A 57,113-nucleotide genomic window follows, 5' to 3' on the forward strand; every position below is an offset into this window, starting at 1 on the left:
CATGGATGTCCAGTCGGTGTCGAGGCCGGCCTGTTCGGCGGTCTCCTTCAGATAGGCGACCGTCATCAGGTCCTCGCCGAGTTCGTCGGCGGCGGAGTGCGCGAAGTGCAGCGGGCTGCCCGGCGGGAGCAGGCGGGCCTGCTTCCTCCAGGCGGCGACGAGGCGTTCGTGCAGGGAGTTCCACTGGTCGGCGCCGGGGAACCGTTCCTCCATCCAGAACCACTGGGGCGAGGCGGCCTCGACCAGGGAGGTGGGGGTGTCCGCGTTGTACTCCAGGAGCTTGGCCGGGCCGGTGCCGTCGTAGCGGAGGTCGAAGCGGGCGTAGACGGAGGGGAGTTCGGCACGCCGGTGCCAGGACTCGGCGACGGCCCGGGCGACCCGGGGGTCGGTGATGCCGAGGTCCTCGAAGCGGCCCGCGGTGACGATGTGGTCGGCGGCGGCCAGGCACATGCGGTGCAGTTCCTCGACGACCTCCTCCAGCGCCTCCACCTCGGGCAGCGAGAAGACGTAGTACGCGCTCTCGTCCCAGTAGGGGCGCAGGGAGTCGTCGGGGTAGCGGGTGAGCGGGTAGATCAGGCCCTGTGCCTCGACGGTCCGCTGCCAGCCGGGGCGGGGCTCGACGGTGCGGCGTTCCATGCCCGGCTCAGCCGCCGGACGTGCCGTGGCCGCTGCCGAAGCCACCGCGGTCGACGCCGCCGTGGCTGCCGCCGGACCCGCCGGAGCCCTTGCGGGGCTTGGTGAAGGAGCCGCCGTCGGCCCAGCCGCTCTTCTTCTTGCCGCCGTAGTACCAGGCGCCGTCGACGGAGGTCTTCGCGGACTTGCAGTTCTTGTCGGAGACGACCTTGTAGCCCTTGGAGAAGGTGTAGCTGTCGCGGTCGACGCAGCGCTTGTCCGGGTCGGAGGAGCAGGCGGTGAGCGCCGAGGCGAGCAGCCCCATCCCGCCCAGCACCACCGCGCCCGACCTCAGTTGCCGCCGAGTGTCCGCCATGTCCGTCTCTCCCCCTTGTCGTCGGCTGCCGGCCGGGTGTGACCGGCCGGTTTCCGACGGACAGCCTAGAGACAGGTGTGAGCGCCCGCCCAAGGGCCCCTGGACCGGCGCCGCTCGCCTACAGTCGGCTCGTGCTCTTGGGAATGGTGTGCGCGCTCGGCGCGGCGGTGTGTTTCGGTACGGCGACGGTGCTCCAGGCGGTCGCCGCCCGGGCGGCCGCGGAGCCGGGCGGCGCGCGGGGCGGCGCGGCGGACGCGGCGCTGCTGCTGCGGGCGCTGCGGCAGTGGCGGTATGTCGCGGGTCTGGGCCTGGACGGCCTGGGCTTCCTGCTCCAGGTCGCGGCCCTGCGGTCGCTGCCGATCTACGCGGTCGGCGCGGCCCTCGCCTCCAGTCTCGCGGTGACGGCGGTGGCGGCGGCCCGGCTGCTGAGGGTGCGGCTGAGCGGGACGGAGTGGGCGGCGGTCGGCGTGGTCTGCGCCGGCCTGGCGATGCTGGGCCTGGCCTCGGGGACGGAGGGCGGCCGGGACGGTTCCACGGCGCTGAAGTGGGCGATGCTCGTCGCGGCGCTGGCCGTACTGGCCCTGGGCGGGGTGGCCGGCCGTCTCCCCGAGCGCGGCCGGGCCCTGCTGCTCGGCCTGGGTGCGGGCCTGGGCTTCGGCGTGGTCGAGGTGACGGTGCGGCTGATCGACTCGCTGAGTCCCGCGGCGCTGTTCACCAACCCCGCGTCGTACGCCCTCGTGCTGGGCGGCGGCGCCGCGTTCCTGCTGCTCACCTCGGCGCTCCAGCGCGGCTCGGTGACGACGGCCACCGCCGGCATGGTGCTCGGCGAGACGATCGGCCCCGCCGCGATCGGCGTGGTGTGGCTGGGCGACCGTACGCGCGAGGGCCTGAGCTGGCTGGCCGTGCTGGGCTTCGCGGTGGCGGTGGCCGGAGCGCTGGCGCTGGCCCGGTTCGGAGAGGCACCGGCGGCGCCCACGACGGAGGGAACGGTGGCGGACGGGACGGCACCGGCCGAGACGGCGGCAGAGGGAGCGGCACCGGCCGGGACGGCGGCGGACGAGACGGCGGCGGACGGAATGGCACCGGCCGGAACGGCAGCGGACGAGACGGCGGCAGAGGGAGCGGCACCGGCCGGGACGGCGGCGGAGGGAGCGGCGGACAGGGCGGCCCCGGCCGGACCGGCGGTGTGACCGGACGGCGGCGCCGGGATCCACAGCGGGTGGGCCGTCGGCGGACGGGACGGCCCCGGAGGGGACGGCGGCAGACCCGGACGGCGGCGCCGGGATCAGCGGCGGACGGGGCGGAACCTGTCGAGCAGGCCTGAGCGGCACGGCGCGCGCGGCGGCCGGGGCTGGGCGGTGCGGGACCGGGCAGCGCGGGACCGGGCAGCGCGCGGCCGGGCAGCGCGCGGCCGGGCAGCGCGCGGCCGGGCAGCGCGGGACCAGGCGGCGCGGGGCCGGGCGGTGTGCGTCTGTCAGGGCAGGACCCGGCACAGCGCGTCCAGGGTGGCCGCCCAGGCGTGGTCCGGTGGGGTGCCGTAGCCGACGACCAGGGCGTCCACGGAGGTGCCGGCGGCCTGGTCGTGCCGGTAGCGGGACAGGCCGTGGAGGGCGAGCCCCTGCCAGGCCGCCGCCTGGACCACGGCCGGTTCGGCGCCGGGCGGCAGCAGCAGCACGGCGTGCAGTCCGGCGGCGATACCGGTGGGGTGGACGTCGGGGGCGCGGGCGGCGAGCGCCTCGACCAGTGCGTCGCGGCGACGCCGGTAGCGCAGCCGGGCGGAGCGTACGTGGCGGTCGTAGGCGCCGGAGGTGATGAACTCCGCCAGGGTCAGCTGGTCGAGCACCCCGCAGGTGTCGGAGTGCCCCTTCGCCGCCGCGGCCTCCTCGGCCAGGGACGGCGGCAGCGCCATCCAGGCCAGGCGCAGACCGGGGGCCAGGGACTTGCTCGCCGTGCCCAGGTAGAGCACGCGGTCGGGGTCCAGGCCCTGGAGCGCGCCGACCGGCTGGCGGTCGTAGCGGAACTCGCCGTCGTAGTCGTCCTCCAGGATCAGGCCGCCGGTACGCCGCGCCCAGTCCGTGACGGCCGCGCGCCGGTCCGGATGCAGGGGTACGCCCGTCGGGAACTGATGGGAGGGGGTGAGGAGGACCGCGCCGACGTCCGGCAACTCGTCGGTGAGGGTGCCGTGTTCGTCGAGAGGCAGGGGGCGGGTGCGCAGTCCGGCCCGTTTCAGGAGGTCCCAGTGCACGTCGAGGCCGTACGACTCGACGGCGACCGTGGCCGTGCCGCGCGCCCGCAGCACCTCGCCGAGGATCCTCAGACCGTGCGAGAAGCCCGAGCACACCACGATGTGCTCCGGGTCGGTGCGCACGCCGCGCACCCGGGCGAGGTAGCCGGCGAGGGCGGTGCGCAGTTCGGGCCGGCCGCGCGGGTCGCCGTAGCCGAGGGCGTGGTTCGGGGCCGCGGTCAGGGCGCGGCGGGCTGCCTTGAGCCACTCCCCCCGCGGGAAGGAGGCGAGGTCGGGGGTGCCGGGGCGCAGGTCGAGGGCGGGGCGGCCGGGTGCGCGGTGCGGCTGGGCCGCCTCCGCGCGCGGGGCGGCCACCGCCCGGTCGGCGACCCGGGTGCCGGAGCCCTGGCGGGCGGTGAGCCAGCCCTCGGCGACCAGGTCGGCGTAGGCGTCGGCGACCGTGTTCCGCGCGATGCCCAGGTCGGCGGCGAGGGAACGGGAGGAGGGCAGCCGGGTGCCGGGGGCCAGGCGGCCGGAGCGGACCGCCTCGCGCAGGGCGTCGGTCAGCCCTCGGCGCACGCGCGGTCCGGCCGGTTCCAGATGCAGGTCGACGCCCAGAGTGGCCCATGTTCTCGCCATGGGAATGGACCATACTCCTGGGCTGCTTCGTGCCTAGGCTGGAAGCGTGACCACGACGCGGAACACCCCCGAGACGACGAGCGAGACGAGCGAGACGAGCGCCGAGTACGCGCCCGAGCAGAGCCCCCGGATGCGCTGGGCCCAGCACGCCCCCGAGGTCTACAAGGCGATGATCCGGCTGGACGCGGCCGCCGGGCAGGGTCTGGAGCCGCGGCTGCGCGAGCTGGTCAAGATCCGCGCCTCGCAGATCAACCACTGCGCGCTCTGCCTGGACATGCACAGCAAGGACGCCCTCGCGGCCGGTGAGAGCGTGGAGCGGATCATCCAGCTCGGCGCCTGGGAGGAGTCCCGGCACTTCTACACCGAGCGGGAGCTCGCGGCCCTGGAGCTGACCGACGCGGTCACGGTCCTCACCGACGGCTTCGTGCCGGACGAGGTGTACGACCAGGCCGCCGAGCACTTCGACGAGGAGGAACTCGCCCAGCTGATCGCCGCGATCGCGGTGATCAACGCCTGGAACCGGTTCGGCGTGACCACCCGCGCCGTCCCCGGCCACTACACGCCGGGGCAGTACAAGTGACGGCCCGGACCACGCACCTGGACGACGCGGTGCGCGACGCCCTGCGGTCGGTTGGCGCCGCCGCCAAGCGGGGCCTGGGCGAGCCCGCCCTGGCCGAGCTGGTGCAGGTGCGCGCCTCGCAGCTCAACCACTGCGCGTTCTGCCTCGACATGCATCTGGCCCTCGCCCGCCGGCACGGCGTGAGCGAGCGGCAGCTCGATCTCCTGGACGCCTGGGAGGAGGCCGGAGACGTCTTCGACGAACGGGAACGGGCGGCACTGGCCCTGACCGAGGCGGTCACCGTGCTCACCGACGGCTTCGTGCCGGACGCGGTCCACGAGCAGGCCGCCAAGCACTTCGACGAGCCCCGGCTGGCCCATCTGATCGCGCTGATCAGCGTCATCAACACCTGGAACCGTCTGATGGTCAGCCGCCGGATCCCCGCCGGGAGCGCCAAGTGGTGAGCGGCGCCGAGGCCTTCCGCGCGCTGCACCGGGGGCGCGCCCCGGGCGACCCCCTGGTCCTGCCCGGGTCGTGGGACGCGGCCAGTGCCCGCGTGTTCGCCGAGGCCGGGTTCCCGGCGCTCGCGACACCCAGCCACGGGGTCGCCGCCTCCCTCGGGTGCGAGGACGGGAAGACCCCGGCCGACGAGATGTTCGCGGACTCGAGCGGGGGCACCCTGAAGGACCCGCAGGAGCACGCCGGCTTCCTCGCCGAGGTCCGCTCGGCCGCCGGCGGCCGGCTCTTCCTCAACGCCCGCGTCGACGTCTTCGCCCACGGCGACGGGGACCCCGAACGAGCCGTCGAGCGTACCGCGTTGTACACGGCGGCGGGCGCGGAGCCACCAGGATCACGTTCGGGCCGGGACTCCAACGGCGTGCCGCACAGGCGCTCGGCGACATCGCCGCCGGCCTCCGCCGCAGCGGTTGAGAACAGCGGGGCCGCCGGTCACCGTGCTTACCGGAGGCCGCATGCCCGCACGAGCTGTCAGCACGAACCGCCCGGTGGGCAGAAGGAGTTCAGTGCGGCGGTGAGCGGGGCGCGGACGCGGGCGGCGGGGAGGGCGGCGGGGCCGCTGACGCGGAGGGCGTAGAGGGTGCCGTCGGCGGCCTGGAAGCGGTGGTCGACGACCTGACGGGGGCCCTTGTCCGCGTCGTCGTAGCGGTAGGTCAGCTCGGCCCAGGTGGGGCCCGAGTCGCGGTCCAGGACCTCGTAGCCGGGTTGCCGGGCGAAGCCGTAGCCGGGGTCGTTCTCGGCCAGGTCCAGGGAGGCGGCCGGGGAGTCCTCCGTGACCGCGAAGATCTGGAGCCGGCGGCCGTCGGACGGGGAGTCGTAGGAGACCACCGGTGCCTTATCGCCCTGCTTCTGCCTGCGGGTCCAGCCCTCGGGTACGTCGAGCGTGTAGCCGACGGGGTCCTGGGCGCGGCGATAGCCGGAGGCGGGTGCGGGGGCGGCCGGGGACGAGGCCGAGGCGTCCTGGCCGGGGCCGGTCGCCGGAGTGCCGTCGCCCGAGTCCGCCGAGTCCCGCGAAGAGGGGAGCGCAGAGGAGGCCGGGGACGAGGCGGTGACGGTGACGCCGGTCGCCGGGCCGGCCGACGGGCCGGAGGAGCCGTCCCGCAGCAGGATGTACCAGACCCCCGCACCGGCTCCCGCCCCCAGCACCGCCGCCGCGGCCACCGCCGAAAGGACGCGGCCACCTCGGTGCGCCCCGCCGGCGGGGCGCCGTGCCGACGCGAGCGTGGCGGGCGGCGCGTAGGCCGGGGGCGGCGGGGGCGGTGGGGGCGCCGTCCCCGCCACCGCGGGCGGCACGTACGGCGGAAACGGCGTGGGCGGTGTGGGCGGAGGGGTTCCCCAAGGCGGCGGCAGCGGGGTACCCGTCCGGGTCTCGGCGGACGCCCAGGGCGGCTCCGGAGACCGTTCCTCCGATCCTCCCCAGGCTGCCTGGCCTCTGTCCTCGCTCGGCTCGTGCTCCGGTCCCGAGCCGGAGCTGTGGCCGTCCCAACCGCTCATCACGAACCCCCCGAAGCCACCCCGCCGGGTACCGCCCAACCGCCGTACTGCCGTACTGCCGTACCGATTTCCGTGTCATTCGCGCCATTCGACGGTAGCGGTGAAAACGGCCACGGGCCCCGTTCCGGATGAAACCGGAACGGGGCCCGTGCGGGGTCGTGACGAAGCGAGGCCTACGGAGAGGGCCGCTCGCCTCGGATCGGCTCGGACCGGCTCAGATGAGGCCGAGGCCGCGGACCGCCTCGCGCTCCTCCTCGAGCTCCTTGACGGAGGCGTCGATGCGGGCGCGGGAGAACTCGTTGATGTCCAGGCCCTGGACGATCTCGTACTTGCCGTCCTTGGTGGTGACCGGGAAGGAGGAGATCAGGCCCTCCGGGACGCCGTAGGAGCCGTCCGACGGGATGCCCATGGAGGTCCAGTCGCCCTCGGCGGTGCCGTTGACCCAGGTGTACACGTGGTCGATGGCGGCGTTGGCGGCGGAGGCCGCCGACGAGGCGCCGCGGGCCTCGATGATCGCGGCACCGCGCTTGGCGACGGTCGGGATGAAGTCCTCGGCCAGCCACTTCTCGTCGTTCACGACCTCGGCGGCGTTCTTGCCGGCGACCGTGGCGTGGAAGATGTCCGGGTACTGGGTGGCGGAGTGGTTGCCCCAGATGGTCAGGCGCTTGATGTCGGCGACCGTCGAGCCCGTCTTCTTGGCGAGCTGGGTCAGCGCGCGGTTGTGGTCCAGGCGGGTCATGGCGGTGAAGCGCTCGGCCGGTACGTCCGGCGCGGCGGCCTGGGCGATCAGCGCGTTGGTGTTCGCCGGGTTGCCGACGACGAGGACCTTGATGTCGTCCGCGGCGTGGTCGTTGATGGCCTTGCCCTGCGGCTTGAAGATGCCGCCGTTGGCCTCGAGGAGGTCACCGCGCTCCATGCCCTTGGTGCGGGGGCGGGCGCCGACGAGGAGGGCGACATTGGCGCCGTCGAACGCGACGTTCGGGTCGTCCGTGATGTCGATGCCCTGAAGGAGCGGGAACGCGCAGTCGTCCAGCTCCATGGCCGTGCCCTCGGCGGCCTTCAGGGCCGGGGTGATCTCCAGGAGGCGCAGCTTGACCGGCACGTCCGCGCCGAGCAGCTGGCCGGAGGCGATGCGGAAGAGCAGGGCGTAACCGATCTGGCCGGCCGCGCCGGTGACGGTGACGTTCACGGGAGTGCGGGTCATGGCGTTCTCCGTATGACAGCTGGCGGTCGGGGCGTCCCTGCCCCGGGGTGCGGGATCCCCCGCGTCCGGTTGGTGGCCGTACGCCCGCCACGATGATCGATCACGGGTACGGATGATCGATCTCTTGGCGTCAAGAGAGATCCACGGTCAGGCTATCGCGCATCCGGCATCCCGGACTGCCGCCCCCCTGTGGCCCGTCCCACAGACGGCACGGTGAAGATGCCGCGAAGAAGTGACGCGCTGCGCGCATGGGATACGCCGTTCGGGGCACGCGAACCTCACCCCCACGGGAGTCCGGTTTTTCCGGCACCCCCCACGGCGGCCGCCTCAGTCTCTCCTCTCCCGGACGGGCGGCCGCCTTTCTTCCTGTCTTACGGGCCGCCGGCCGCACGGGCCTCTGGCCTCCCGGCCTCACCGGCCTCTGGCCCCCCCGGTCTCACGGTCCCCCGGCCTCACGGTCCTCCGGTCGGACGGGCGATTTCCGTGCGGAGAGGGGCCTGCCTCCGCACGGTTCACGTCGTGCAGCCCGTCCGCCCCGACGCCAGCGTCACGCACGCCGTCGCCAGGGCGGCGTCCTTCACGGCCACCATCGGTGTGTACGCGATCGTGTCGCCGGGCTCGGTGACCGTGTCGGTCTCCTTGCGCGAGCCGACCGTCACCCGTACCTGGTCGCCCTGCGCGGCCTGGGTGATACGGCCCCAGGCGGCGCCACAGGTCTTGCTGTAGCGCACCTCGACGACGGTCGTCCCCACGGTGACGCTGCGGGCCGTGGTCACCAGCTCCCCGCTGCACCCCATGGCCTCGGCGTCCTTGCCGGTGCAGCCGGCCCCCTCACACTTCACTCCGGGCGGCAGGACGGCGCCGGTGCTCACGGACGGCGACGGTGATGTCCTCGCGTCCCGGGCCCGACGCCCGTCGTCGCCGCCGGTGAAGTGGAAGACGGTGCCGATCACCACCAGCGCCGCGACCACGCCCGCGAGGAACATCGTCAGCCGCCGCCCTCGCGCCCCGGACCGACTCGGCGCACCGGCCCCCGGTGGGCGGGGACCGGGTCCCGGTGGGCGGGGGCCGGATCCCGGTGCGGGCGCGGAACCGGAGGCGGCAGCGGAGACGGAGGCCGCGTCCGGCGCATCCCGCGCATCCCGCGCGTCCGCGTCGGAGGCCGTCGGCTGCGGCGGCACCACCGTCGGGGACACGCCCGCCGGGCCCGCCACCCCGGGCGTGGGCAGCCCGGGTGCCACCGTGGCACCGCCGCCCGCACGGACGCCCTGAGCGCCCTGAGCACCCTGAGTACCCGGGGCGCCCTGGGCTCCGCCGGCGCGCGCGTCCCCGCCGGACACCGCTCCGGGCCCCGTCGCACCGGACCCGCCCAGCGCCGCCCGGGCCTGGGCGATCCGGATGGCCTCCATGGTCCTGTCGTGGCGCAACTCCGCGCGGCTCCAGGCCCGCTCGGCGAGCTCCCACATCGTCGTGAGATGGACCGGGTTGCTGCCGGTGACCTCGGCGAGGGCGATCACCGCCCCCTTGGGCGCCAGAAGCCGGCCGCCCAGGTAGCGCTCCCACGACGTCCTGCTGTATCCGGTGCGGTCGGCGAGCGCGGCGACGCTCAGACCACTGCGGTCGACCAGCCGCCGCAGCTGCCCGGCGAACTCCTTGACCTGCGGGTCGAGTTCATCGGGCAGCGCCTTCCAACGAGCCATCGCGACTCCCCCTCTTCCCCCTTGCACGGATTGCCCGCACCGGTCCGGCCGTTGGGCGACTTCTCCCCAGATCCCTAGTTTGTCACCCCAGGGCAAGAGTGCCCACGACACCGATGAGCACCAGGGCGACGAGCAGCACGACGGCATACAGCAGGAGGCGTCCGCCCGGCCCGGGACGCGACCGTTCCTCCGGCCGGTCCCACCAGGGCACGGTGGGGACCTCCTCGTAGGCCTCGTGCGCCTCGTACGCCGCGTGGGCCCGGGTCACCCGGACCCGAGCGGCCCCCTCCACCATGCCCGTCTCCGCCGCCGCGCCCGCCTCCGCCGCCGCGTCCGCCTCCGGCACCGCGGCCGGTCTGGGCCAGACCTCGACGGCCATCTCCCAGCGCACGGTGTGCCGTTCGGCGTCCGCGCCGGTCAGGCCCGCGACCCGGCACAGGGCCGCGACCGCCTGCCACGGCGGCGGCTGGCCGGCGTTGAGGTAGCGCTGCCAGGAGGACTTGCTGTACGCGGTGCGCGCGCCCAGCGCGGCCAGGCTGAGGCCGGTCCCGTCCTTGAGGAGCCGCAACTGCTCCACGAAGTGCCGTACTTCCGGCGGCAGATCGTCCGGCAGCCGCTGCCAGGCGCCCATCCCACACCTCCCGGCATCCTCGCGTCGCCCCTCGCGGAGAGTGACGAGGACGGCGGGTGGATCGGTTCCCACGCCGGACGCGGGCACCCCTGTGGCAGAGCGCGGACACCGTAGCGGAATGGTCACTTCCGTGCCACAGCGCACGGACAGCCGTTGAACAGGCCGTTCACCGTGCAGGAGTGTTGTTCCCGACGGCGGTCCGTCCTTACTCGGGGGAGAGGATGGGCCGCCGTCACCGTAGCCGCACGGATGTAGGGACGCCGTCAGCCGTCCGTCAGCTGTTGCGGACCGTGAAGTGCAGCGCGTCGTCCAGGAACGGGATCTCCAGCCAGGGATCCGGCTGGGCCGCCAGCGCCAGCAGCACGATCGCGCAGCCCAGGATCCCATAGGTGACGATGTCCGTGAAACGGGAGCGGACGGCGAGCATGCCGACGCGGGGCAGGAACCAGCGCAGCACGGCGCCGCCCAGCAGCCCGGCACCGATCAGCAGCAGCCCCACCCGGAACGCGTCGAGCGCCGTCACCAGCAGGCCGAGCCCGACCGTGACCAGCACGGCGAGCAGCGGCCACTGCCGCGCGGGGGCGGGGGCGTCACCCGATGCGGCACGACCGCCGCCCTCGGGCCGCGCCGTGTCCTTCGTGAACAGCGGAAACCGCCGCGTGACCCGCCGCGGCCGCCCCTGGGCGTCCGGGGCGCTGACCGAGTCCCGTACCTCCGGCTCCGGCTCCTCGCGGGGGGACTTCCACAGGGCGCCGCCCGCCTCAGCCGACACTGCGCTCCGCCGCCTCGACCACGTTGACCAGCAGTTCGGCGCGCGTCATCGGACCGACGCCGCCGGGGTTCGGGGAGAGCCAGCCGGCCACCTCGGCGACGTCCGGGTGGACGTCACCGACGATCTTGCCCTCGGCGTTGCGGGAGACGCCGACGTCGAGGACGGCCGCGCCCGGCTTCACGTCCTCGGCCCGGATCAGGTGGGCCGCGCCGGCCGCCGCGACGATGATGTCGGCCCGCTTGAGATGGGCGGACAGGTCGCGGGTGCCGGTGTGGCACTGGGTGACCGTGGCGTTCTCGCTGCGCCGGGTGAGCAGCAGCGGCATCGGACGGCCGATGGTCACCCCGCGGCCGACGACCACGACCTCGGCGCCCTTGATCTCCACGCCGTAGCGGCGCAGCAGCGTCAGCACTCCGTTGGGGGTGCAGGGCAGCGGGGCCGGCTCGTTGAGGACCAGGCGGCCGAGGTTCATCGGGTGCAGGCCGTCGGCGTCCTTGTCCGGGTCCATCAGTTCCAGGATGCGGTTCTCGTCGATGCCCTTGGGCAGGGGAAGTTGGACGATGTAGCCGGTGCACGCCGGGTCCTCGTTGAGCTCCCGGACGACCGCCTCGATCTCCTCCTGGGTCGCGGTGGCCGGCAGCTCGCGCTGGATGGAGGCGATGCCGACCTCGGCGCAGTCGCGGTGCTTGCCGGCGACGTACTTGCGGCTGCCGGGGTCGTCACCCACCAGGATGGTGCCGAGGCCGGGCGTGACGCCCTTCTCCTTCAGCGCCGCCACGCGGGCGGTCAGATCGGACTTGATCGCGGCTGCGGTGGCCTTGCCATCGAGAATCTGGGCGGTCATGCCACCATCCTCGCGGATGACCGCCCCACGGTTCCAATCCGGGTGCGCATGTCATGACCGGCCGGGTGGCCGTCGCTGCTCCTCCGCCCGTCCGCCTCCGTGATCGCGAGGTTGCACTTGCACAACACCTGCGAAATCCGGCTGGACAAGTAAGCAACTGGTCAAGAACGATGAGGAGCCACAGTGCCGCGGGCAGCTCATCGGGGGGACGGACCGCTTTCTGTAGAACTCTCCTCCGTGCGGTGCCGCGCGTCGTCCCCGCACGTGATCCACGGAGGAAGCATCGCCATGAGCTACGGCGACCCGAACAACCCCTATGGCGCCCCGCAGCAGCCGGGTTACGGCGCCCCGCAGCAGCCGGGCCAGGCGCCCGGCTATGGCTACCCGCAGGCCCCGCCCGTGCAGCAGCCGTACGGCGCCGGCTACCCCGCCGGCCCCATGCAGATGCCGGGCAACGTCAGCGCCGCACGGGTGATGATGTGGGTGATCGTCGGCCTCCAGGTGCTCGGCGCGGCCCTGTTCGCCATCAGCGCGGCCACGATCAACGCGGCGAAGAACGACGACAGCCTCCGGGACAACTCCGCCTTCCAGCAGATCGCCGACTACTCGACCGGCAAGCTGTGGGCGCTCGTGGTGTTCGCGGTGATCTGGGGCGTGCTCGCGGCCGTCCTGGCCACGAAGTTCAAGTCGGGCGGCAACGGCGTCCGGATCACCCTCCTGGTGTTCGGCATCATCACCGCGGTCATCGCCCTGTACCCGTTCACCATCGCGGGCATCGTGCACCTGGTGCTCGCCATCCTGATCGCCTGCTTCGTCGGCGGTTCCAAGGGCAAGGCCTGGTTCAACCGGCCGCGCTACTGATTCGCGTCCGGTACGGCTGTGGCCTCCGGCCCCTCTGAGAGAGGGCCGGAGGCCACAGCCATACGCTCACCGGGCGGGCGGAACCGACGGAACCGACGGAACCGCCCGAACCGTCAGTGGAAGAAGTGGCGCGTGCCCGTGAAGTACATCGTCACGCCCGCCTTCTTCGCGGCCTCCACGACCTGCTCGTCGCGGATCGAGCCGCCCGGCTGGACGATGGCCTTCACGCCCGCGGCGATGAGGATCTCCGGGCCGTCGGGGAACGGGAAGAACGCGTCGGAGGCGGCGTAGGAACCGCGCGCCCGCTCCTCGCCCGCCCGCTCGACGGCCAGCTTGCAGGAGTCGACACGGTTCACCTGGCCCATGCCGACACCGACCGACGCGCCGTCCTTGGCGAGCAGGATCGCGTTGGACTTCACCGCGCGGCAGGCCTTCCAGGCGAACGCCAGCTCGGCCAGCTCCTCGGCCGGCAGCGCCTCGCCGCTCGCCAGCGTCCAGTTGGCGGGGTCGTCGCCGTCGGCCTGGAGACGGTCGGTGGCCTGGAGGAGGACACCGCCGTCGATCTGCTTGGCCTCCACCCGGTTGCACGGGCCGCTCGGCGTCCGCAGGATGCGGATGTTCTTCTTCCGGGTGAGGACCTCCAGCGCGCCGTCCTCGTAGTCGGGCGCGACGATGACCTCGGTGAAGATGTCGGCGACCTGCTCGGCCATCTCCTTGCTGACCGGCCGGTTCACGGCGATGACACCGCCGTAGGCGGAGACCGGGTCGCAGGCGTGCGCCTTGCGGTGCGCCTCGGCGACGTCCGCGCCGATCGCGATGCCGCACGGGTTGGCGTGCTTGATGATCGCGACGCAGGGCTCGTCGTGGTCGTACGCGGCACGGTGGGCGGCGTCCGTGTCCGTGTAGTTGTTGTACGACATCTCCTTGCCGTGCAGCTGCTCGGCGTCCGCGAGCCCGCCGCTGCCGTCGACGTACAGGGCGGCCGGCTGGTGCGGGTTCTCGCCGTAGCGCAGGGTGTTCCGGCGCTCGTAGGTCGCGCCGAGGAAGTCGGGGAACCGCGACTCGTCGACCGGGGCGTAGGAGGACGCGAACCAGGAGGCCACCGCCACGTCGTAGGCGGCCGTGTGCTGGAAGGCCTCGGCGGCCAGCCGCTTGCGGGCGGCCAGGTCGAAGCCGCCGGACTGGACGGCGGCGAGGACGTCGGCGTACCGCGCGGGGCTGGTGACGACCGCCACCGACGGGTGGTTCTTGGCGGCGGCGCGGACCATCGACGGGCCGCCGATGTCGATCTGCTCCACGCACTCGTCGGGCGAGGCGCCGGAGGCGACCGTCTCACGGAACGGGTAGAGGTTCACGACGACCAGGTCGAACGGCTCGACGCCCAGCTCGGCCAGCTGCCGCCGGTGGTCCTCCAGACGCAGGTCGGCGAGGATGCCGGCGTGCACCTTGGGGTGCAGGGTCTTGACCCGGCCGTCCAGGCACTCGGGGAAGCCGGTCAGCTCCTCGACCTTGGTGACGGGCACGCCGGCCGCGGCGATCTTCGCGGCGGTGGAGCCGGTGGAGACGAGTTCGACGCCGGCCTCGTGCAGCCCGCGCGCGAGCTCCTCCAGACCGGTCTTGTCGTAGACGCTGACGAGCGCGCGCCGGATGGGCCGCTTGTTGCTCTCGGCGGTCACTGGATAACTACCTTTCGTCCCTCGATGCGATAGCCGTTGCGGGCGATCCGCCCCACGACCTCGACGAGCAGCCTTCGCTCGACTTCCTTGATGCGCTCGTGCAGCGCGCTCTCGTCGTCCTCGTCCCGGACCTCGACCACGCCCTGGGCGATGATCGGACCGGTGTCGACGCCGTCGTCGACGAAGTGGACGGTGCAACCGGTGACCTTGGCGCCGTACGCCAGCGCGTCCCGCACGCCGTGGGCCCCGGGGAAACTGGGCAGCAGGGCGGGATGCGTGTTGACGAACCGCCCGCCGAACCGCGCGAGGAACTCCTTCCCCACGATCTTCATGAACCCGGCGGAGACGACGAGGTCGGGCTCGTGGGCGGCGACGGCCTCGGCGAGCGCCGCGTCCCACTCCTCGCGCGTGCCGTAGTCCTTGACCCTCCGCACGAAGGTCGGCACCCCGGCGCGCTCGGCGCGCGCGAGCCCCTCGATGCCGTCGCGGTCGGCGCCCACGGCGACGACCTCGGCGCCGTAGGCCTCGGCTCCGGTCTCGTCGATCGCGTCGAGGAGCGCCTGCAGATTGGTGCCGGATCCGGAGACCAGCACGACGAGGCGCTTGGCCACGGGCTTGGCGGCCACGGTGGGGGCCCTTTCTCGGGGGAGCTGTTTTGTACGGTCGTACGAATGCTTCGGGCCCCCGGATACGGGGAAGCCTACGAACCGGCCGACCGTCAGCAACGATACCGGCACTCCGGGCGGCCCCCATGGGACGGGGGCGTGGCCGGAAGGTAGCGTCTGGGGGGACGGGGTTCGGGAACGCGATGGCGGCATGGTGCGTTCACCAAGACAGAGCCCATGTCAGCTCGCACGCCGGACCAGCCGAACTCACGCGTACGCCCGTACGTCACACAGTCACAAGGGGAAGACGCTCACTTGATGCCGGACCGCAGTCTGCGACTCCTCACGCTCCCCCCGCAGCCCAGGCAGGGAGGGAAGCGCGGCGCCGTGCTGCTGCGGGAGCGCCCCGCCTCGCCGCCGGACGCGCCCTCGGGCGGGGACAACGGCGACGGCCGGCGCGGCCCGGCCCAGGACGGCAACCCCTTCGCACCGCCGCCCGAGGGCACACCCGACCGCCCGTGGCAGCCCCGGCACCCGTCGGGCTCCGACTCCGGCGGGAACTCCTCCGGCCAGGGAGGGGGCTCCGGCGAGGGGGGCGGCCCCGGCGAGGGCGGCGGATACACCCCCTGGGGCAGCCAGTGGAGCGACCGCCAGCCCGGCCGCTCCCCCGACGGCGGCTTCGGCGAGCGCCCCCAGCGTCCCGGCGGCCCCGAGGGGCCGGGCGGCGGACGCGGGCCCGGCATGCGCTGGGACCCCACCGACCCCGCCCAGCGCCGCGCTCGCTACGCGCTGCTGAGCGGCATGTGGGCCTTCTTCTTCGTCCTCTTCGGCTGGCGGTACGTGGGCCTGCTGCTCGGCGCGCTGGCCCTGTACTGGGGCATCAGCTCGCTGCGCACCAAGCCGCGCAGGCCCGATCCGAACGCGGCCCCGGTGGCCGAGAGCCGCCCCCAGACGACGGCGGCGGTCAGCGGCCTGGTCACCGCATCCCTGGCCCTCGCCCTGGTCGCCTCGGGCTTCGCCGCCCAGTTCGTCTACCGCGACTACTACACCTGCATGAACGACGCCCTCACCAACCAGGCCAAGCAGTCCTGCGACCAGCACCTGCCGCGGCAGCTGCGGGGGGTGCTGGGGGTGGACGGCTGAGAACTGCGGCTCCCGCGCCTGCCTGGTGCGCTCTCACCGAGGGGTGGGCGGTTCTGTCGGCGGTTCTGTGAGCGGTTCTGGTTCGGTCGGCGGTTCTGTGAGCGGTTCTGGTTCTGTCGGCGGTTCGGTCGGCTTTTCGAGATCGGTATCGGGATCGGTCGGGTTCTCGGGTGCGGGTGGTTCCTCGGGATCGGCCGGCCGGCCGGGCTCGGTGTCTGACTCGGGGGCGGACCGGTCCGCGGGTGAGGCCGGTTCCCCGGGTTCCCCGGACTCCTCGGGTGCGGTCGGCGCCGTGGCGTCCGCGTCCGGTCCCGGTGTCGTGGGTGTCGCCGCCGCCTGTCTGAGGGCGTCCCAGCGGGCCCGGCGGGCCGCTTCGTCGTCCTGCCAGGCGGCCGGCTCGGAGTCCGGCGGGTCAAGGGGCAGTACGTCGTACGGTTCCAGAGCGGGGTCGTAGCCCTGGGTCAGGCGTGCGCCGGTGTCCGGCGGCCGGGTCGCCGTGGCCCCGCCGTCCCGGGGCCGGCCGATCCTCCGCTCGGTCCCCTCCGGTGCGGGCGCCCTGCCGCCGCCCCAGTAGCGCACGGCCCGTACCACCAGCGCCGTCGGGACGGCCGCCGTCGCGGTCCACAGCAGTGCGGCCCCGGCGACCTGCCATCCCACCGGCCCGAACCGGGAGAGCCCGAAGTCCCCGAGCGGGCCGCCCGCCAACTCCGCGAACACCCCGAGCCCGATCGCGCACAGCAGGCAGCCCAGGCCCGCTCCGGCGACGGTCCGCCGCCAGGACCACGCCCGCTTCGGACCGATCACGTTCCCGTCGGCGTCCCGTCCGGCGCGCACCGCGCTGCCCGCGACGAACCAGCCGATGGTCAGCCCGGCCGCCACCGGTACGGCGGCGGCCGCCCAGTGCAGGGAGGTGCCGGGGCCCGCGTCCGGTACCGCCGCGAGCAGCGGGAAGGGCGGCAGCATCGGTCCCGGGTCGGAGGAGAAGGGGGCGACGGCATGGCCGGCGCCGAGCAGGAAGCCGGGCCCGAGGGCGTACGCCACCGCCCACACGACCGCGTTCGGCAGCAGCGCCAGGCACAGCAGCAGCACCGCGAACCGTCCCGACCAGCCCTCCGTCAACCGCAGGAACGCGCCCTGGGCCGTCCCGGAATGCCCCACCAGCGACACCCCGAGGACGAGCGCGCCGCCCCCGACGAACACCACCGCCCCGGCCCCCGCCGCCCGTGCCGAGGCGCCCAGACGCGCCCGCGGCCCCGGCCCGAGCAGCAGACGCCGTACGCCGGGCGGCAGCGGGCCCATCGCCCGTTCCAGGGGCGCGCGCGGACAGCCGTACGCCGCCCAGACGCCGGTGCCCGCCGCCGCCGCGGCGACCAGCGGCACCCACATGACCGTCCACACCCAGGAGGGGCGCAGCGCGCCGCCCGCCGCGTACGCGGCCGCGGCGCCGGCGACGCCGAGGTAGCCGAGGACGACGCCGGTCCAGGCGGTGCGCGGGGGGACGAGCGGGCCGCCGTCGCCGCCGTCGGTCGCGTCCCGCGCCGCGCGGTGCACCAGCAGCGCCGGCAGGGCGAGCAGCAGCAGCGGGGTCACTCCCAGGGACGTGGGCGCACCGGTGAGCGTGTTGGTGCGGACCAGTTCGGCCCCGTGCGCCAGCAGCCACAGCGCGGCGGCGACGTGGAGCGCGCCGCTCGGTCCGCTGTCGGGGTACGGCGAGCTGATCCACAGCGCGATGACGAGCACGGCGAACGAGCCGAGCCCGAGGCCCGCGGCGACCACACCGCCCACGAAACCGGCGCCGAGTCCGGGTGAACGGTCCCGTACGCGGGTGCGCAGGTGCGGCAGGGGCGGACGTCGATGGGTCGTCTGGATCACGCCCGCCATGCTCCCAACGTCACACGCGTTCCCGGCGTAACAGGCGAACCTCGGAAGTGTCGCTCAATATATGTTCATGCGCCTATTCATACGGAAGGAGGCACCATGACGGACGGTCACGCGGACCAGGCACTGACGCCCGCTCAGGCTTTCGACGCGCTCCACGCCTTCTGCGCCCCGGCACTCATACGCCAGGCCTACCTGCTCACCGGCCACCGCGAGCGGGCACGTGCCGCCGTGGAGCGCGCCTTCCAACTCGCCTGGCAGCGCTGGCCCGAAGTGGCCCACGACCGGGACCCCGCGGGCTGGGTGCGGGCGACGGCACACGAGTGCGCCCTCTCGCCCTGGCAGCGCCTCATACCGCGCAGGCGCCTCACCGACCCCCCGCCCGATCCGGTCGATCGCGCGCTCCAGCGCGCACTGCTGCGGCTTCCGCCGTCCTACCGCCGCACACTGGTGCTCTACGACGGGGTCGGCCTCGACCTGCCGGAGACGGCGGCGGAGACGGAGGCCAGCACCCCGGCGACGGCGAACCGGCTGCTGCACGCCCGGCAGGCCGTCGCCGCGCACCTGCCCGAACTGGCCGACCCGGCGGAACTGCACCGGCGCCTGGTCCGACTGGCCTCGGCCGGACACCTCACGGCGGCCGGGTCGCCGCCTTCGTCCCCCTCGTTCAGCTCATTCCCCTCGTTCACCTCATTCCCCTCGGTGTCGCCGTCCTCCCCCTCGGCGTCGCCTTCGTCCTCCTCGGCGCCGGCCTGGGCCTCCTCGGCCGCCACTCGCCCGACTGCCCGGCCGCCGATGGCCCGGCCGGTGGCCCTGCGGACCGCCGGGGAACGCACCTCCCGCTTCTGGACCCGGTCCGCCATCGCGCTCACCGTCGCCGTCGTCGGCGCCACGGCCCTCACGCTACGGACGGCCCCCACCCACTACCTGGCGCCGGTGTCCCCCGGCCGGCCGGTCCAGGAACTTCCTCCCGCACAGGGCATGCTCGGCCCCTTGTCGCAGCAGGAGCTGAAGCTGAGCACCACGCTGCGGAAGGAGGCGGCGGGAGGGCCGGCACGCCTGGAACCGGAGGCGCGGTAGCGAGAGTGAGGGACTCCGGCCGGACATGGCGGTGGGCCCGCCCCCTTCACAGGGGACGGGCCCACCGATGTGCCGTCAGGAGACCGGAGCCCGCTCAGCCGGCGAGGATCTCGCGGGCGAGCTTGGCCGTCTCGGTCGGGGTCTTGCCGACCTTGACGCCGGCGGCCTCGAGGGCCTCCTTCTTCGCCTGGGCGGTGCCGGAGGAGCCGGAGACGATGGCGCCGGCGTGGCCCATGGTCTTGCCCTCGGGCGCGGTGAAGCCCGCGACGTAGCCGACGACCGGCTTGGTCACGTTCTCCTTGATGAAGGCCGCGGCCCGCTCCTCGGCGTCGCCGCCGATCTCGCCGATCATGACGATCAGGTCGGTGTCGGGGTCGGCCTGGAAGGCGGCGAGGGCGTCGATGTGGGTGGTGCCGATGATCGGGTCACCGCCGATGCCGACGGCCGTGGAGAAGCCGATGTCACGCAGCTCGTACATCATCTGGTACGTCAGCGTGCCGGACTTCGAGACCAGGCCGATGCGGCCCGGCTTGGTGATGTCGCCCGGGATGATGCCGACGTTGGACTGGCCCGGGGTGATGATGCCGGGGCAGTTCGGGCCGATGATGCGGGTCTTGTTGCCCTTCTTGCCGGCGTACGCCCAGAAGGCGGCCGTGTCGTGCACGGCGATGCCCTCGGTGATCACGACGGCCAGCGGGATCTCGGCGTCGATGGCCTCGACGACCGCGTCCTTGGTGAACTTCTCCGGCACGAAGATGACGGAGACGTCGGCGCCGGTCTTCTCGATGGCCTCCTTGACGGTGCCGAAGACGGGTACCTCGGTGCCGTCGAAGTCCACGGTCTGACCCGCCTTGCGCGGGTTCACGCCGCCCACGACGTTGGTGCCGTCGCCGAGCATGAGCTTGGTGTGCTTCATGCCGGTGGCGCCGGTCATGCCCTGGACGATGACCTTGCTGTCCTTGTTGAGCCAGATAGCCATGGTGTCTTGATGTCCTCGTCCTCGGTGCTTACTTGGCGGCGGCCAGCTCGGCGGCCTTGTCGGCCGCGCCGTCCATGGTGTCGACGCGCTGGACCAGCGGGTGGTTGGCGTCGGTGAGGATCTTCCGGCCCAGCTCGGCGTTGTTGCCGTCGAGGCGGACGACGAGCGGCTTGGTGACCTGCTCGCCGCGACCCTCCAGGAGCTTCAGGGCCTGCACGATGCCGTTGGCGACCTCGTCGCAGGCGGTGATGCCGCCGAAGACGTTGACGAAGACGGACTTGACGTCCGGGTCGCCCAGGATGATCTCCAGGCCGTTCGCCATGACCTGGGCGGAGGCGCCACCGCCGATGTCCAGGAAGTTGGCGGGCTTGACGCCGCCGTGCCGCTCACCGGCGTACGCGACGACGTCCAGGGTCGACATGACCAGACCCGCGCCGTTGCCGATGATGCCGACCTCGCCGTCGAGCTTGACGTAGTTGAGGCCCTTCTCCTTGGCGGCCGCCTCGAGCGGGTTGGCGGCGGCCTTGTCGTGGAGCTCCTCGAAGTCGGGGTGACGGAACTCGGCGTTGTCGTCCAGGGACACCTTGCCGTCGAGGGCGATGACCTCACCGGAGGCGACCTTGGCGAGCGGGTTCACCTCGACCAGGAGGGCGTCCTCCTTGATGAAGGTGTCCCACAGCGTGATCAGGACGTTCACGACCTTGTCGGCGACCTCGGCCGGGAACTTGGCGGCCTCGACGATCTCACGGGCCTTGGCCTCGTCCACACCGTCGATGGCGTCGATCGCGATCTTGGCGACGGCCTCGGGACGGGTGGCGGCCACCTCCTCGATCTCCATGCCGCCCTCGACGGAGGCGATGGAGAGGAAGGTCCGGTTGGCACGGTCGAGGAGGAAGGAGACGTAGTACTCCTCGACGATCTCCGGAGCCGTCTCGGCGATCATGACCTTGTGGACCGTGTGGCCCTTGATGTCCATGCCGAGGATGTCCGTCGCGCGGGCGACGGCCTCGTCCGGGGTGGCGGCGAGCTTCACGCCACCGGCCTTGCCTCGACCACCGACCTTCACCTGGGCCTTGACGACCGACTTGCCGCCCAGCCGCTCGGTGATCTCGCGCGCCGCCTCAGGCGTGTCGATGACTTCACCGGCCAGCACCGGTACACCGTGCTTGGCGAAGAGGTCCCTCGCCTGGTACTCGAACAGGTCCACGCGCTTCCGTCCCTATCAGTGATCTCGCGGTTCGTTGGATGCGTGGGCGTGCCGCGAAGGGCAACGTGACGTCCGCTCTGTGTCACAAGGGAGGCGCACACGGTGTCCGAGCGCGCGGCATGTCCATCTCGCAGGTTATCTCCGCTCACGGACGCGCCCTAAATCAGGGGTCACACGTGAGCGGTGATACCTGTCACATGATGCCGCGCTTACTGGCACCGCGTGCCGGGCGTGCGGGACCTCACCGGGCTGGGGTTGACCCGGTGAGGTCCCTTGAACAGCCCCGAAGGGCTCAGGGCGGATGATCCCCACCCCAATGGGGACCAGCGGCCCTTCCGCGGAGTTCCAAGGGGCTGCCGGACGAACCGCCGGTTTTCGGCCATCCGGGTCCACCGGGTCCGCGGAGTCGAGGGGTGCGGGAGGGGGCCGGGACCCGTCCCGCGTCTGCCCGGGATCCTCCGGGCAGGGCTGCCGGCAAGAGCTGCCGGGAAAGGCTGACGGAAGGGCTGACGGAAGGGCTGACGGAGGGGCTGACGGAGGGGAAGGGGCCCGTCGGGGCCTGCCCGGATGCCCGGATGCCCGGATTCGCCTAGCCGGGGTAGACGGGGACGTCCTCGCGCACGTCCCGGGTTCCGGCCGCCGCGAGAGGGGTGGCGGTGCTGCGCATCCGGGGCAGCGGGGCCCGGCCGCCAGGGGTGACGGCGTGCAGGTCCCCGTGGATCGGCTCGCCGGAGTCGGCTGTCGACCGGGTGCCCACGACCCCGTCGGGGTCGCCGCCGGGCAGGGGCGGAGCGGGGGCGTGCGGGGCCGCGGAGGGGTCGTGCACGGCGCGTGAGGTGCCGTGCGTCGCCACCTGCCCGGAGAGCGGCTGCATGGGGTGCTGGGGGTACAGGGGGTGCAGGCGGTGTGCGGACTCCGGCCCGAAGGTGATCACCGCGGCCGGCCCGACGACGCGTTCGGCCGTACGGGCGTGTCCCTGGGCCCGGTGCCCGTCGGCGCGGTGCCCGGCGGGCGTCGCGACGGCCGCACCGGCCGGCTGCTGGGGAACGTGCTGGGGCCGGGGCTCGGAGACCGTGGGGTCAACAGACACGGGCAGCGTGACGGGTGCGGGGAGCGCAACGGATACGGGGAGCGTGACGGATGCGGGCAGCGAGGGCAACGCGGGGAGTGGCAGCACGCTTCCGAGGTCCCCGAGCCCGGAGGAGCCGGTCACAGGCGTGTCGGGCAGGCCGGACAGGGCCGACAGGGCCGGGAGGTCCGGGAGGTCCGGCAAGGGCGGGGAGCTCGGTACGGGCTGTGTCGGCAACGTGGGCAGCGACACCGCCGCAGGAACCCTTGCGTTTGCCTTTGTCTCCGCCTCCGCCTTCACCGCCGCCACGTCGGTCGCCGGACGGACGACGTGGTCCCGCACCGGGAGGGCCGGCATGCGCTCCTGGCCGTGATCCGGACGGTCAGGGGCCGCGTCGCGTCCGGTGACCGCGTTCAGGACCGCAGTGGGTGAGGGCACCCTCGGCCCGCCCTCAGCGGCCTGCGCCCGCTCCCCGCAGAGGAATCCCAGGGCGAACACGGCCCCCACCAGCAGGACCAGTTGCAGCGCACGCCGCCCGGCCGCCGTGCGCATCACGCGCAGGACGGCAGCGGGCAGAGCTGCTGGCACGGTCAAGAGAGGACGGTTCCTTCCCAAGCGGGCGACGCACCGCCGAACAAGGCATCGATCCTCGCACGGGACTCCAGCGGTCGCGCAAGCCCGGTGTTACCGTTGGGTAGGCATGTCCGATTTGCCGACCGGACGCGGCCGACAGACCGTCAGCAGGCCGCCACGGTCACTCCGTTGGCCGGTCTTCCGTCGGCCAGTCCTCCGTCGGCCGGTCCTCCGTTCGGCCCCGTTCCTCATGTGGTGTCGGGTATCGGCAGCGGGCGCTTCTCGATCGCCGCCGCCATCACCTCGGGGAACAGGTCGGGTGTGCAGGCGAAGGCCGGTGCGCCGAGGGCAGCGAGCGCTGCCGCGTGCTCACGGTCGTAGGCGGGCGCGCCCTCGTCGGAGAGCGCGAGCAGCGTCACGAACTGCACTCCCGACGCCTTCATCGCCGCGACCCGTTTCAGCATCTCGTCGCGTATGCCTCCCTCGTACAGGTCGCTGATGAGTACGACCACCGTCTCCGCGGGCCGGGTGATCTGCGACTGGCAGTACGCCAGCGCCCGGTTGATGTCCGTGCCGCCGCCGAGCTGGGTACCGAAGAGCACGTCGACCGGGTCGTCGAGCTGGTCGGTGAGGTCGACGACCGCCGTGTCGAACACGACCAGCCGTGTGCTGATCGACCGCATGGACGCCAGCACCGCCCCGAACACGGACGCGTACACGACGGACGCCGCCATGGAGCCCGACTGGTCGATGCAGAGGATCACCTCCTTCTTCACGGACTGCGACGCCCGCCCGTAGCCGATGAGCCGTTCGGGCACGACCGTGCGGTACTCGGGCAGGTAGTGCTTGAGGTTGGCCGCGATCGTGCGGTGCCAGTCGATGTCGTGGTGGCGCGGCCGGTGGACGCGCGCGCTGCGGTCGAGGGCGCCGGTGAGGGTGGCCCGGGTGCGGGTGGCGAGCCGCTTCTCGAGGTCCTCGACGACCTTGCGCACCACCGCGCGCGCCGTCTCCTTCGTGGTCTCCGGCATCGCCTTGTTGAGCGAGAGCAGGGTGCCGACGAGGTGCACGTCCGCATCCACCGCCTCCAGCATCTCCGGCTCCAGCAGCAGCGTCGCCAGACCGAGCCGGTCGATGGCGTCCCGCTGCATGACCTGCACGACGGAGGACGGGAAGTAGGTCCGTATGTCCCCCAGCCAGCGCGCCACCGAGGGCGCCGACGCCCCCAGTCCCGCCGAACGGTCCCGTGCCGTCCGGCCCGACTGCGGCTTGTCGCCCTTGCCGTAGAGCGCGGCGAGCGCCGCGTCCATCGCCGCGTCCCTGCCGGACAGCGCGCATCCGGTGCCGTCGGCCGCGTCACCGCCGAGCACGAGCCGCCAGCGCCGCAGCCGCTCCTGCGCCGGGTCCGCCGCGCCCACGTCGTAACCCTCCGCCGCCGTCATCGCGCCACCTCCGCGAGCTCCTCGCCGGCGGCCCCCTGCGCCGCCGCGTCCGCCGCCGGTACGTCCTCTACGTCATCCACTTCCTGTACGCCGTCCGGGCCCAGCAGCAGCCGCAGCACCGGGAGTACGGCGTCCGCGCGTTCCTGGTCGAGGTCCGCGGCGAAGCCGGGCACACCGGCCGCCGTGGCCCCGGTGATGCCGCCGCCCCGTCCCGGACCCCGCCGGACCAGCTCGCCGAGTGTTCTGCGCACTCCCGGCTCGTATGCGGAGAAGGTGCGCCGCAGCAGCGGCAGCACATCGGTGAACGCCGCCGCCGGTACCCCGGTCAGCCAGGCGTCGACCAGTGCGAGCAGCCGCTCGTCGTGCACGAGCAGCATTCCGCCTCCGCCGCCGACGAAGCCCTCGATCCAGGCGGCCGCGTCCGGCGGTGGCGTGCCCGGTGACAGCGCGAGCCCCATGAGCCGTGCGGCCTGCTCCTGCTCGACCTCCCCGTCGTCGAGCAGAAGACGCACCGCGCGTCCCCGGATGACACCGGGCACGGTGTCGCGCCCGGACAGCACCCGCAGCACGCCGTGCCAGCGGACACGCAGGTCCGCGTGGCCGGCCGTGAGGGTGTCGCCCAGCAGACCCACGGCCGTGTGCACCGCGTCCACATGGCGCCGCATCTCCTCGGCCCCGTCCGCGTCCAGCGCCGAGCAGGCCGGGGGAAGGCCGACGAAGACCCGTTCGGCCAGGCCCGCGGCGACCTCGGCCAGCGCCCCGGTGTCCGTGCCGCGCACGTCGCCGTAGCGCAGGGAGCGGACCAGGGCCGGGAGCGCCTGTGCGAGGTGTCCGACGTCCGCGTCCAGCGCCGCACGCTCGGCGAGCACCCGCATCACCACGGGCAGCGCGTCGGTGAGTTCGGCGAGCAGGCAGCGCTCGGCGAGGGCCGTCACCTCCGCGAGGGCCTGCGCGCCGACGGCGTCCGCCTCGGCCTTGGCGGTCGCCGCGGAGAGCACGGTGGTCCCCCACACCCCGGCCTCGGCGACCCGGACCGACAACTCCGGCTCCCAGCGCAGCCGCCAGGTCTCCCGGAACGTGCCCGTGCTGCCCCGCGAGACCGTCGGCTCGCCCCAGCCGACGCCCAGCAGCCCCAGCCGGTGCAGCAGCCTGCTCCGCCCGGCGTCGGTCTCCTTGCGCAGGTCGAGCTCCAGTTCCCGCTCCAGGGCCTCGGGCTTGAGCCGCAGGCGCCGCTGGAGGCGGGCGAGGTCGCGCTGCAACGGGACCGCCGGCGCCGACTCGGGCACCTCGCCCAGCACATCCCCGACCACGAGCCGGTCGTGCACCAGTGCCAGCGGCACGTCGGAGCCGTCGCACATGACCGCCCGTACGGCGTCGGTCGTCTCGCTCAGCCCGGGCAGCGGACGGCCGCGCATCGCGGCGAGGGTCTCCGCCAGCCGCACCGCCTCGATGACGTGCGCGGAGGACACGATCCGGTCCTCCTCGCGGAGCAGTCCGGCCACCTTGGTCAGCCATCGCTCGACGGGCCGGTCCGGCGCGCCGAACAGGTGCGCGTACCAGCCGGGCGCGTCGATGCCCGCGCCGTAGCCGCTGAACCGGGACAGCCGGCGGTGCGTCCACGGCACCCAGGTCATGTCCGCCTTGACCTTGAGCAGTCCCTTCAGCAGCGCCCGGTCGGCGGCGACGGCGGCCTTGCGCCGCAGCGCGGGCACGTGCCACGCCCCGCACACCACGGCCACACCGTCGCCGTACTCCCGCTGCGCGGCCCGCACCTGGAGCCGCATATGGGCCTCCCGCACGAGGTCCCGGCCCCCGCCGCCCCCGCTTCCGTACGTCTCCCGGAGCGCCGCCATGGCCTCCTCCAGCGCCGCGAACGGAGCGAACGCGTCGCCCTGCCCGGGGCCGCGGTGCTCGACGACGTCCTCCCACCAGCGTTCGGGGTCGTCGTATCCGGCGGCCTCGGCGAGCACGGCGAGCGGGTCGACGCGCACGTCCGCCTCCGGCGGTCCGGTCCCGTCCGACCCGGCTCCCTCGGCTCCGGCCCCGTCCGACCCGGCGCCCTCCGAACCGGCTCCCGCCGGGCGCTCCGCGGTCCCCTCCTCCGCGGAGCCCCGGCCGTCCCCCGAGGTCTCGCCCTTCCCGGCATCCGGGTCCGCCCCGGCGTCGTCCCTCCCCCAGGCCAGCGTGTGCGTGGCCGGGAGGTCGATGAAGCGGGCCGGAACGTCGTGTTCCAGCGCCCAGCGGAGGGCGACCCACTCCGGGGAGAACTCGGCCAGCGGCCAGAACGCGGAGCGGCCCGGTTCGTCCACGGCATGGGCGAGGAGGGCGACCGGGGGCCGCATGCCCTCCTCGGCGGCGAGCGGGATCAGCGCGTCCGCCTCCGGCGGGCCCTCGATCAGCACCACCTTCGGCCGCGCCTCCTCCAGAGCGGCCCGCACCGCCCGCGCGGATCCCGGCCCGTGATGCCGCACACCGAGCAGCAGCGGCTGTACGGCGGCCCGACGGCCCAGCGCCCCGTCAACCCCTGTCACATCGTCCCCCTCGATCGTGCCCTCGTCCTCGTTCCCGCCGTCCGCTCCGTCCGCGCCGTCCGCCTCGCCCGCCCGTCCAGCTGGGCTCGTCGTCGGAGCGGCCCCGCGCGGCGCCGTCCGTCGGGCGCCCCGCCCCGCCCGGGCTCACGCACGTGCTCATGCCGCTCACGCGGTCACCTCCCGGCAGGCCCGGTAGAAGTCCTTCCAGCCGTCACGCTCGCGGACCACCGTCTCCAGGTACTCCTGCCAGATCACGCGGTCGGCCGCCGGGTCGCGGACGACGGCGCCGAGGATGCCCGCGGCCACGTCACCCGCGCGCAGCACGCCGTCGCCGAAGTGGGCCGCCAGCGCCAGGCCGCCGGTGACCACCGAGATCGCCTCGGCCGTCGACAGCGTGCCGCTGGGCGACTTCAGCTTCGTACGGCCGTCGGTGGTGACGCCGTCGCGCAGCTCGCGGAAGACGGTCACCACGCGGCGGATCTCGTCGATGCCGTCCGGCACGGCCGGCAGGTCCAGGGAGCGGCCGATCTGGTCGACGCGCCGGGAGACGATGTCGACCTCGGCCTCCGGGGTCTCCGGCAGCGGCAGCACCACCGTGTTGAACCGCCGGCGCAGGGCGCTGGACAGGTCGTTGACGCCGCGGTCGCGGTCGTTGGCCGTGGCGATGAGGTTGAAGCCGCGGACCGCCTGCACCTCCTCGCCCAGCTCCGGTATCGGCAGGGTCTTCTCCGAGAGGATCGTGATCAGCGTGTCCTGCACGTCGGCCGGGATCCGGGTCAGCTCCTCGACGCGGGCGGTCATGCCCTGCGCCATGGCCCGCATGACCGGGCTGGGCACGAGGGCGTCGCGGCTCGGGCCGTGCGCCAGCAGCCGCGCGTAGTTCCACCCGTAGCGGATCGCCTCCTCGGGTGTGCCCGCCGTGCCCTGCACCAGCAGGGTCGAGTCGCCGCTGACCGCGGCGGCCAGATGCTCGGACACCCAGGTCTTGGCCGTGCCGGGCACGCCCAGCAGGAGCAGGGCCCGGTCGGTGGCGAGAGTGGTGACGGCGACCTCGACGATGCGGCGCGGGCCGACGTACTTCGGTGTGATCACCGTGCCGTCCGGCAGGGTGGCGCCGAGCAGGTAGGTCGCCACCGCCCAGGGTGAGAGCTTCCAGCGGGCCGGGCGCGGGCGGTCGTCCTGCGCGGCCAGCGCGGCCAGTTCGGCGGCGAAGGCGTCCTCGGCGTGCGGCCGCAGCGCTTCTGCCCCCTCTGCGCCGCCCGCGTTCGCGGGCGCGGAGTGGTTCTGGCTCGGTGCGACGGACGTCGGTTCCACGGACACAGACATGGCTGAGGCCCCCTCCAGCTCGGCCGGTTCGGATCTGTCACCAACCGTGCACCACGCCACTGACAATCCGTTCCGACCTGCGCAAACGCTCTCGTCGGGCCGATTGTCAGTGGGGGGATCTACCGTCGGTGGCATGACTCAGCAGGGGGTGCGCTGGGGCGCGGACCAGGTGCTGGCACTGGCGCCTGACGACGCGTCACGCAAAGCGGGAAGCAAACTCGGCGTCGCCGGGCCGTGGTCGGAGGCGGGGAGTTCGGACGAGGGGACGGTGTGGGGGCTGTGCAGGGGCAGCGGCAGCAGGCCGTATCAGACGGTCGTCGACATCGCGGACGCGGCGGGGCCGGCGTACAAGTGCAGTTGTCCGAGCCGCAAGTTCCCGTGCAAGCACGCGCTCGGGCTGCTGTTGCTGTGGGCGGCCGGGGAGGACGCGGTGCCGCCCGGGAGCGCGCCGGACTGGGCGGAGCAGTGGACCGCGGGCAGAAGAGGGAGGGCCGCGGAGAAGCGGGCGGCCGGGGCGTCCGGGGCCGGCTCGGGCGCCGCCGATCCGGAGGCGGCGCGGCGCCGGGCGGAGCGCCGGGCCGAGCGGATCACGGCGGGTGCGACGGAGCTGGAGCAGCGCCTGGCGGACCTGCTGCGCGGCGGTCTGGCCGCGGCCGAGCAGGCGGGGTACGGACTGTGGGAGGAGACGGCGGCCCGCATGGTCGACGCGCAGGCCCCCGGCCTGGCGGCCCGGGTGCGGGAGCTGGGGGCGATTCCGTCGTCCGGGCCGGGCTGGCCGGTGCGGCTGCTGGAGGAGTGCGCGCTGCTGCACCTTCTGGACCAGGGCTGGCTCCGCCGCGAGCGGCTGCCCGAGTCGCTGGCGGCGACGGTCCGCTCCCGCGTCGGTCTGCCCGGCTCCACGGACGGCGTGCCGGTGCGGGACCGCTGGCTGGTCCTGGCCCAGTACGACACCGCGGACGCGAAGCTGACCACGCGCAGGATCTGGCTGCACGGCGCCGGCTCCGGCCGTACGGTCCTGCTGCTGTCCTACGGAGCCGCCGGGCGTGCCCCGGAGCCGGCGCTGCCGGTGGGGCTGGCGCTGGACGCGGAGGTGGCCGCGTATCCGGGCGCCGGGCAGCTGCGCGCGGCCCTGGGCGAGCGGTTCGCCGCGCCGGAGCCCACGCGGATACGCCCGCCGGGCGTGACGACGGCGCTGGCTGCCGCCCGCTACGGCGAGGCGCTGCGGGACGACCCTTGGCTGGAGTCGGTGCCGGTGACGCTGGAGGAGGTGATACCGGTGCCGGACGGCGAGTCCTGGCAGCTGGCCGACGCCGGGTCCGACTCCGCGCTGCCCCTGACTCCGGTGGCCCTCGGCCGGCCGGGGCTGTGGCGGCTGGTCGCCCTGTCGGGCGGGGCGCCCGTCACGGTTTTCGGTGAGTGCGGCCACCGCGGGTTCACTCCCCTGACGGCGTGGCCGCGAGCCGGAGGGCCGATGGTCGCACTCTGCTGATCGGTCGCCCACCGTCCGTGACATCGGGCCCTGTCACCGGCTTTTCCTGTCCGGCGTTGGAGTGACGTCACCGCGTCGGGCGGGGCGTCCCCGGCACAGCGGGAAACCTCACCCGAAAGGCGCACACCGGCCACCGTCCCAGCTCACCCACCCGCCCTTTCTCATCCGATTCACGCATTTCTTCCGCACCAGGGGAAACCCGGACCGGGTGACCCTCCGGCACCGGCAACGGAAAGGAAGCTCATGATCAGGACCTCCGCACCGGTGGAGGCGCCCGCCGCGGGCGCCTGGGAGGAGTTGGTCACCGCCGCCCTGCTCGGCACGGACCGCCGCACACCCCCGGGCGGCGCGCCCGGCCGGGAGGCTCCGGTGGCGCTGCTGGACACGGCGGCCGTGCAGACCGTGCGCCGGCGGGCGGGGCTGCGCCCCGGGCGGGCGGCCGAGCGCCCGCGGCCCGCGGCCCCGGATCCGCGCCCGGCGCTGCCCGAGGCGGCGGCCCGCCGGCTCTCGGTGCTGCTGGCCGACCGGCCCGGCCCGGCGGGCGGCGGCCGCAGGAGCACGGCACCCGACCTGATGGAGCTGCTCCCGCAGTGGCTCGCGGCGGCGAACGCGCACGGCTACGCGGCACCCCCACAGGCCCTGCCGGCGCTGCTGGACGCGGCCCGGGGCCGCACGGACCTGCGCCCGGCCGCGCTGACCTTCGCGGGTCCCCGCGCGCTGTGGCTGGCCCGGCTCAACCCGGAGTGGCGGTTCGCCCTGCGGGCGGCCCCGGGCGGCGGCTCGGCGCTGCCCGGCCCCGAGGACACGGAGCGGGTCCGGCGGCTGTGGGAGGAGGGCCTGTTCGCCGAGCGGGTCACCCTGCTGGCGGCGCTGCGGGAGCGCGGGCCCGCGGCCGGGCGGGAGCTGCTCGCCGCCACCTGGGCGACGGAGCGCGCCGAGGACCGGCTGATGTTCCTCGACTCGCTGCGCACGGGGCTCGGCCCGGACGACGAGCCGTTCCTGGAGCAGGCCCTCGCCGACCGCAGCCGCAACGTACGGGCCACGGCCGCGGAGCTGCTCTCCGCGCTGCCCGGTTCGGCGCTCGCCGCTCGGATGGCGGACCGGGCCGCGGCCTGCGTGGCCGTCGACCACACGCGCGACACGCCGACGATCGTCGTTGAGGCCCCGCACGAGTGCGACGCGAGCATGGAGCGAGACGGTGTCGTGGCCAAGGCTCCGGCGGGGAGGGGAGAGCGGTCGTGGTGGCTGGGGCAGCTGCTGGAGGCGGCCCCGCTCGGCACCTGGTCCGCGCGGCTGGGCGGGCGGAGCCCGCAGGAGATCGTGGCCCTGCCGGTGGCGGACGACTGGCAGGGCGAGCTGCACGCGGCCTGGTGCCGGGCGGCGGTGCGGCAGCGGGACGCACAGTGGGCGCGGGCGCTGCTGGGTGCGCCCGCGGCACCCGGGGCCGGCGGGCCGGGCGCGGTGTCCCTGGCCGAGCGCGCCAGGCTGCTCGGCACGCTGGACGCCGCCGAGCGGGCCGACTGGGTCGCCGGGTTCATCGCGGCGCACGGGCTGTCCGAGGCGTTTCAGCTGCTCGGGGTGTGTGCGGTGCCGTGGGCCGCGCCGCTCGGACGGGCGGTGGTCGACGCGCTCAACATCGCGCGGGACGCAGGGAGCTACCCATGGAGTTTCAGTGGAGTGATGGGACTGGCCGAGCGGTGTCTGGACCCCGCGGAGGCGAACCGGCTCGACGGACTTCTGGCGGTGCCGGACGAGGCGGAGGACGCGTCGCCCGGAGCCGGGGGGTACTGGGCGGAGGCGTTCCAGCGGCTGGTGACGACCCTGCGGTTGCGCCACGCCATGGCCGAGGAACTCGCCGGCCGGGCGGGCTGAACCCCGCCCCGCGTCCGGACGGCCGTCCCCGGGGGCTGTGTGCCCAGACCCTCGGCGGGTCCGCGCGGCCTCGTCCTCACACACCGGCCGGGGTGTCCCGCGGCCCACGTCGACCGGCACAGACCCCTGGCCGGCTGCCGCAGCTCCCAGGCCTACGCCCGCTGCCGCGGCTCCCAGGCCCAGGCCTTCGCCGGCCGGCGGACGGCCGGCCGCCGGAGCTCCTAGGCCTGTGCGGGCTGGCGGACGTTCGCCCTGACCCAGTCCACGATGGACTGCGTGGTCGCGCCCGGGGTGAAGATCTCCGCGACGCCCTTCTCCTTCAGCGGCGGAATGTCCGCCTCGGGGATGATGCCGCCGCCGAAGACCACGATGTCCTCGGCGTCACGCTCCCTGAGCAGGTCGATCACGGCGGCGAACAGCGTGTTGTGCGCGCCGGAGAGGATGGAGAGCCCGATCGCGTCGGCGTCCTCCTGGATGGCGGTGTCGACGATCTGCTCGGGGGTCTGGTGCAGCCCCGTGTAGATGACCTCCATGCCGGCGTCGCGCAACGCCCGCGCGATCACCTTCGCACCCCGATCGTGGCCGTCGAGCCCCGGCTTGGCCACCACCACGCGGATCGGACCGGCTGCCACACCCATCACTGCCTCCATGAAGCGATTCCATCCGTGCCCTGCGGGACGGACGCCCGGCACCACATCGTCCGGGGAAGTGAACGAACGTTATCGCCAGCATCCCGCAACCCGCAGTTTCACGGTGCGGACCGAGGGGGAAATCACACGGTGGGACACTTCCCCAGGCTCCGGGCACGAGTGAGGCTGTGGGAACAAGCGCCACGGGAGCCGCAACAAGGTCGTCTCGGGCACGAAGGACACACCGGACGGGTACGGCACGACAACGGGGGCCCTCGTCGCCACACCGGCAGGGAGCCCCGTCACCTCTTCGGCGTCTGGCACGCCGCGCGTCGCGCGATCCGCCCCGCGTACCCCGTTCATGCCCCGTCCCGCGCCTTCGCCGCGACTGCCCACGAGGGCACCTGGGGGACACAGCCGTCCTCCCGCGTGCCGACAGGAGGTCGGCCATGAAGGTCACCAGCGTCGCAGACCCGATCCTTCCGTTCGCGCAGCGTCTCCTCCCGGTCAAGATCGCGGGACTGTCGCTGGCCCTTCTGAAGGCGACCGCCCTGGAACTCGCGATCCTCGCGGGACACGTCCTGCTCTACCCCTCCGGAATCATCCAGGAGCGCCGGGCCCAGGCCCAACCGGTGCCCACGCCCGACGGCACCGCACAGCTGCCGACGGAGGCCAAACCCCCGGTGGTGCTGCTGCACGGGTTCATCGACAACCGCTCCGTGTTCGTCCTGCTGCGCCGCAACCTCGCCCAGCACGGCCGGCATCGGGTGGAGTCCCTCAACTACTCGCCGCTGACCTGCGACATCCGCACCGCCGCGGAACTGCTGGGCCGGCACATAGAGGAGATCTGCGAGCGCACCGGCAGCGAGCGCGTGGACGTCGTCGGCCACAGCCTCGGCGGCCTGATCGCCCGCTACTACGTGCAGCGGCTCGGCGGCGACCTGCGGGTGCGCACCCTCGTCACGCTCGGCACCCCGCACTCCGGCACCCGCGTCGCTCCGCTGGCCAACGCCCATCCGATCGTGCGCCAGATGCGGCCCGGTTCGGAGCTCATCGAGGAGCTGTCCCGCCCCGCTCCCGGCTGCCGCACGCACTTCGTCAGCTTCTGGAGCGACCTCGACCACCTGATGGACCCGCTGGAGTCGGCCTGTGTCGAGCACCCGGACCTCCAGGCCACGAACATCCAGGTGAGCGGCATCGGCCATCTCGCCCTGCCCGTGCACCCCACCGTCGCCAGCGGGATACGGCAGGCCCTGGACACCGTGCGGCCGGGTGACCCCTCCACCACGCGCGCCGGCGGCCTCACCGTGGCCTGACAGGACATTGACCCATCAGGGTCGAACCTCGCCTCGAACACAGTCCCAAAGGCGTGTCCGCACTTCGGCGAATCGCGGTTGATTGCCCGTTTCCGGGGTGTGGGAAACCTGCGGAAGATTGTCGCGCCCGCGTACCGCCGGGTACAGTCGCCGCACTGCTCTGGCAGCCCCTGTTGTCGAGGCGAAAGAGAAGTTGGTGAACGACCGTCACCCGTCGGGGACCGCGACCACCCCGGCTCCGGCCTCCGATGACGCCTCGGCGCCCTACGCGCCCTACGGCGGACAGGAAGCCGCGTACGGTGACTTCACCACGTACGGCGACTACGCCGCCACCGGATTTCACACCGGCACGCACGGCACGGCGAGCTTCGCGACGGACCCCCTCTTCGGCCAGTTCTCGGCCGACGGCACGCAGACGACGGGCGCGTACGACACCACCCAGTGGTCCACGGACACCCAGCACACCCTGACCTACGACGCGTACGCGGCCCAGCACCACGCCGCCTCCTACGACACCGGCGCGTACGACACGACGGCCTGGGCCACCGGGTACCAGCAACTGGCCGCCGCACCACAGCAGTCGGGACCGGTGGACGTCAGCGGCCAGTGGGACGCGAGTGCCTGGCTCCAGCCGAGCGGGGCCGACCCGACCGACCCGTTCGGCGGGACGGGCCCGGCCGACCCCGCGGCCGGCCACACCCAGCAGTGGGACTGGGGCACCCAGATCTTCGACTCCGGCGCGTACGACGCCACGCAGTGGAACACCGACGGCGCGGCCGGCGACACCACCACCGCCACCGGCGTCTCGCCGTCCGCGCCCCCCGCGGACGGCGACGAGTTCGGCGCGACCGCGGAATACGGCGAGTACAGCGAGTACGGCGAGTACGACGCCTACAGCGGTTCCGAGCGGCAGGGCAAAACCAAAACCGGCTCCGGTGAGGCCGAGCCGGCCGCCACCGGCGAACTGCCCACCGTCCCCGGCCTGCTCGAGGACCAGGAAGAGACCAGCCCGCCCCCGGTCACGCGTGCCGGCTCCCGTGGCGGGGGCCGTTCCCGGCGCCGCCCGGCCAAGCGTTCCGCGCTGCTGACCGTGGCCGTTCCCTCGGCCTGTGTGATGGGCGTCGCCGGCATCGCCGCCGCCTCCGTCGGTGGTCTCACCGATGACGGCAAGGACACCTCGGCGTCCGCGTCCGACGCGCACCCCGTGCAGCCGGCCACCGCGAACAACAAGCTGGACACCCAGTTGCAGAGCCTGTCCGCGGGCGCCGACGACTTCGCCGACCGCGCCAGCCGTACGCAGGAACGTATCGACCTCAAGGCGCAGCAGGAGGCCGAGAAGAAGAAGGCGGCGGAGGAGGCGGCCCGCAAGGAGCGGCTGCGCCCCAAGTTCGTCCTTCCGGTCCTGCAGAGGGGGCTCAGCGCCTACTTCGGCCAGGCGGGTGTGAACTGGATGTCGGTGCACACCGGCATCGACTTCCCCGTCTCCTACGGGACGACGGTCATGGCCGCGACCGACGGCACGGTCCGCACCCAGTGGAACAGCGCCTACGGCAACATGCTGATCCTGACGGCGAAGGACGGCACGGAGACGTGGTACTGCCACCTCTCGCGGTACCAGGTCCCCTCCGGTGCCGTCGTCAAGGCGGGGCAGCCGATCGCGTACTCCGGGAACTCGGGCAACTCCACCGGTCCGCACCTGCACTTCGAGGTACGGCCCGCCGGCGGGGCGCCCATAGACCCGCTGCCGTGGCTGCGCAGCCACGGCCTGGACCCGACGTGAGCACCTGAGCACCCCGAACACCACGGAGCCCCCGCCCTTCCGGCACCACGGAGCCCCCGCCCTTTTGGCGGGGGCTCACCGCTGTGCGAGCGGTACGGCTTCTCGCGCTACAGCTTCTCCACCGGCGCGTACCGCAGCAGCAGCCGCTTGGGCTTGGCGTCACCGAAGTCGATGGTGGCCTCGGCGTTGCCACCCGTGCCCTTGACCGCGACCACCGTGCCGAGGCCGAACTGGTCGTGGGTGACCCGGTCGCCCACGGCGAGGGACACCACCGGCTTCTCCGAGGCGCGGCGGGTGGCGAAGCCGGACGCTCCGGCCGCCGACGAGCGGGACCGGGACGACGACAGCGAGGCCGCCACCCCGGAGGCCGGACCGGAGGAGACGGGCGCCGAGCCGCCGGTACGCTTCCAGTCCACGTGCGCCGCCGGGATCTCCTCCAGGAAGCGGGAGGGCGGGTTGTACGACGGCTGTCCCCACGCGCTGCGCATCGCCGAGCGGGTCAGATACAGCCGTTCCCGCGCGCGCGTGATGCCGACGTAGGCCAGGCGCCGCTCCTCCTCCAGCTCCTTGGTCTGGCCGAGGGCGCGCATGTGCGGGAAGACGCCGTCCTCCATGCCGGTGAGGAAGACGACCGGGAACTCCAGGCCCTTGGCCGTGTGCAGGGTCATCAGCGTGATGACGCCGTCGCCGTCCTCCTCGTCGGGGATCTGGTCGGAGTCGGCGACCAGCGCGACCTGCTCGAGGAAGTCGGACAGCGCGACCGACTCGCCCTCCCCGCGCTCCTGCTCGAACTCCAGGGCGACGGCGGCGAGTTCCTGGAGGTTCTCGATCCGGGTCTCGTCCTGGGGGTCGGTGGAGGACTGCAACTCGGCCAGGTAGCCGGTGCGTTCGAGGACGGCCTCCAGGACCGTGGCCGGACCGGCGCCGGACTCGACGATCGTGCGGAGCTCCTCCATCAGCGTGTTGAAACGCTTGACGGCGTTCGTCGACCGCGCGGCCATGCCGTACGCCTCGTCGACGCGGCGCAGCGCCTGCGGGAAGCTGATCCTCTCCCGCTGGGCGAGGGCGTCGATCATCGCCTCGGCACGCTCGCCGATGCCCCGCTTGGGCACGTTGAGGATGCGCCGCAGCGGGACGGAGTCCTCCGGGTTGGCCAGCACCCGCAGGTAGGCCAGGACGTCCCGGACCTCCTTGCGCTCGTAGAAGCGGACGCCGCCGACGACCTTGTAGGGCAGGCCGACGCGGATGAAGACCTCTTCGAAGACACGGGACTGGGCGTTGGTGCGGTAGAAGACGGCGACGTCGCCGGACTTGGCCTCGCCCGCGTCCGTGAGGCGGTCTATCTCGTCGGCGACGAACTGCGCCTCGTCGTGCTCGGTGTCGGCGACGTATCCGGTGATGCGGGCGCCCGCGCCCGCGTTGGTCCACAGGTTCTTCGGGCGACGGGACTCGTTGCGCTCGATGACCGCGTTGGCGGCGGACAGGATCGTCTGGCTGGAGCGGTAGTTCTGCTCCAGCAGGATCGTCGTCGCGTCCGGGTAGTCCTCCTCGAACTGGAGGATGTTGCGGATGGTCGCGCCGCGGAAGGCGTAGATCGACTGGTCGGCGTCACCGACCACGCACAGCTCGGCGGGCTGGAGGTCGTCCGGCCCGGGCGGTACGTCCACGGGGTGCTCGGTGGTGCCGACGAGTTCCCGGACGAGGGCGTACTGCGCGTGGTTGGTGTCCTGGTACTCGTCGACCAGGACGTGCCGGAAGCGGCGGCGGTAGTGCTCGGCGACGTCCGGGAAGGCGCGCAGCAGGTTGACCGTCGTCATGATCAGGTCGTCGAAGTCGAGGGCGTTGGCCTCGCGCAGCCGCGACTGGTAGAGGGCGTAGGCCTGGGCGAGGGTCTTCTCGAAGCCGTCGGCTGCCTGCGAGGCGAAGTCCTCCTCGTCGATCAGCTCGTTCTTGAGGTTGCTGATCTTCGCGCTGAAGGACTTGGGCGGGTAGCGCTTGGGGTCGAGGTCCAGGTCGCGGCAGACCAGGGCCATCAGGCGCTTGGAGTCGGCGGCGTCGTAGATCGAGAAGGAGGACGTGAAGCCGAGCTTCTTGCTCTCCCGGCGCAGGATCCGCACGCACGCGCTGTGGAAGGTCATCACCCACATCGCGTTCGCCCGCGGGCCGACGAGCTGTTCGACGCGCTCCTTCATCTCGCCGGCGGCCTTGTTGGTGAAGGTGATCGCGAGGATCTGGCCTGGGTGGACGCCCCGCTCAGCCAGCAGGTGGGCGATACGGTGCGTGAGCACGCGGGTCTTGCCGGAGCCGGCGCCGGCCACGATGAGCAGCGGGGAGCCGGAGTGGACGACGGCGGCGCGCTGGTTGTCGTTCAGCCCCTCCAGGAGAGCGGCCGTGTCCACGACGGGACGGTGGGCGCCGTCGCGGTAGTACACGTCCCGGTGGGCGTCCCCGCCCGGGGGCACGTCGAACTTCCCGCCGAACAGATCGTCCGGAATCGACTCCGGAGCGTGATCGTCCTCGGGCGGCGGCGGGGGCTCTTCCTCGTGGCCCCGCGGGGCCTGGAGATCCGCCAGGAAGCTGTCGTCAAAGAGGCTGCTCATCGCTCTACGAGTCTAGGGCGCCGCACCGACAACCCGTGGCCGCCCTGGAAACATCGCCGGTATCACGCTCGGGAGCCGGACCGTCACGTCAGCGGGCCCACCGAACTCAGGTCACGAAAACGTATCGGACATATCACGCATCAACCTTCACACAAGCCACACCAGTTGGTTACCGTTCCGCGCGGACCTTGCCCCGGAGCCCGAAGGAGTCGCCGTCCCTTGGCGTCGCACCACACCACCACGCCGGTATCGCCGTCCGCCTCGGCGGAAGAGGTCGAGAAGAAGCTCGACGAGCTGTACCGGCAGGCCGCCGGGCCGGACGCCGGGCCGTACAGCCCGGCCGGCCACACCGCGGCCCGGGAGGAGTCCGCCGGACAGCGCGGCCGGGTCACCGCGCTCCTCGACGACGTGGCCAGGCGCACCGACATGCTCGGCAGGGCGCGCGAGATGCTCCAGGCCATCGCCGGGAGCCAGGCCCGCACCGAGGCCGCCGCCCCCGACGCCACCGCCCTCCTCCCCGAGACCCCGCAGGGCTACTTCGACCAGGCTCAGCTGATGAGCCGGCTGATCGCCCGCCAGAAAAGCCTGATCGGCCACTCGCCGGCGCGGCGGTCCTCGAGGCTTTTGAGGTCGGAGGCGAGCGCGGGGCGGCAGGAGGCCTCCGGCGCCGACGAGTCGGGCAGGCGGTCGACCGCACGTGCGGCCGTGGATCCGGTCGTGCATTCGTCCGTACATTGGTCCGTACACGCGTCCGTACACGCGTCGGTCGGGCAGGCGGCCGGGGCTCAGCGTGACATCCGGGCGGCCAAGGCCGCCGTCCAATGGAAGCTCGCCGAGGCCCGCGCGCTGCTCGCCCAGGCCCGCGCGCTTCCGGCGGACGCGGCCACCGCGCCGGAGGGGGCCGGGGCCGGGGAGCCGATGGTGGAGCCCGCGCTGCCGGGCGGGGCCGCGCGGGGAGAGGCCCGGAAGGCCCTCGCCTTCGCCCGTGCGCAGATCGGCAAACCGTACGTCTGGGGTGCGGCCGGTCCCGGTTCGTACGACTCTTCCGGACTGGCCCAGGCCGCGTGGAAGGCCGCAGGGGTCGCCCTGCCGCGCACCGGCCGTGACCAGGCCGAAGCGGGCAGACGGGTCCCGCTGTCCGAGGCGCTCCCCGGCGACCTGGTCCTCTTCCACGGCGAGGCCGGTCACGTCGGTGTCTACGCCGGCGACGGCACGATGATCCACGCTCCACGGCCCGGCACGCACGTCCGTGAGGAGTCGGTCTTCTACGAGGGGGCGTCGGCGATCCTGGGCGTGGTGCGTCCGGCCTGAGCGCCCCGGCTCCTTTTTGCGTGCGCCCGCGCGCGTGCCTCCTCGCGCGGCGCGCACAGCTCTTAGCATCAGGATCATGCCCGCCACCTCACCCCTTCGCGCCTGGCTGGCGCAGCGTCCGCCGGCCGCCGGGGCCGCCGTCATGGCGACCGGAATCCTGTCGGTCGGACTTCATCTGACGGGCTACGAGGCGCTGTCGCTCGCCGTCCTCGCGGTGGCCTGCGTCGCCTGGCTGGCGCTGGCGGCGGACTTCGTCGTACGGCTGCTGCGCGAGCGGGCGCGCTGGGTCCAGGAGGCGGGGACACCGGGCGCGCTGACCGGGGTCGCCGCGACCTCCGTGCTGGGCACCCGCTTCTCGGCACTGGGCTGGCAGCACGTCGCCGAGGCGGCGCTCGCGCTGGCCGTGGTGATGTGGCCCTGGCTGCTCGTGCGGGTCGTGCGCAACTCACGGCGTCCCATGCCGGGGTCCGTCTTCCTGTGCTGCGTGGCCACGGAGGGGCTGAGCGTGCTCGGCGCATCGGTGGCCAGGGCGGAGGCGACGGCCTGGCTCGCGCACACGGCGCTGGTGTTCTTCTGGCTCGGTCTCGTGCTCTACGTCTTCGCGCTGAGCCGCTTCGATCTTCGGCAGGTCGTCGAGGGGCGCGGGGACCACTGGGTCGCGGGCGGAGCACTGGCGATCTCCGCACTCGCCGGCGCGAAGCTGATCGCCGCCGGCACCGGGGGCCTGTACTTGTGGAACGAGGACGACCGCGGAGTCCTGCACACCGTCACCCTGGCCCTGCTCGCCTTCGACCTGTGCTGGTGCACCGTCCTGCTCGTGGCCGAGCTGGCACGGCCCCGGCTCGGCTACGACCTGTGCCGCTGGTCGACCGTCTTCCCTCTGGGCATGACGGCGGCGGCGATGCTGTCCGTGGCCGCCGCCCTGGACATCCCGCGGTTCACGGTGCCCGGCGAGGCGCTGCTGTGGGTGGCCGTGGCGGCATGGGTGGCCGTCGCCGCCGGGGCCGTGACGGACGCGCGCGCCGAACTCAGGTCCACAGCACCGCGATGAAGATGTTCGCCATGGTCAGCAGGCCCACGACGCCGAACATGCTCTTGTCGACCTTCTCGTCGTCGCGCTTGACGTAGACCAGGCCGAGGATCACGATCAGCAGCGCCAGCTTCACGCCGATCTTGATGTTGTCGACGTGGTAGTCCTGTGCCTCGTTGAGACCGACCAGGACGACACCGGTGACCAGCATGGTCAGCGCGCCGTGCAGCATGGCCGGCACGAACCGGGCCGTGCCCTGGCCCATCGCCTTCATCTGGGTGAGGAAACCGCCGAGCAGCGCCGCGATCCCGATGATGTGCAGGCCGACGAAGAGATGGATGAGTACGTCCATGAGGCCGGAGCCTAACCAGCGGCCCGCTCACCTCGGACACCGGCCCGGCAGCTCGGACCGTACGGACCGGCCCTCGGTCAGCGGCACGGACCGGCCCCTCGGTCAGCGGCAGGGACCGGCCCCTCGGTCAGCGGCTCGCGCGAGAGGCGCGCACGCGGCACGAATGCCCGCCGGGCCGCCGACGCATATATGCGCCCCATAGCACCCAGGCGTCCACCCCTCCCCCCGAACCGCCGCATCGGTCATCGCTCTGTGTGAAGTCGCCACGCCCAGCCCCGGATCACGGTCACATACGGTCACCGGGTGGTCCCCTCCCGCCAGTTCCGTACATGGAGTCACAGAGTGGTTACGGAACGCCCTAGCGTCCTCCCCCAGGTGACCGGCTCCCCACCGCCGCCCGGGCCAGGGGCGGCAGCCGGGCACCCCCGCCAGAAGTCCGGCGGCGGCGCGCTCCCCCTGTGTGGGCCGCCGCCGGACGCCCCCGCCCGCTTCCGCGGCCCGACGAAGGGACGTGACGGTCCACGTGGCAGCGCACCGCAGGCCCCGACAGCGCTCGCTCAACGGCAGTACGGCGCGTACGGCCGCCACGATCGCCCTCGCCGGCGCGGCGACGGCCACGGGCTTCGACGGCATCGGGCAGGCGGCGCCGCAGCTGACGCCGGAGCAGGTCAAGGCCAGGGTGGACAAGCTGTACCAGGAGGCGGAGGTCGCCACCGAGAAGTACGACGGGGCGAAGGAGAAGGCGGACGCGGCGGAGAGGCGGCTCAAGACGCTCGGCGACGAGGCGGCCCGCAGGCAGCAGGGACTCAACGCGGCACGGGACGCCCTCGGCTCGATCGCCGCGGCGCAGTACCGGGAGGGCGGGATCGACCCCTCGGTGCGGCTGATGCTCTCCGACGACCCCGGGCGGTATCTGCGGGGCGCGGAGTTCGCGGAACGGGCCGGCGCCCGGCAGACGGCCGCGGTGTCCGACGTGCGCAGGAAACTGCGGGAGATCGAGCAGTTGCGCGGGGCCGCGCGCATCGAGCTGTCCTCGCTCAGATCGCGGCAGGCGGAGCTGCGCCGGCAGAAGAAGACGATCACCCGCAAACTCGACGAGGCCCGGCGGCTGCTGGCCGGGCTCTCCCCGCAGCAGCGCGCCACGCTCGGCGACGGCACGGGCTCCTCGCACGCCTCCCGCTCGGCTTCCTTGAGGGACGCGCTCGGCACCCCCGGCTCGGCGTCCGCGCCCAGCTCCCGTGCTGCGGCGGCCGTCACCTACGCGTACCAGAAGCTCGGCAGCCCCTATGTGTGGGGCGCGACCGGACCCGACGCCTTCGACTGCTCGGGCCTGGCCCAGGCCGCCTACCGCGCCGCCGGGATCTCCCTCCCCCGCACCACCTACGCCCAGATCAACGCCGGCCGCCGTGTCGCCCGGTCCGATCTCCGCCCCGGCGACCTGGTGTTCTTCTACTCCGGGATCAGCCACGTCGGCATCTATGTGGGCAACGGCCAGATGATCCACGCACCGAACCCCTCGGCCCCGGTCCGCCTGGCCCCGATCGACCAGATGCCGTTCGCGGGGGCGACTCGGGTGGCGTAGAAGGGCCGGCGGGGCGGCCGGTCACACCAGCCGGCGCGCGGTCGCCCAGCGGGTCAGCTCGTGGCGGTTGGACAGCTGGAGCTTGCGCAGGACCGCCGAGACATGGGACTCGACCGTCTTGACGGAGATGAACAGCTGCTTGGCGATCTCCTTGTAGGCGTAGCCGCGGGCGATCAGTCTCAGGACCTCGCGCTCGCGCTGGGTGAGGCGGTCGAGGTCCTCGTCGACCGGCGGGGCGTCGGTGGAGGCGAAGGCGTCGAGGACGAAGCCGGCCAGGCGCGGCGAGAAGACGGCGTCGCCCTCCTGGACCCGGAAGATCGAGTCAATGAGGTCGGAACCGGTGATCGTCTTCGTCACATATCCGCGTGCGCCGCCGCGGATCACACCGATCACGTCCTCCGCCGCGTCCGAGACGGACAGCGCGAGGAAACGGACCGGCTGCTCGGCGTCGGCCATCAGCGAGGCGCAGCGCCGCAGCACTTCGACCCCGCCGCCGCCGGGAAGGTGGACGTCGAGGAGGACCACCTCGGGTCGGGTCGCGGTGATGACCGTGACCGCCTGGTCGACGTCGGCGGCCTCGCCGACGACCTCCACGCCGGTCTCGTCGGTCCGGCCGATCTCGGCCTGGACGCCCGTACGGAACATGCGGTGGTCGTCGACGAGGACCACGCGCACATGCCGCCCGCCGGCACCGCCGCCGACGGCCCCGGCCGCCTCCGTCGTCTCCGCTCCCGCCGTACCGTTCGCCTCGGTCGGGTCGCTCATCACGTGTTCTCCGCCCTCTCCATCTCCAGCTCGACCTCCGTGCCGCCGTCCGGCACGGCGCGCAGCCGAGCCGTGCCCCCGTTGCGCTCCATACGGCCGATGATCGATTCTCTGACGCCCATGCGGTCGGCGGGTATCGCGTCGAGGTCGAAGCCCGGCCCGCGGTCCCGCACGGACACGAAGACCGTCCTGCCCTCGACTTCGGCGTACACCTGCACGGCGCCTCCCTCGCCACCGTACTTGGCCGCGTTCACCATGGCTTCGCGCGCGGCCTGCATCTGGGCGCCGATCCGTTCGTCGAGCGGGCAGTCGCCGACCACGACCACCTCGATGGGGACGCCGTGCTTGTCCTCGACCTCGGCGGCGTTGCGCTTGACCGCCTCGGCGAGGGTGGCCGGTTCGTCGGCCTCGTCCTTGCCGTTGCCCTCCGGTCTGTACAGCCAGGCGCGCAGGTCGCGCTCCTGGGCGCGGGCGAGGCGGCGGACCTCGCCCGCGTTCTCCGCGTTGCGCTGGATCAGGGTCAGGGTGTGCAGCACCGAGTCGTGGACATGGGCGGCGACCTCGGCGCGCTCCTGGGCGCGGATGCGCATCAGGCGCTCCTCGGAGAGGTCCTGGGTCATGCGCACCAGGTACGGGCCCGCGAGCAGGGTGACGCCCACTAGGACGGCGAGGGCCGCCTGGAGCACCGAGCCGAGGTGGGCGGCGGACCCCTGCAGCACGAAGATGGCCGAGACACCGGCGGTGACCAGCAGGACTCCCGCGCCGGCGCGCAGCAGCGTGAGCGTACGGCGGTGGCGGCCCACCTCCACCCAGCGGGCCCGGCGGGCGTTGTCCGCCTGACGCCAGACCAGGGCCACGCCCGCGGCGACGAGGACGGCCGGCACCAGGTACGCCTTGGCGCCGCCTCCCAGGTTCACGCTGCCGACGAAGACCATCGCCACGACGACCATGAGGAGCAGGGCGACGATCTGGCCCTTGTCCGGTTTGCGGGCGACGAGTCTGCGCCGGCCGTCCGGCGAGGTCTCCGCGGTGACGAGCGAGGGCGGTTTCTGGTCGCCGACGCCGCCGACGCCGAGCGGGACGAAGAACCAGAAGGCCGCGTACAGCAGCGCGCCGAGACCGTCGGCCATGAACAGGCCGACGAAGACGAGCCGCACCCAGACCACGGGCAGCCCGAGGTGCCCGGCGAGGCCCCGCGCCACTCCGCCGAGCCAGCGTCCGTCGCTGCTGCGGTAGAGCTTGCGCGGCGGCCGCGGGTCGTCGAGAGGCAGTGCTGCGGCTTCCGGCATGTCATCGATGGTCACATGCCCGCGGGGCCGGGTCATCAGGGTCCGCCCCCGAGACGCCCCTGATCTTGGAGCGATCTTCGGGGGATCCCGGGCGGCGCGGTACCGTCCGTGGGCCGGGAGCCCGTCGAGGGCCCGGCGCAGACGGGTCGGAGACCGAGCGGAAGGCCGCGTCGGAGGCCGTTGCGGAAGCCCGTCGAACGCATCCCCGGCCGTGGCTCAGGGGCGAATCAGGGTTCGGCCAGGGTCGTCCCGGCTCCCGCCGCGGCGGCGCGCCCGTCACCATGGACGCATGAGGAATCACCAGCACGCCGCGACGGGTCCGGAACCCGGCCCCGGCCCCCGCCCGGTCCCGGGCGCCGGGCCGCGGGACACCGCGCCCGGCACGGGTGCGGGTGAGGAACCGTGCGCGCACGAGCGCACGGGCGCGCACGGAACAGAGAGAACAGGGACGGACGGAACAGGCGGACAGCCGGGTGCGGACGACGGGCCCGGGCGGACCGGAGAGGCGAGTGTGACAGGGACGACGGGGGCGACGGGCCGGCCGGAGACGGCCGAGGGGCCGCGCCCCGGCCGGGACGAGCGGCCCGGCCGGGGCGGCGCTGCCGCAGCTGCGGACGGAGCGTCGGCCGGCGCGGGAGCGGGAGTCGGCTTCCCGGCTGCCGAGGGGCCGGAAGCCGCCGCGGGCTCACCGAGGTTCCGGCGGGACCGGCGGCACCACCTGATCGGCGGGGTGTGCTCGGGTCTGGGCCGGCTGTGCGACATGGACCCGGTGATCTTCCGCATCACGCTGGCCGTGCTCGCCGCGACCGGCGGTATCGGCCTGATCTTCTACGGCTTCGCCTGGCTCTTCGTGCCCTACGACGACGAGGACGAGAACGAGGTGCGCAAGCTCCTCACCGGCCGGGTGGACGGACAGGCGCTGGCGGCCGTGCTGTTCGCACTGGTCGGCTGCGGGGTCTTCCTGTCGATGCTGCGCAACGGCAGTGTGCTGACCTTCGCGGTCGTCCTCTCCCTGCTGATCGCGGGCGCCGGGTACTGGTCGCGGTACCGCGGTGCGCCCGACCCCGACCCGCTGGCCGCCCAGGCCGTCGCCGACGCCCCCCCGGAGGCCCAGGCGCCACCGGCGCCCGCCGCCTACCCGTCCTGGTGGCGCGACCCGATCGTCAAGGACGGCACCCATGTCGGCGGCACCGGCTATCTGTGGGGCCCCCGCGACTCGCGCGACCGGGACATCGCGGCGGCCGTCAACATCAGCCTCGGCGGCCGCGACGACGAGGAGGTGCGCACCCCGCGCGCCGAGCCGCCCCGCCCGCGCGGTCCGCGCGGCCCGCGCTGGATCGGCGGCTGGGTCTTCCTGCTCGCCCTGGTCGCGGGCGGTCTGGGCACCGGCCTGACCTGGAGCGACCACACGCTCGGCACCAGCCTCCAGACCGGTCTGGCGTGCGCGCTCGGCGTCTTCGGCCTGGGCATAGCGGTCAGCGCCTTCCTGGGCCGCACGGGAGCGGGCTCGATCCTGCTGGCGCTCATCACCGCGGGGCTGCTCGCCGGCTCGGCGGCGCTTCCCAAGGACATCACCACGCACTGGTCGCACACGACCTGGCGGCCCGCCGCGGCGGCGGAGGTGAAGCCGAAGTACGACCTCGGCACCGGCGAGGGCACCCTCGACCTGACCCGCGTACATGTCGGCGGCGGCCGGACAGTGGCCGCGCGGGCTCAGGTGGGGATGGGACGGCTGCGGGTGATCGTCGCCCAGGGCGTGACCGTGCGGGCGACCATCGACGTGGGGGTCGGCGACATCAGGTTGCCGGGTGACAGCTCCAAGGACGTGGACGTGGCGCCGGGCAGGCACCAGCAGGTGACCCTGGCCCCGCCGGCGGGCGTGAAGAACACCGGGACACTCGATCTCGACCTTCAGGTCGGCATGGGACAGGCGGAGGTGAGCCGTGCTGCGTCATGAATTCCAGCCGGGCAAGCTGGTGGGCGGGATCTTCCTCATCGCGGCGGGTGTCGTCTACGCCGGGGACGCCCGCGGCCTCTGGCAGACCCCGTGGTTCGTGGGGGTCCCGCTGGTGGTGGGCGGACTGTGTCTGGCCGGGGTGGTTGCGGGCCTCAACGCAGCCGTGCGGAGGCGCCGCCGAGCCCGTCGCGGCGGTATCCGCGAGCCCCGGGCGGAGGGGGTGGGCTGAGCCCCGCGCGGAGGGGGTGGGCTGAGCCAGGGCCGGTGGCAGTCGGGATGCGGCGGGTACCCCCGGCATCCCGACCACCGGGGTGGTCCCCGGACCTACCGGTAGTCCCCGGCGCCCCGCCGCCGCACCCGCAGGGCGGCGTCCAGGGAGAACATCGGGGTGCCGGCCAGGACCAGGGGCAGCCAGGCCATCAGATAGGCGAGGTCGTTGCCGAAGTAGTAGGGGGTGGTGGCCCAGCTGACCGTGAGCCACAGGCTGAGGGAGATCAGCGCGCCGCCGAGCGCGGCCAGCCGGCCCAGCAGTCCGACCAGCACCCCGATGCCGACGGCGAGCTCACCGAAGGCGATGGCGTAGCCGAAGCCGACGGGGCTCTTCAGGGCGAGGTCGACGAGGGCCGGGATCGCGGAGGAGTCACGCACGGCGTGCATCGTGTCGCCGAGTGATCCGGGCCCGGAGGCCTTCATGAAGGCGCTGTCGGTGAGTTTGTCCAGGCCGGCGTAGACGAAGGTGACACCCAGGAAGACACGGAGGGGAAGGAGGGAGTAACGGGCGGCGACGTCCCGCCAGGTATCTCGCCGATCCGCATACGACGTCTGTGTATCCGTACGAAGACCGTGAGTCATCACTCTCAGCCACCTCTCACCGCAAGGCCGTTTACCAGTCAACCGACCATACGTACGGAAGAAAGGACCCGTTCAACCGCGCTCGGCCGTTTTCCCGATTTCTTTCCGGCTTCCGGATGGTTTCGGCGCCCGCGGTTCACTCCGATGGTTCCGGCGCGCGCGGCTCACTCGTGGCTCACTCGGTCACGTCGATCGCGTACCGGTTCGTCTCCACCCCCGCCGCGGTCACCAGTTGCACCTCGACCCGGCCCGGTTCCACGTCCGCCGGGACGGGCACGGTCAGCGCGGTGTCCGTGGGGTTGCTGAAGCCTCCGGTGACCGGGACCAGGGGCACGTGGACGTTGACCGCGCCGATGCGGACCACCATCCGCGACAGCCGGTCGGCGGCCTGCGCTCCGGGCGGGACGAACCCCGCGCCGCGGATCTCGATGTCGTCGCCGGTGCGGATCGGCGCGTCCAGGTCGCCGGCCTCCCGGGCCCGGACCACCGAGAGGATCACCGGGCGCCCGCCCTCCGCGTACTTGCCGGCCAGGTAGGTCGCGGCCGACACCAGGGCCACCACCGCGAGCCCCCACGGCAGGTCGGGCAGCTGGTCGGGCCGCCGGGCCAGCCGCACCGCGGCGAACACCAGCGCGACGGCGCTGATCACGACGTACTGGATGTCGGTGAAGGCGCCGCGGCCGGCGTCGTCGGTCAGCAGGTCGGCGGCGCGGGGCCGGTCGGCGCGCACCTTCTGGAGCCGCTGTCCCAGCACCCTCAGCCCGACCACCCGCCGGACCAGCACCGCGATCCCGCAGGCCACGGCGAGCACAGTGACCACGCCGGCGCCGCGGGCCAGTTCCAGTCCGGAGATCAGCGCGTCGCGCTCCGCCGGGCCGGAGGCCGCCGCCAGGCGGCCCACCAGCACCAGCACCGCGTACGCCACGAACAGCACCCAGCCCGCGGCGACCGCGCGTGAGGTGGACAGCCGGTTGTCCTCACCGATGACCGGGGCCAGCGCACCGCCGCGCGCCCGGTGGAACCAGGAGGCGGCCGTCAGCGCCCCGCCCACCAGGACCGCCGCCAGCAGTCCCGCCGTCCGGGCGGTGCTCCAGCCCGCGCCGATCGCCGTCAGCGCCTGCACCAGGAGCAGCAGCCCGACCGCCGATCCCACCGCGATCGCCGTCCGGCGCCACAGCCTCGCCAGCCAGGCCTCGCCCTCGGCACGGCCGCGTTCGGCGACGAGTTCCGCGGACTGGGTCAGCTCCTCCGAGACCCACTGCCGGGAGGCCGACGCCGAGTGGGCCACGGCCGCGGGCAGGCCCTGTCCGGCGGCGAACTCGTCCCGTTTGAGGAGGAATTCGGCCACGGCCCGCCGGTGCCCCGTTCGCGCCCCGTGCGGGCAGTCCCCGCACGTGCAGCCGCCCGCGTGGGCGCTCTTCGCCGCGCCGTCTCTCGCTTCCTGCACCGCCACGCCCGACGCCCGCCTTCCCCAGGAACCGCAGAAATCCCGCCGAAGTCCTGCCGCCAACACCCCACCGCCGACAGCGAATTGTGCCCTACCCCACCCGGTCCCCGTCCGCCCGGTCTGGTCAGCACGGGTGAAGCCCGGCTCGTCGTGTTGACCCGGCTGCGAGAATTCCCTTATGGCCGAGATCATCCAGCGGGACGGAAGCTGGGCCTTCGACGGCGGCACGGTCAGGATCACGCCGGGGCTCCACCGCTCGGTGTCGCTGTTCCGGCAGACGTACGGAGAGATCGCCGTGCCGCTGGAGGCCGTCGCCGGCGTGGTCTACGAGCCCGAGCGCAGACGCGGCCGGCTGCGCATGCGCCTGCGGGAGGGCGCCGACCCCCTGCTCCAGGCGACCGGTGGTCGGCTGCCGGAGGCCGCCGACCCCTATCGCCTGGCGGTGGATCCCGACCGCTCCTCGGTCGCCGAGTACATCGCCGAGGAGATCCGCCAGGCCCTGCTCCTGGACCAGGTGCCCAAGGAGCCGGCCAAGGCCTATCTGCTGGCCGGGCCTCCGGTGCCGGTCTCGGTCCGCTCCTCCGACGGCACGGTCTCCTTCGACGGCGCCCAGGTCCGTGTCGACTGGGCCGACACCTCCGACCGGGTCAAGCGTGCCACCGGCCCGCGCGTCATCGGACTCGGCGAACTGGTCCAGGTCGAGTGGCTGCCCAACTCCGGCTACGAGGACGGCTTCCTGCGTTTCGTGACCCGCGAGACCCTGTTCTCCAAGCTGCCGCCCGAGAAGGACCCCTACGCCCTGGACCTGTGGGGCAACGCCCGCCGGGACCTGCTCACGGCGCTGGTCGCGACCGCCGTCACCGCCCGGCTGCCGCACCCCTCGGCCCGCGCCGGGGCCGGCCTCGCCGACCGCCCGGACCGCACGGCCGCCGTACCGCCCCGGGCCGACCACCACGACGTACTGCTGCGCCGCCTGTGGGAGTTGGGCCAGTTGCACCGGGACGGGGTGCTCACCGACGAGGAGTTCGCGATGACCAAGGCGGCGGTGCTGCGGGGGTTCTAGACCACCGCAACGCCCGGGCTCCGGGCACCCGGAACGCCCGGGCCCTGAACCATCCGGGACCCCGGGACACCGGGACCCCGGGACACCGGGACACCGGGACACCGGGACATCCTGGTTCCCGGCCGCCCGGCTGGCTCAGCTCAGCAGGTCCGGCTCGCTGCGGCTGATGTCCTGCCACAGGGGCTGGTAGTTGATCCAGGCCACCAGGTCTCCGCCGAGCTGTTCGCGCGTCGCGACCGCCGCCTTGTGGTCGATCAGAACCGGCCGCCCGGCCGCGCGGGCGGTGAGCTGCACCTGGGCGGAGCGTTCCATGGTCAGGAACCACCAGGCGGCGGCGTCCACCGAGTCGCCTACCGTCAGCAGGCCGTGGTTGCGCAGCACCAGCGCCTTGTGCGAGCCCAGCGCGGCCGCGATCCGGCGGCCGGCCACCGCGTCGACGGCGACGCCGGTGTAGGCGTCGTAGAGAGCGTGGTCCTCGTAGAAGGCGCAGCTCTCCTGGGTGATGGGCTCCAGCAGGTCGCCCAGGGCCGCCAGGGCCCGCCCGTGCACCGAGTGGCAGTGCGCGACCGCGACCACGTCCGGGCGGGCCGCGTGGACCTGGGCGTGCACGGTGAACGCGGCCTGGTTGACGTGGTAGCGGCCCTCGACGACCTGCCCGTCCTGGTTGGCGAGGACGAGGTCGCTCACGGTGACGTGTGTGAACGGCATCCCGAAGGGATTGACCCAGAAGCAGTCGCTGAACTCGGGGTCGCGGGCGGTGATGTGCCCGGAGACGCCGTCCTCGAACCCGTACCGCCCGAAGAGCCGCAGCGCGCCCGCGAGCCGCTCCTTGCGGTACCGGCGTTCGTCCTCGGCCGACTCGTGCTTGGGCGGCATGGCGAACCGCAGCTGGTCCGTGGGCAGGGGCGGGGGCGGAGTGGGCCCGGGCATTGGTCCTCCGGCACTCGGTTGCGTACGGGCGGGAAGTTACCGTCGGTCAGCCCGGGAGAACAGGGCTTGCCGGAAGAGGAGAGGAAGGCCGTGCCGAAAGGCGACAGAAGATGTCGGGTTTCGGCGCCACACTCGCCGTATGGCAGCCCACTGGGAATCCTTCGTCGCCGCCGAACCGGACCTCGCCAGGACCGTCGAGGAACGCTTCCGCGCCCACACCCATCACGTCCTCGTCACCCTGCGCAAGGACGGCTCACCGCGGACCTCCGGCCTGGAGGTCGACTTTCGCCGCGGCGAGCTGTGGCTGGGGATGATGTGGGACTCGCTCAAGGCCCGCGACCTGCGCCGCGACCCCCGTTTCGCGCTCCAGGCCAACCCCGGGGAGGGCACCGGCATGGGCGGCGGTGACGTACGGATCAGCGGGCGGGCGATCGAGGTGGCCGACGGCCCGCAGAAGTCCGCTTACACGGAAGAGGTGGAACCGCCGCAGCCGTACCACCTCTTCCGCACCGAGCTGACCGAGGTCGTGCGGACCTACGTCCAGGACGAGAAGTACCTCGTCGTCCAGGTCTGGAAGCCCGGCGAGCCGGTGCGCACGATCAAGCGCACCTGAGCCCCTTCACCGCAGTCACCGCAGGGGCCTACTCCCACTCGATGGTCCCCGGCGGCTTCGAGGTCACATCGAGGACGACCCGGTTGACGTCCCGCACCTCGTTCGTGATCCGCGTCGAGATCCTCGCGAGGACGTCGTACGGCAGCCGGGACCAGTCGGCGGTCATGGCGTCCTCGGACGAGACCGGGCGCAGGACGATCGGGTGGCCGTAGGTGCGGCCGTCACCCTGGACGCCGACGCTGCGGACGTCCGCGAGCAGGACCACGGGGCACTGCCAGATGTCCCGGTCCAGGCCGGCCGCGGTCAGCTCCTCGCGGGCGATGGCGTCGGCCTCGCGCAGCAGGTCCAGGCGCTCCTTGGTCACCTCGCCGACGATACGGATGCCGAGGCCCGGACCCGGGAACGGCTGGCGCTGGACGATCTCCTCCGGCAGGCCGAGTTCCTGGCCGACCATGCGGACCTCGTCCTTGAACAGCTTGCGCAGCGGCTCGATCAGCTTGAACTCGAGGTCCTCGGGCAGGCCGCCGACATTGTGGTGCGACTTGATGTTCGCGGTGCCGGTCCCGCCGCCGGACTCGACGACGTCCGGGTAGAGCGTGCCCTGAACGAGGAACTCCACGGCCGGGCCCTCGTCCGCGATGATCTCCGCCTGGGCCTGCTCGAAGACCCGGATGAACTCGCGGCCGATGATCTTCCGCTTCTCCTCGGGGTCACTGACCCCGGCGAGCGCCTTCAGGAAGCGCTCCTCGGCGTCGACGACCTTCAGCTGCACGCCGGTGGCCGCGACGAAGTCCTTCTCGACCTGCTCCGTCTCGCCCTTGCGCATCAGGCCGTGGTCGACGTACACGCAGGTCAGCTGCGAGCCGATGGCCTTCTGCACCAGGGCGGCGGCCACCGCGGAGTCGACACCGCCGGACAGCCCGCAGATCGCGCGCCTGTCCCCGACCAGCTCGCGGATCGCCTCGACCTGCTCCTCGATGACGTTGCCCGTGGTCCAGTTCGGCTCCAGGCCCGCGCCGCGGTACAGGAAGTGCTCCAGCACCTGCTGGCCGTGCGTGGAGTGCATGACCTCGGGGTGGTACTGGACGCCGTAGAGCTTCTTCTCGTCGTTCTCGAACGCGGCGACCGGGACGACGTCCGTGGAGGCCGTGACGGTGAAGCCCTCGGGGGCGGCGGAGCAGGCGTCGCCGTGCGACATCCACACCGGCTGCTCGGCCGGGGTGCCCTCGAAGAGGGTGGAGGACGCCTTGGAGACGTGCAGCGGCGTACGGCCGTACTCGCGGGCGCCGCTGTTGTCGACGGTGCCGCCGAGGACCTGGGCCATCAGCTGGAAGCCGTAGCACATGCCGAAGACGGGGACGCCGGCCTCGAAGATCTCGCGGTCCAGGCGGGGGGCGCCCTCCTCGTACACGGACGAGGGGCCGCCGGAGAGGATGATCGCCGCCGGGTTCTTGGCGAGCATCTCGGCCACCGGCATGGTGCTGGGGACGATCTCGCTGTAGACCCGGGCCTCGCGGACGCGACGGGCGATGAGCTGGGCGTACTGCGCACCGAAGTCGACGACCAGGACGGTGTCGGGGGTGGCGGCAGCGGGGGGCGCTGATGACACGGGAGCCTTCCGGCGGATCGGGCGGGGGTCTCTGTGCTGGCCAATTCTACCGGGGTGGGCGTGTGTGACCCCGACGTCGTCCTCGGCCCGCGTCCGGAACCCCCGTCTCATCATGCGAACCGTGTTGGACTCGGCCCCGGCACCCGGCATACTGGGCCCATGCTCCAGCACCAGACCTTCGTCTTTACCTATGGCAACCGGCCCGCCGGCTGCCATGGTCGTGCTGCTTGAGCTACTGACAAGCGACTTCCCAGGCGCCCCGGGCCGACAAGGTCCGGGGCGCCTGGTGTTTTCCGGATCTTGCCGCTCCGGGGCACCCCGTCCGACGAGGAGCCCCCTATGACCGCCACAGCCGCAGCCGCCGCCACCGACGTCACCGGCGCCCGCACCCCCAAGGCCGCCGATGTGATCACCGGCGCCCGCGAGCGCATCGACGCGCTCGACGACCGGATCATCGGCCTGATCCAGGAACGCATGGCCGTCTCCGCCGTCATCCAGGAGGCCCGGATCTCCTCCGGCGGCCGGCGGGTGAACCTCTCCCGCGAGATGGAGATCCTCGGCCACTACCGGGACGCGCTCGGCAAGCCGGGCACGACGCTGGCGATGACCCTCCTGGAGCTGTGCCGCGGCAAGATCTGAACCCGCCCGCGGCTCCGCCCGCTCCCCGTCCCGCACCTCCTTCGCGTCCCTGTGCAACGCCTGTCCCACGCCTGTCCCACGCCTGCGCCCGCCTCCCGTATCCGCCGTATCTCACCCGTACGGCGCGTGACCGCGGTGTGCGCCGCCTCGTTGGTATCGGTGTCCGTGCCAGCCAGGGGCGGGCCCGAAAGAACCACGCGTGGCTCTCTGGAGCGATGAGACGTGGCGGCCGTGCCGCGCGTCGTGGGACCTCGCTCCGGAGAAGTGACCGGACGGCAGGGGACAGCAGCCCGGTCACCCAGATAACGGTCGGCTCCGGGGACGCCCGGGGCCGACCGGCGGGAACAGGAAGACCCACAAGGGCGGGCCGAACGACGGAAGAAGGGCCCCGCGGCTCGAGACCGCCGCGGGGCCCTTCGCATGCGCGGGACCGTCCATGACGCGCATCACATAAAGATCCTGTGAGAGCCGGCACAACCCTTCGGGCGTGCCCCGGGTCACACCTGTTGAAAAGGGCCCATCCCGCGCCGCCACGCGGTTGCTCGCCGGTCCGCACCGCGCCGACGCGCGGTACGCCTGAACTTTCCGAGGTCTCCATGAAGCTTCGCCGCGCGATGGTCACCGCGGCCGCGACGGCCGCTCTGTCCCCGCTGGCGCTCCTGTCCGCGACGACGGCCTTCGCCCAGGAACCGCCCAGTGTCTCGCCGAGCACCAGCGAGTCGTCCGCCGGCCAGTCGCCCTCCGACAGCGCGTCCCCCTCCGACAGCGCGTCCGCCTCGGACAGCGCCTCCCCGTCCGACAGCGCATCGCCCTCCGACAGCACCTCCCCGTCGGACAGCGCGTCGCCCTCCGGCAGCGCCTCCCCCTCCGACAGCGCCTCCGCGTCCACGACGCCGAGCGAGTCGGCCGAGCCGACCGACGAGCCGCCGACCGGCGTCTGCGAGGAGGACGACGCCGGCTACCAGTCCAAGCTCGACGCCCAGCTCAACGGCCTGCCGGGCAAGATCGCGGTCGGCAGCGGCTGGCACCCCTTCACGCTCTCCGTCAAGAACCCGACGCAGACCGACGTCAAGGACGTCGTCTTCTACGCGGGTGTCGGCCCCAGCGACCCCGACGCGCCGTACGCGTTCAGCACCAGCCAGGTCCAGTTGCAGGTGAAGTACGACGGCGTCTGGGTCGACGTCACGGACGAGGAGGGCCACTCGGTGGGCTACCTCGACCTCGCCGACATCGCGGGCGGCAAGACGGTCACGTACCAGCTCCGGATGAACGTCAAGGCGAACGCCCCGATCGGTGAGGGTCTGACCATCGGCGGCGGGCTCTACTTCGACGAGGAGGAGAACTGCCTCAGCTCGGACGAGGCGCACTACATCATCCAGATCGTCAAGGCCGGTACGGACACCGACGGGACCAAGCCGCAGGAAGGCGGCAAGGTCCCGGTTCCCACCGAGAAGCCGAACCAGAACAACACCCAGCACGCCACCGGCAGCCTCGCCGAGACCGGCTCCAGCTCCATGGTGCCGACCATCGGTCTCGTCGGCGGTGTCGCGGTCGTCGTCGGTGCCGGTGCGCTGTTCGCCGTGCGTCGCCGCAAGGGCGCCTCGAACGCGTGACGCGACCTGACGAGGCGTAACGGAGGCGTAGCGCTTCTCCGGAAGCGTCACACGTGCCTCGAAGTCTCTGTGCAGGGGTCCCGCGCGAACAGCGTGCGGGACCCCTGTTCCATGTCCGCCCGGCGGCCGGCTACTTCTTCGGCGGCACCGCCGGTATCCCCAGGAACGGCAGCCGCAGCGCGCCGAACGCGTCCGCCGGAACCGCCGGACGGCGGGGCTCGACCGGCTTCAGCCGCTCGTAGGCCACGCCCTGCGCCGGGCGCGGGTCGGCCTCGCCCTTGTTGGGCCAGTACGACATCGCCCGCTCGGCCTGCGCGGTGATGGTCAGGGACGGGTTCACGCCCAGGTTCGCGGACACCGCCGCCCCGTCGACGACCGAGATGCCCGGGTGGCCGTACAGGCGGTGGTACGGGTCGATGACGCCCGTCTCGGCGGAGTCGCCGATCGGGCAGCCGCCGAGGAAGTGCGCGGTGAGCGGGGTGCCCATCAGCTCGCCCACGTTGGAGCCGGCGAAGCCGTTGATCTCGGCGGCGAGCGTGGAGGCGGCCTCGGTGGCGGCGCGGATCTGCTTGGGGTTGGGCGAGCCGTGGCCCTGGCGGGCGGTGAGCAGGCCCTTGCCGACGCCGTCCGCCTTCAGGTACGTCGTCAGGGAGTTGTCCAGGGACTGCATCACCAGGCCGATGATGGTCCGCTCCGACCAGCGGCGGTTCGACAGCGAGCGCAGCACCAGCAGCGGATGACGGGCGGCGTTCGCCAGCCAGGCCGCGAACCTCGACCCACCGTCCACATAGGGCACCTGAAGGATCGACAGGCCGCCCATCGAGTTGGAGCCCTTGCCGTAGCGGACGGGCTCGATGTGGGTGTTCTCGTCGGGGTGGATGGAGGAGGTGATGGCGACCCCGCGGGTGAAGTCGGCCCTCGGCTCGCCGGTCGCCCTGCGGTAGCGCCGGTCGTCGGTCTGGGCGCCCACCAGGGCCTCGGAGTTGGTGCGGGTCAGCTCGCCCAGCCGGGGCGAGAGGTACGGCAGTTGCCGGCCCGCCTTCATGCGGTGCAGCAGCGTCTGGGTGCCGTAGGTGCCGGCGGCCAGGACGACCCGGCGGGCGGTGAAGGTCCGGCCCGCACCCTTCTTCCTGTCGTCCGTCGGAAGCGTGGCGACCGCGTAGCCGCCGCGGGAGTCGTCCGTGACGGACACGACCGTCGTCATGGGGTGGACCGCCGCGCCCGCCTTCTCGGCGAGGTGGAGGTAGTTCTCGTTCAGCGTGTTCTTGGCGCCGTGCCGACAGCCCGTCATGCACTCGCCGCACTCGGTGCAGGCCCTGCGGTCGGGGCCGGCCCCGCCGAAGTAGGGGTCGGCGACCTGCTCGCCCGGCCTGGCCTTCGCCTTGCCGTCGGCGTCCTCGCCGTCCCCGAAGAACACCCCGACCGGCGCCATGTGGAAGGAGTCGCCGACGCCCATGCGCTGCGCCGCCGCCTTCAGATGCAGGTCGGACGGGGTCATCGTCGGGTTGAGCCGCACCCCGAGCATGCGCCTGGCCTGGTCGTAGTACGGGGCCAGCTCCTCCTGCCAGTCGGTGATCCCACGCCACTGCGGGTCGTCGAAGAAGGCCTTCGGCGGTACGTAGAGGGTGTTGGCGTAGTTGAGGGAGCCGCCGCCGACGCCCGCGCCGGCCAGCACCATGACGTTGCCGAGCAGATGGATGCGCTGGATGCCGTACAGGCCGAGCTTCGGGGCCCACAGGTAGTTCTTCAGGTCCCAGGAGTTCTTGGGGAGGGAGTCGCGGGTGAAGCGGCGGCCGGCCTCCAGGACGCCGACGCGGTAGCCCTTCTCGGTCAGGCGGAGGGCGCTGACGGAGCCGCCGAACCCCGATCCGACCACGATGACGTCATAGTCGTACCCGTCCTCGTCCCGGGTCTGGACAGTCTGCTCCTGCGACACGTGCTCTCCTCGTCGAGAACGGGGTGTGGACGGGGTGTGGTCGGGGTGGTCGGGTCCGGTCCGGTCCGGTCCGGCCGGCCGGGTGTGGTCTAGCGGAAGCGGAACGCCTTCATCAGTTTCAGGCTCCGGCTCATGAACGCCGCGTACGCCGCGTCGTCCATGCCGAGCGACGGGGCCATGGGCAGCAGCCGCTGGTGGGCGATGGTCTGGGCCTCGGTGTACTTGAGGATGCCCTCGGAGCCGTGCCGGCGGCCCAGGCCGGAGTCCTTCATGCCGCCCATCGGCGACTGGGCGCTGCCGTAGGCGGGCGCGTAACCCTCGTTGATGTTGACCGTGCCGGTGCGCAGCCGGGCGGCGACCTCGCGGCCCCGGCGGGCGTCCTTGGTCCACACGGACGAGTTCAGGCCGTACGGCGTGGAGTTGGCGCGCTCGACGGCCTCGTCGTCGGTGGAGAAGCGGTAGATCGAGACGACCGGGCCGAAGGTCTCCTCGGTGCAGACC

General features: G+C 73.1%; 47 protein-coding genes and 2 pseudogenes (1 of these 49 running past the window's edge). 20 read left to right on the forward strand and 29 right to left on the reverse strand.

All coding sequences use genetic code 11. The annotated features are described in order from the left end of the window. Together ABZ484_RS15190 and ABZ484_RS15195 are read right to left on the reverse strand one after the other, a co-directional pair. Positions 1-636, reverse strand: a 636-nt coding sequence (locus ABZ484_RS15190) for a glutathionylspermidine synthase family protein (protein WP_358866343.1), incomplete at its 3' end; no start/stop codon positions are given. Positions 637-643: 7 nt separating this feature from the next. After that, positions 644-988, reverse strand: coding sequence for a hypothetical protein (locus ABZ484_RS15195; protein ID WP_358866344.1), 345 nt, complete (start codon positions 986-988; stop codon positions 644-646). A gap of 143 nt (positions 989-1,131) precedes the next feature. Between ABZ484_RS15195 and ABZ484_RS15200 the strand changes: the two are divergent. Beyond that, positions 1,132-1,953 (forward strand): annotated as a pseudogene (locus tag ABZ484_RS15200) (hypothetical protein); the annotation flags it as partial. 509 nt (positions 1,954-2,462) lie between these two features. Here ABZ484_RS15200 and ABZ484_RS15205 read toward each other — a convergent pair. After that, positions 2,463-3,851, reverse strand: coding sequence for a PLP-dependent aminotransferase family protein (locus ABZ484_RS15205; RefSeq protein WP_358866345.1), 1,389 nt, complete (start codon positions 3,849-3,851; stop codon positions 2,463-2,465). Between the two features lie 130 nt (positions 3,852-3,981). Here ABZ484_RS15205 and ABZ484_RS15210 point away from each other — a divergent pair, with 130 nt between their 5' ends. The 3 genes and pseudogenes from ABZ484_RS15210 to ABZ484_RS15220 all read left to right on the forward strand — a co-directional run bounded on the left by ABZ484_RS15210 (position 3,982) and on the right by ABZ484_RS15220 (position 5,340). Then, positions 3,982-4,431, forward strand: coding sequence for a carboxymuconolactone decarboxylase family protein (locus ABZ484_RS15210; protein WP_358866392.1), 450 nt, complete (start codon positions 3,982-3,984; stop codon positions 4,429-4,431). After that, complete coding sequence (locus ABZ484_RS15215) at positions 4,428-4,874, forward strand: carboxymuconolactone decarboxylase family protein (protein WP_358866346.1); 447 nt, start codon at positions 4,428-4,430, stop codon at positions 4,872-4,874. The genes ABZ484_RS15210 and ABZ484_RS15215 overlap by 4 nt, the downstream gene beginning before the upstream one ends. Beyond that, positions 4,871-5,340, forward strand: a pseudogene (locus tag ABZ484_RS15220) (isocitrate lyase/phosphoenolpyruvate mutase family protein). Before ABZ484_RS15215 ends, ABZ484_RS15220 begins: the two are co-directional and overlap by 4 nt. Before the next feature lie 57 nt (positions 5,341-5,397). Here ABZ484_RS15220 and ABZ484_RS15225 read toward each other — a convergent pair. The 6 genes from ABZ484_RS15225 to ABZ484_RS15250 form a co-directional block, all read right to left on the reverse strand. After that, positions 5,398-6,087, reverse strand: coding sequence for a hypothetical protein (locus ABZ484_RS15225; RefSeq protein ID WP_358866347.1), 690 nt, complete (start codon positions 6,085-6,087; stop codon positions 5,398-5,400). Between the two features lie 547 nt (positions 6,088-6,634). After that, positions 6,635-7,624 (reverse strand): malate dehydrogenase, encoded by a 990-nt coding sequence (locus tag ABZ484_RS15230; protein ID WP_055709261.1) that lies wholly within the window; start codon positions 7,622-7,624, stop codon positions 6,635-6,637. A gap of 512 nt (positions 7,625-8,136) precedes the next feature. After that, a complete protein-coding gene (locus ABZ484_RS15235; RefSeq protein WP_358866348.1) occupies positions 8,137-9,324 on the reverse strand; it encodes a DUF2690 domain-containing protein in 1,188 nt (395 codons plus the stop codon). Positions 9,325-9,406: 82 nt separating this feature from the next. Continuing rightward, a complete protein-coding gene (locus ABZ484_RS15240; RefSeq protein WP_358866349.1) occupies positions 9,407-9,955 on the reverse strand; it encodes a helix-turn-helix transcriptional regulator in 549 nt (182 codons plus the stop codon). 274 nt (positions 9,956-10,229) lie between these two features. Beyond that, positions 10,230-10,703, reverse strand: coding sequence for a DUF3017 domain-containing protein (locus ABZ484_RS15245; RefSeq protein ID WP_358866393.1), 474 nt, complete (start codon positions 10,701-10,703; stop codon positions 10,230-10,232). Between the two features lie 13 nt (positions 10,704-10,716). Further along, the gene (locus tag ABZ484_RS15250) at positions 10,717-11,571 is read right to left on the reverse strand and encodes a bifunctional methylenetetrahydrofolate dehydrogenase/methenyltetrahydrofolate cyclohydrolase (protein WP_358866350.1); all 855 of its coding nucleotides are present in this window, start codon (positions 11,569-11,571) and stop codon (positions 10,717-10,719) included. 288 nt (positions 11,572-11,859) lie between these two features. Between ABZ484_RS15250 and ABZ484_RS15255 the strand changes: the two genes are divergently transcribed. Next, a complete protein-coding gene (locus ABZ484_RS15255) occupies positions 11,860-12,432 on the forward strand; it encodes a hypothetical protein (protein ID WP_358866351.1) in 573 nt (190 codons plus the stop codon). A gap of 113 nt (positions 12,433-12,545) precedes the next feature. Here the strand turns inward: ABZ484_RS15255 and purH are convergent, their stop codons facing one another. Both purH and purN read right to left on the reverse strand, forming a co-directional pair. Beyond that, a complete protein-coding gene (purH, locus tag ABZ484_RS15260) occupies positions 12,546-14,108 on the reverse strand; it encodes a bifunctional phosphoribosylaminoimidazolecarboxamide formyltransferase/IMP cyclohydrolase (protein WP_358866352.1) in 1,563 nt (520 codons plus the stop codon). Beyond that, positions 14,105-14,734, reverse strand: a complete 630-nt coding sequence (purN, locus tag ABZ484_RS15265) for a phosphoribosylglycinamide formyltransferase (protein WP_358866353.1) — start codon at positions 14,732-14,734, stop codon at positions 14,105-14,107. The genes purH and purN overlap by 4 nt, the downstream gene beginning before the upstream one ends. Positions 14,735-15,031: 297 nt before the next feature. Between purN and ABZ484_RS15270 the strand changes: the two genes are divergently transcribed. Continuing rightward, the gene (locus ABZ484_RS15270; protein ID WP_358866354.1) at positions 15,032-15,856 is read left to right on the forward strand and encodes a hypothetical protein; all 825 of its coding nucleotides are present in this window, start codon (positions 15,032-15,034) and stop codon (positions 15,854-15,856) included. Between the two features lie 33 nt (positions 15,857-15,889). On the opposite strand, the gene ABZ484_RS15275 is transcribed toward ABZ484_RS15270, so the two are convergent. Next, positions 15,890-17,728 (reverse strand): DUF6350 family protein, encoded by a 1,839-nt coding sequence (locus ABZ484_RS15275; RefSeq protein WP_358866355.1) that lies wholly within the window; start codon positions 17,726-17,728, stop codon positions 15,890-15,892. A 105-nt stretch (positions 17,729-17,833) separates the two neighbouring features. Between ABZ484_RS15275 and ABZ484_RS15280 the strand changes: the two genes are divergently transcribed. Continuing rightward, positions 17,834-18,814, forward strand: coding sequence for a sigma factor-like helix-turn-helix DNA-binding protein (locus tag ABZ484_RS15280; protein WP_358866356.1), 981 nt, complete (start codon positions 17,834-17,836; stop codon positions 18,812-18,814). A 94-nt stretch (positions 18,815-18,908) separates the two neighbouring features. Here ABZ484_RS15280 and sucD read toward each other — a convergent pair whose 3' ends face one another. From sucD to ABZ484_RS15310, 6 genes are all read right to left on the reverse strand, one after another. Further along, a complete protein-coding gene (sucD, locus tag ABZ484_RS15285; protein WP_009190236.1) occupies positions 18,909-19,793 on the reverse strand; it encodes a succinate--CoA ligase subunit alpha in 885 nt (294 codons plus the stop codon). A gap of 28 nt (positions 19,794-19,821) precedes the next feature. Next, the gene (gene sucC / locus ABZ484_RS15290) at positions 19,822-21,000 is read right to left on the reverse strand and encodes an ADP-forming succinate--CoA ligase subunit beta (RefSeq protein WP_358866357.1); all 1,179 of its coding nucleotides are present in this window, start codon (positions 20,998-21,000) and stop codon (positions 19,822-19,824) included. 589 nt (positions 21,001-21,589) lie between these two features. Then, complete coding sequence (locus ABZ484_RS15295) at positions 21,590-22,663, reverse strand: hypothetical protein (protein WP_358866358.1); 1,074 nt, start codon at positions 22,661-22,663, stop codon at positions 21,590-21,592. Between the two features lie 227 nt (positions 22,664-22,890). Beyond that, on the reverse strand, positions 22,891-24,081 hold the full coding sequence (locus tag ABZ484_RS15300; RefSeq protein WP_358866359.1) for a VWA domain-containing protein: 1,191 nt from the start codon (positions 24,079-24,081) through the stop codon (positions 22,891-22,893). Beyond that, a complete protein-coding gene (locus tag ABZ484_RS15305; protein WP_358866360.1) occupies positions 24,078-26,612 on the reverse strand; it encodes a DUF5682 family protein in 2,535 nt (844 codons plus the stop codon). Before ABZ484_RS15305 ends, ABZ484_RS15300 begins: the two co-directional genes overlap by 4 nt. Before the next feature lie 165 nt (positions 26,613-26,777). Beyond that, on the reverse strand, positions 26,778-27,938 hold the full coding sequence (locus ABZ484_RS15310) for an AAA family ATPase (RefSeq protein WP_358866361.1): 1,161 nt from the start codon (positions 27,936-27,938) through the stop codon (positions 26,778-26,780). Positions 27,939-28,071: 133 nt separating this feature from the next. On the opposite strand from ABZ484_RS15310, the gene ABZ484_RS15315 reads away from it, so the two are divergent. Beyond that, positions 28,072-29,427 carry an SWIM zinc finger family protein gene (locus ABZ484_RS15315; RefSeq protein ID WP_358866362.1) on the forward strand — a complete coding sequence of 452 codons (1,356 nt, stop codon included), beginning with the start codon at positions 28,072-28,074 and terminating at the stop codon, positions 29,425-29,427. 243 nt (positions 29,428-29,670) lie between these two features. Beyond that, complete coding sequence (locus tag ABZ484_RS15320) at positions 29,671-31,299, forward strand: DUF5691 domain-containing protein (protein ID WP_358866363.1); 1,629 nt, start codon at positions 29,671-29,673, stop codon at positions 31,297-31,299. A 221-nt stretch (positions 31,300-31,520) separates the two neighbouring features. Here the strand turns inward: ABZ484_RS15320 and ABZ484_RS15325 are convergent, their stop codons facing one another. Then, entirely contained in the window at positions 31,521-31,937 is a 417-nt protein-coding gene (locus ABZ484_RS15325; RefSeq protein ID WP_358866394.1) for a cobalamin B12-binding domain-containing protein, read from the reverse strand. A gap of 440 nt (positions 31,938-32,377) precedes the next feature. On the opposite strand from ABZ484_RS15325, the gene ABZ484_RS15330 reads away from it, so the two are divergent. Both ABZ484_RS15330 and ABZ484_RS15335 read left to right on the forward strand, forming a co-directional pair. Beyond that, on the forward strand, positions 32,378-33,244 hold the full coding sequence (locus tag ABZ484_RS15330; protein WP_358866364.1) for an alpha/beta fold hydrolase: 867 nt from the start codon (positions 32,378-32,380) through the stop codon (positions 33,242-33,244). A 196-nt stretch (positions 33,245-33,440) separates the two neighbouring features. Further along, a complete protein-coding gene (locus tag ABZ484_RS15335) occupies positions 33,441-35,024 on the forward strand; it encodes a M23 family metallopeptidase (RefSeq protein ID WP_358866365.1) in 1,584 nt (527 codons plus the stop codon). A 107-nt stretch (positions 35,025-35,131) separates the two neighbouring features. Here ABZ484_RS15335 and pcrA read toward each other — a convergent pair whose 3' ends face one another. Then, positions 35,132-37,624 (reverse strand): DNA helicase PcrA, encoded by a 2,493-nt coding sequence (pcrA, locus tag ABZ484_RS15340; RefSeq protein ID WP_358866366.1) that lies wholly within the window; start codon positions 37,622-37,624, stop codon positions 35,132-35,134. A 219-nt stretch (positions 37,625-37,843) separates the two neighbouring features. Here pcrA and ABZ484_RS15345 point away from each other — a divergent pair, with 219 nt between their 5' ends. Together ABZ484_RS15345 and ABZ484_RS15350 are read left to right on the forward strand one after the other, a co-directional pair. Beyond that, positions 37,844-38,935: a C40 family peptidase gene (locus tag ABZ484_RS15345; RefSeq protein ID WP_358866367.1), complete on the forward strand. Its 1,092-nt coding sequence runs from the start codon at positions 37,844-37,846 to the stop codon at positions 38,933-38,935. A 76-nt stretch (positions 38,936-39,011) separates the two neighbouring features. Beyond that, complete coding sequence (locus ABZ484_RS15350; protein ID WP_358866368.1) at positions 39,012-39,986, forward strand: tellurite resistance/C4-dicarboxylate transporter family protein; 975 nt, start codon at positions 39,012-39,014, stop codon at positions 39,984-39,986. On the opposite strand, the gene ABZ484_RS15355 is transcribed toward ABZ484_RS15350, so the two are convergent. Then, positions 39,964-40,317 (reverse strand): hypothetical protein, encoded by a 354-nt coding sequence (locus tag ABZ484_RS15355; RefSeq protein ID WP_358866369.1) that lies wholly within the window; start codon positions 40,315-40,317, stop codon positions 39,964-39,966. The genes ABZ484_RS15350 and ABZ484_RS15355 overlap by 23 nt on opposite strands. 523 nt (positions 40,318-40,840) lie before the next feature. Here ABZ484_RS15355 and ABZ484_RS15360 point away from each other — a divergent pair. Then, entirely contained in the window at positions 40,841-41,899 is a 1,059-nt protein-coding gene (locus tag ABZ484_RS15360) for an NlpC/P60 family protein (RefSeq protein WP_358866395.1), read from the forward strand. Positions 41,900-41,920: 21 nt separating this feature from the next. Here the strand turns inward: ABZ484_RS15360 and ABZ484_RS15365 are convergent, their stop codons facing one another. After that, positions 41,921-42,664, reverse strand: coding sequence for a response regulator transcription factor (locus tag ABZ484_RS15365; RefSeq protein ID WP_358866370.1), 744 nt, complete (start codon positions 42,662-42,664; stop codon positions 41,921-41,923). Continuing rightward, on the reverse strand, positions 42,664-43,953 hold the full coding sequence (locus tag ABZ484_RS15370; RefSeq protein WP_358866371.1) for a PspC domain-containing protein: 1,290 nt from the start codon (positions 43,951-43,953) through the stop codon (positions 42,664-42,666). The genes ABZ484_RS15365 and ABZ484_RS15370 overlap by 1 nt, the downstream gene beginning before the upstream one ends. A gap of 511 nt (positions 43,954-44,464) precedes the next feature. On the opposite strand from ABZ484_RS15370, the gene ABZ484_RS15375 reads away from it, so the two are divergent. Then, positions 44,465-45,910: a PspC domain-containing protein gene (locus ABZ484_RS15375; RefSeq protein ID WP_358866372.1), complete on the forward strand. Its 1,446-nt coding sequence runs from the start codon at positions 44,465-44,467 to the stop codon at positions 45,908-45,910. Further along, entirely contained in the window at positions 45,897-46,139 is a 243-nt protein-coding gene (locus ABZ484_RS15380) for a hypothetical protein (RefSeq protein ID WP_358866373.1), read from the forward strand. The genes ABZ484_RS15375 and ABZ484_RS15380 overlap by 14 nt, the downstream gene beginning before the upstream one ends. A gap of 95 nt (positions 46,140-46,234) precedes the next feature. On the opposite strand, the gene ABZ484_RS15385 is transcribed toward ABZ484_RS15380, so the two are convergent. After that, the gene (locus ABZ484_RS15385; protein WP_358866374.1) at positions 46,235-46,762 is read right to left on the reverse strand and encodes a DoxX family protein; all 528 of its coding nucleotides are present in this window, start codon (positions 46,760-46,762) and stop codon (positions 46,235-46,237) included. 175 nt (positions 46,763-46,937) lie between these two features. Further along, positions 46,938-48,215, reverse strand: coding sequence for a hypothetical protein (locus ABZ484_RS15390; RefSeq protein WP_358866375.1), 1,278 nt, complete (start codon positions 48,213-48,215; stop codon positions 46,938-46,940). Between the two features lie 172 nt (positions 48,216-48,387). Here ABZ484_RS15390 and ABZ484_RS15395 point away from each other — a divergent pair, with 172 nt between their 5' ends. After that, complete coding sequence (locus tag ABZ484_RS15395) at positions 48,388-49,272, forward strand: DUF4429 domain-containing protein (RefSeq protein ID WP_358866376.1); 885 nt, start codon at positions 48,388-48,390, stop codon at positions 49,270-49,272. A 135-nt stretch (positions 49,273-49,407) separates the two neighbouring features. Here ABZ484_RS15395 and ABZ484_RS15400 read toward each other — a convergent pair whose 3' ends face one another. Beyond that, positions 49,408-50,202 carry a class II aldolase/adducin family protein gene (locus ABZ484_RS15400; RefSeq protein ID WP_358866377.1) on the reverse strand — a complete coding sequence of 265 codons (795 nt, stop codon included), beginning with the start codon at positions 50,200-50,202 and terminating at the stop codon, positions 49,408-49,410. A gap of 139 nt (positions 50,203-50,341) precedes the next feature. Between ABZ484_RS15400 and ABZ484_RS15405 the strand changes: the two genes are divergently transcribed. Continuing rightward, positions 50,342-50,815 (forward strand): pyridoxamine 5'-phosphate oxidase family protein, encoded by a 474-nt coding sequence (locus tag ABZ484_RS15405; protein WP_358866378.1) that lies wholly within the window; start codon positions 50,342-50,344, stop codon positions 50,813-50,815. A gap of 28 nt (positions 50,816-50,843) precedes the next feature. Here the strand turns inward: ABZ484_RS15405 and guaA are convergent, their stop codons facing one another. Continuing rightward, positions 50,844-52,424: a glutamine-hydrolyzing GMP synthase gene (gene guaA / locus ABZ484_RS15410; RefSeq protein WP_358866379.1), complete on the reverse strand. Its 1,581-nt coding sequence runs from the start codon at positions 52,422-52,424 to the stop codon at positions 50,844-50,846. A 339-nt stretch (positions 52,425-52,763) separates the two neighbouring features. On the opposite strand from guaA, the gene ABZ484_RS15415 reads away from it, so the two are divergent. Both ABZ484_RS15415 and ABZ484_RS15420 read left to right on the forward strand, forming a co-directional pair. Further along, the gene (locus ABZ484_RS15415) at positions 52,764-53,063 is read left to right on the forward strand and encodes a chorismate mutase (RefSeq protein ID WP_358866380.1); all 300 of its coding nucleotides are present in this window, start codon (positions 52,764-52,766) and stop codon (positions 53,061-53,063) included. Positions 53,064-53,659: 596 nt separating this feature from the next. Further along, entirely contained in the window at positions 53,660-54,676 is a 1,017-nt protein-coding gene (locus ABZ484_RS15420; protein ID WP_358866381.1) for an LAETG motif-containing sortase-dependent surface protein, read from the forward strand. Positions 54,677-54,806: 130 nt separating this feature from the next. On the opposite strand, the gene ABZ484_RS15425 is transcribed toward ABZ484_RS15420, so the two are convergent. After that, positions 54,807-56,612: a GMC family oxidoreductase gene (locus ABZ484_RS15425; RefSeq protein WP_358866382.1), complete on the reverse strand. Its 1,806-nt coding sequence runs from the start codon at positions 56,610-56,612 to the stop codon at positions 54,807-54,809. 89 nt (positions 56,613-56,701) lie between these two features. After that, on the reverse strand, positions 56,702-57,113 hold the end of the coding sequence (locus tag ABZ484_RS15430) for a succinic semialdehyde dehydrogenase (protein ID WP_358866383.1). The gene runs 1,202 nt beyond the window's last position; only the last 412 of its 1,614 coding nucleotides appear in the window; its start codon lies beyond the right edge, outside the window; the stop codon is at positions 56,702-56,704.

Source organism: Streptomyces sp. NPDC006393 (assembly GCF_040628575.1).
Lineage (GTDB): Bacteria > Actinomycetota > Actinomycetes > Streptomycetales > Streptomycetaceae > Streptomyces.

Excerpts from the sequence above, each read along its gene's own strand:
- ABZ484_RS15195 (WP_358866344.1), bottom strand. The coding sequence starts at position 988 with ATGGCGGACACTCGGCGGCAACTGAGGTCGGGCGCGGTGGTGCTGGGC.
- ABZ484_RS15205 (WP_358866345.1), bottom strand. The coding sequence starts at position 3,851 with ATGGCGAGAACATGGGCCACTCTGGGCGTCGACCTGCATCTGGAACCG.
- ABZ484_RS15210 (WP_358866392.1), top strand. The coding sequence starts at position 3,982 with ATGCGCTGGGCCCAGCACGCCCCCGAGGTCTACAAGGCGATGATCCGG.
- ABZ484_RS15230 (WP_055709261.1), bottom strand. The coding sequence starts at position 7,624 with ATGACCCGCACTCCCGTGAACGTCACCGTCACCGGCGCGGCCGGCCAG.
- ABZ484_RS15235 (WP_358866348.1), bottom strand. The coding sequence starts at position 9,324 with ATGGCTCGTTGGAAGGCGCTGCCCGATGAACTCGACCCGCAGGTCAAG.
- ABZ484_RS15240 (WP_358866349.1), bottom strand. The coding sequence starts at position 9,955 with ATGGGCGCCTGGCAGCGGCTGCCGGACGATCTGCCGCCGGAAGTACGG.
- ABZ484_RS15250 (WP_358866350.1), bottom strand. The coding sequence starts at position 11,571 with ATGACCGCCCAGATTCTCGATGGCAAGGCCACCGCAGCCGCGATCAAG.
- ABZ484_RS15255 (WP_358866351.1), top strand. The coding sequence starts at position 11,860 with ATGAGCTACGGCGACCCGAACAACCCCTATGGCGCCCCGCAGCAGCCG.
- ABZ484_RS15270 (WP_358866354.1), top strand. The coding sequence starts at position 15,032 with ATGCCGGACCGCAGTCTGCGACTCCTCACGCTCCCCCCGCAGCCCAGG.
- ABZ484_RS15280 (WP_358866356.1), top strand. The coding sequence starts at position 17,834 with ATGACGGACGGTCACGCGGACCAGGCACTGACGCCCGCTCAGGCTTTC.
- sucD (WP_009190236.1), bottom strand. The coding sequence starts at position 19,793 with ATGGCTATCTGGCTCAACAAGGACAGCAAGGTCATCGTCCAGGGCATG.
- ABZ484_RS15300 (WP_358866359.1), bottom strand. The coding sequence starts at position 24,081 with ATGACGGCGGCGGAGGGTTACGACGTGGGCGCGGCGGACCCGGCGCAG.
- ABZ484_RS15310 (WP_358866361.1), bottom strand. The coding sequence starts at position 27,938 with ATGTCTGTGTCCGTGGAACCGACGTCCGTCGCACCGAGCCAGAACCAC.
- ABZ484_RS15315 (WP_358866362.1), top strand. The coding sequence starts at position 28,072 with ATGACTCAGCAGGGGGTGCGCTGGGGCGCGGACCAGGTGCTGGCACTG.
- ABZ484_RS15320 (WP_358866363.1), top strand. The coding sequence starts at position 29,671 with ATGATCAGGACCTCCGCACCGGTGGAGGCGCCCGCCGCGGGCGCCTGG.
- ABZ484_RS15325 (WP_358866394.1), bottom strand. The coding sequence starts at position 31,937 with ATGGGTGTGGCAGCCGGTCCGATCCGCGTGGTGGTGGCCAAGCCGGGG.
- ABZ484_RS15330 (WP_358866364.1), top strand. The coding sequence starts at position 32,378 with ATGAAGGTCACCAGCGTCGCAGACCCGATCCTTCCGTTCGCGCAGCGT.
- pcrA (WP_358866366.1), bottom strand. The coding sequence starts at position 37,624 with ATGAGCAGCCTCTTTGACGACAGCTTCCTGGCGGATCTCCAGGCCCCG.
- ABZ484_RS15350 (WP_358866368.1), top strand. The coding sequence starts at position 39,012 with ATGCCCGCCACCTCACCCCTTCGCGCCTGGCTGGCGCAGCGTCCGCCG.
- ABZ484_RS15355 (WP_358866369.1), bottom strand. The coding sequence starts at position 40,317 with ATGGACGTACTCATCCATCTCTTCGTCGGCCTGCACATCATCGGGATC.
- ABZ484_RS15365 (WP_358866370.1), bottom strand. The coding sequence starts at position 42,664 with ATGAGCGACCCGACCGAGGCGAACGGTACGGCGGGAGCGGAGACGACG.
- ABZ484_RS15370 (WP_358866371.1), bottom strand. The coding sequence starts at position 43,953 with ATGCCGGAAGCCGCAGCACTGCCTCTCGACGACCCGCGGCCGCCGCGC.
- ABZ484_RS15385 (WP_358866374.1), bottom strand. The coding sequence starts at position 46,762 with ATGACTCACGGTCTTCGTACGGATACACAGACGTCGTATGCGGATCGG.
- ABZ484_RS15395 (WP_358866376.1), top strand. The coding sequence starts at position 48,388 with ATGGCCGAGATCATCCAGCGGGACGGAAGCTGGGCCTTCGACGGCGGC.
- ABZ484_RS15400 (WP_358866377.1), bottom strand. The coding sequence starts at position 50,202 with ATGCCCGGGCCCACTCCGCCCCCGCCCCTGCCCACGGACCAGCTGCGG.
- ABZ484_RS15405 (WP_358866378.1), top strand. The coding sequence starts at position 50,342 with ATGGCAGCCCACTGGGAATCCTTCGTCGCCGCCGAACCGGACCTCGCC.
- ABZ484_RS15415 (WP_358866380.1), top strand. The coding sequence starts at position 52,764 with ATGACCGCCACAGCCGCAGCCGCCGCCACCGACGTCACCGGCGCCCGC.
- ABZ484_RS15420 (WP_358866381.1), top strand. The coding sequence starts at position 53,660 with ATGAAGCTTCGCCGCGCGATGGTCACCGCGGCCGCGACGGCCGCTCTG.